The sequence below is a fragment of the Stutzerimonas stutzeri genome (assembly GCF_024448955.1).
Classification (GTDB): domain Bacteria; phylum Pseudomonadota; class Gammaproteobacteria; order Pseudomonadales; family Pseudomonadaceae; genus Stutzerimonas; species Stutzerimonas stutzeri_AQ.
The window spans coordinates 1-57,182 of the sequence record NZ_JAMOIH010000018.1 but is presented as its reverse complement, the minus strand read 5'-3'; the positions used below and the strand labels follow the sequence as shown (position 1 = coordinate 57,182).

The window sequence follows — 57,182 nt, the reverse complement described above, 5'->3', positions numbered from 1 at the left end:
CAGATCGACGTCGGCCAGCCCTCGCGCGACCAACTGGCGGAACAGCGAGCGCCACTCGCCTTCCGACAATGCCTTGCCAACACCAAATACCGATAACTGCTGATGGCCGAGGCTGCGAACCTTTTCGTTATCGCGCCCCAGCAGAATGTCGACCAGATGCCCAACACCGTAACGCTGTCCGCTGCGGTAAATGGCCGACAACGCCTGGCGTGCAGGTTCGGTGGCATTCCAGGTCTGCACCCCGTCCATGCAGTTGTCGCAATGCCCGCAGGGCTCAGGCATCTGCTCATCGAAGTACGCCAGCAGGACCTGACGGCGGCAGCGGGTTTCCTCGCAAAGCGAGAGCATGGCGTCGAGCTTGTGTTGCTCGATGCGCTTGTGACGGTCGTCGCCTTCAGAGTTATTGAGCATCTGCTTGAGGAAGATGACGTCCTGCAGGCCGTACGCCATCCAGGCATCGGCGGGTAAGCCATCACGACCTGCTCGACCGGTTTCCTGGTAGTAGGCTTCCAGCGATTTGGGCAAGTCCAGGTGCGCGACGAAACGCACGTTAGGCTTGTCGATGCCCATGCCGAAGGCGATGGTCGCGACCATAATCAGCCCCTCCTCGTTAAGGAAACGCTTCTGATGGAAGGCTCGTAGATCATTCGGTAGCCCCGCGTGGTAAGGCAACGCGGGAAAACCCTGTTCGGTAAGGAAGGCGGCAGTGTCGTCGACCTTCTTGCGGGACATGCAGTAAATGATGCCGGCATCGCCGCGGCGCTCGGCCAGGAAAGCCATCAACTGCTTGCGCGGCTGCTCCTTGGGCACGATGCGATAAAAAATATTCGGACGATCAAAGCTGGAGAGGAAGCGTTCGGCATTTTCCAGATGCAGCCGCTGAACGATTTCCTCACGTGTGCGCTTGTCCGCCGTGGCGGTCAGCGCGATTCGCGGGACGCTGGGGAAAAACTCGGCGAGTTGGCCAAGTTGCAGATATTCGGGACGGAAATCATGGCCCCACTGCGAAACGCAATGGGCCTCGTCGATAGCAAACAAGCCAATCTGCAAGCGCTGCAGAAACGCCAGCATGCGTGGCTGCACCAGCCGCTCGGGGGCAAGGTAGAGCATCTTGATTTCGTTGCGCCGCAGGCGCTCGGCGATGTCGCGCTGCTGCTCGGGACTTTGGGTGGAGTTGAGCGCCACGGCCGCGACACCCAGTTCCTCGAGCGTAGCGACTTGATCGTCCATCAACGCAATCAGCGGCGACACCACCACAGCCAGGCCGTCACGAAGCAGCGCCGGGACCTGATAGCAGAGCGACTTGCCACCGCCGGTCGGCATCAGCACCAGCGCATCCTCGCCGCTGGACACGCGCTGGATGATCGCACCCTGGTTGCCACGAAACACGTCGTAGCCGAAAACATCTTTGAGAATGCGCTGTGCCTGATCGAGCATGCCGGTCTCCGAAACAAGACGCGCGAGTATACGCGACACGGACGCAGCCTTCAGGCCGAACACCACCACGACGCGATAGATAGTCGGACGGCAATATGGTTAGCGGAACTCCAACACGGTTTTCATATCTCTCGAAGACGATGGGCAAAGCTGACGCAGCACCGCAGCGAACAGCGCGCGGTAGCCGGAGGCCCACGGCTCGTCTAGAATCACCGCTGTTCTCTTTCCAAGGTAGTCATCGATGTCATTCGCCGAGCAACTCGCCCGCCTGCAAGTGTTTCTGGATGCAGATGATCTGCACGAAGAGGCACTGGATTACATCGCCGCGCACGGCTACCTGACCGCCCTGTGCATCTGCTCGGAGCAAGTGCCCGAGCGGGAATGGATCGACGCGCTGTTCTCCGAGCCGCCAAAGTACGCCGACGACACCGAGCGCGACGCCATCGAAGCGACGCTAGTTCAGCTCAAGGCGCATATCGCCCGGCAACTGGCCAGCGATGAAGACATGGATCTGCCTTGCGAACTCAATCTCGGCGACGAGCCGGACGAGTCCGACCTGCGCGGCTGGTGCATCGGCTTCATGGAAGGCGTGTTCATGCGCGAGTCGGTATGGTTCGAAGAATCCGAGGAAGAAGTCAGCGAGCTGCTTCTGCCGATCATGGTTGGCTCCGGTCTTTTCGATGAGCAACCCGAGTTCAGCGACATCGCCGAAGACCGCGATCTGGTCGACGAGATGGTCGCTCAGATTCCCGAAATCCTTACTGCGCTGTATCTGATCTGCCACGCCCCTGAAGAAAAGCCGGCGCTGCTCAAGCCGCGCCGGCATTGACACGCGGATAGCCTCTTGGCCCACCGCGATATCCCGACGTATCGCAACCCGGTAGCGCGTTACGCGCTGCTGGTGGTGGGCTGGATATGCGTTGGTCTGGGCGTCATCGGTATCTTCCTGCCGGTTCTGCCTACTACTCCTTTCCTGCTACTCGCCGCTGCCTGCTTCGTACGCAGCTCGCAACGTTTCTACGTTTGGCTGGTGATGCATCCAAGGCTCGGCCCGTGGTTTCGGGATTATCTGGAAGGCAACGGCATCCCGCTCAAGGGCAAGGTCTATGCGATCACCAGCATGTGGCTCAGCATCGGCGTGTCCTGTTGGCTGGTGCCGCTACTCTGGGCTCGGATCGGCATGCTGATCAGTGCGACCCTGGTAACGTTTTACATCCTTCAACTGAAAACTCGTCCGCCGCGCTAAGGCATCGCGTCTTTACTGACCGCCTCAACGGTGACCGCCATGATTGCGCTGAAAAACTTCCGCGCCCATGGCATCGATCTGAGTTTCGATCAGTGCCTCGAACGGCCTCAGCAACGCATCAAACCGCCCTGCGCCTTCCAGAGCATTCAAGGCGACCACGATTGCCTCGAGCGTAGACAAAGCACCAGGCATCGAAGCCTTGCGTAGTCGATAACGGGACGCCAGACCCTCGGGAAGCACCACGCGGGGCATATGGGCAAGCGCCGGATTGAGATGGAGCAACTTGCGAGCCTTGCGCCAGGTGCCATCCGGAACGACGAGCCGCAACGGGCGATCCTCAGCAGCCAATTGTGCGAACGACACGGCGTCGTCCCCCGGGAACAGCAGATAGCTTTCGCGACCATCGCTCACTGGCAGATCGTCGAACCGCTCTCCTACTCGCAGTTCGGCGCTGGTAAGCCCCAACGCTGCGAGGCGTGCCGTATTCAATGCATGACCGGTTTCGCTGGGGTGTTGCAGGATCAGCACCTCGGTCTCGCTGACGAGCGAGGGGATCAGGGCGCAGAGGCATTGCTTAAATGGACGTTGGCAACGCGGGCAGCGCGGACGAGGCATGGCTTCTCCTTCAGGGGCGCGAAGTCTGCCATATCGTATGAAGGTGTAAAGGTGGACTAAGCTAGTCGCCGTCACTGGACCGGACGAGGCAGCGCTGATGCTCACATTGCACCACTTGGACAATTCCCGCTCTCAACGCGTGCTCTGGCTTCTGGAAGAGCTCCAGCTTCCTTACGAAATCAAGCGCTATACCCGAAACCCACAGACGATGTTGGCCCCTGCTGAGCTGAAACAGGTGCACCCGCTCGGCAAGTCACCGGTCATCACTGATGGTGAGCTAACGCTGGCCGAGTCGGCCGCAATTTTGGAATACCTGATCGATCGATACGGCGAAGGTCGCCTGGTTCCAGCAGCGGATTCGCCAGATTACCGTCGTTTTCGCTACTGGATGCACTACGCCGAAGGCTCGGCGATGCCGCCGCTACTGCTCAAGCTTGTGTTCGACCGGATTTCCACTGGGCCCATGCCATTTTTCATTCGGCCGGTGGCACGAGCTATCGCCAAAGGTGCCCACAAGGCATTCATCGGCCCTCAGCTGAAGCTTCATCTGGACTATATAGAAAGCGAGCTAGGCAAAAGCCCATGGTTCGCGGGAGAGGAATTCAGTGTCGCGGATATTCAGATAAGCTTTCCCTTGGAAGCCGCACGAGCTCGCGCTGGGCTGGATGCCGGCTACCCGAGGCTGAGCGCTTTTCTGCAACAGATACATGACCGCCCCGCTTACCAGCGAGCCGTAGAACGGGGAGGTCCAGTCATGCCCGGGCGCTGAAAGGCAACCCGAGCAAATTGAATCAGCGCTTTGGCGCCTTTGACGTGCACCGCTGGGAGCGAACCGGTATCGGTTGCAGGCGAGGCGGCTCAATGAAGCCAAGCGCCACTGCCAGATTCCAGCACACACGATTGAGCAATGCTTTCATGATCGAACCCTCCTGCTTCGTTACGGGTCTTGGTGGAGCCGTGGGGCTTGGTCGTCAGCATAACCCATGAGATGCACCGCCGCCTGCGACAGATGTTGCAGATCATTCCGCCGCGGTGCTTTCGTCCGGCTCTATAAAATGCGACCTGCCGCGTCTGCAAGCGTTCACCTCGCGGCTCTTACTGAACGGCTCGCTCCTTGCGTCTGTATGGAAAAACATCAATGACCTTGCCGTCGCTTATCGCGCGCTGCAAACCCTTCCAATAATCGGCGTCATACAGCTCGCCATGCAATTTGGCGAACAATCGACGCTGTTTGATATCAGCGAAGAGAAAACGCGGAAACTCCTCGGGAAACACGTCGTTCGGTCCCACCGAATACCAAGGCTCGGACGCCATTTCATCTTCTGGATAGCGGGGCTCGGGGATGTAGCGGAAATTCACCTCGGTGAGAAAGCAGATCTCGTCATAGTCGTAGAACACCACCCGACCATGACGGGTCACGCCGAAGTTCTTCAGCAACATGTCACCTGGGAATATGTTGGCTGCAGCGAGTTGCTTGATGGCCAGTCCGTAGTCTTCAAGCGCCTCCTGCACCTGTTGCTCGCTGGCGCTGTCGACGTATATGTTCAGGGGCGTCATCCGCCGCTCCGTCCAGCAGTGACGCACCAGCACGGTATCGCCTTGGACTTCGACCGTGGAAGGTGCGACTTCCAGTAGCTCTGCCAGGCATTCCGGGTCGAATTTCGATTTTGGAAAACGGAAGTCGGCGAACTCTTGGGTATCCGCCATACGCCCTACCCGGTCGACGTTTTTCACCAGCCGATACTTTTCGACGACCGTGGCGCGGCTGACATTCTTCGTGTGCGAAAACCGGTCTTTGATGATCTTGAATACGGTATTGAAACCCGGCAGCGTGAATACGCTCATCACCATGCCGCGCACCCCAGGCGCCATGATGAAACGGTCGTCCGTAACGGCTAGATGGTTGATCAGCGCACGATAGAACTCGGACTTCCCGTGCTTGTAAAAGCCGATCGACGTATAGAGTTCCGCGATGTGCTTGCCCGGCATGATGCGTTTGAGAAAGCCGATGAACTCCGCCGGAATCGGCACTTCGACCATGAAATACGAGCGCGTGAATGAAAAGATGATCGAGACTTCCGCCTCGTCGGTGATCAGCGCATCGGCGACTATGCCGGCCCCCTCGGGATGCAGCAGCGGGATGACCAGCGGCCATTGCTCGTCGCGTGTGAACACTCGTCCGACCAAGTAGGCGCCCTTGTTGCGATACAGCGCCGAGGAAAAGACTTCAACCGCAAGATCGGGATCCTTGCATACCCAGTCCGGCAACGACTCCTGCAGTTGTGCCTCGAGCCGCCGCAGATCGCCATCGAGATCGTCATAGGGCACGGCGAAAGCAAAATCGTCGAGGATCTGCGCCAACACTCCATGTAGATCGCCGGCTGGCTGATAACGACGGGTCTGGGCCATCCGCTCCTGGGCCCGATTTGTCGGCCGGGTCGAATGGATGAACATGGTGTTGTCGCTGATGCAATCGTGGCTGAACAGCATGCAGAAGATCGAGTTGTACCAAGTTTCGGACAACTCATCGTCGAACCGCGGGTTGATCAGTTCGATGTAAGCGCTCTTGACCTGGGGCCATCGCTGCACATCCAGCAGTACGCCTTCGGCGAACCTAGACCGTAAGTCCTTCGCGGTTTCGCCGACCTTCTGCTCGTAAAGAGCGATGCGTGCCGCCGAGGCACGCTGAGCATCCTGCCATTGGGCTTGCTCGAAGCGGGCCCGAGCGCCGGTCGTGATCAATCGGAAGTGCTCACGGTAATCATCGAAGCCCAGCAGAATCTGCCTAGCAATCTCGGCGTCTGGCGATGTTCGCACCATGTCGGTTATCCGGCAGCGACAAAAGCCGAGCTTAGCCAGTGGCCGATGGCAATGAAAGCACTGCAGCGAGATCGGAAAAGTTTGAAAGCGTGTTTCGAGTTGCGAGATGAGCAAGTCTCACCAACACTTTGACGCCCTTCACCGGAGCCATTCTCCATGCGCCCTTTAGATTTTCTGCGTCTGCTCAGTCTCGCTGCAATCTGGGGTGCCAGCTTCCTGTTCATGCGCATCATCGCGCCGGAACTCGGAACCTTTCCCACCGCGTTTTTCCGCGTACTGTTCGCTTGTATCGGCTTGCTGGGAATACTGGCGATGATGCGGATTCGCTGGGACTTTCGCGGCAAACTGAAGCTGTGTCTTGTTTTAGGAATGATCAATTCAGGCGTTCCTTTCGCGCTTTATGCGCTGGCCGCGCAGCTTCTGCCGACGGGCTACTCAGCTATATTCAATGCCACCACACCGATGATGGGCGTGATCATCGGCGCCTTGTTTTTCGCCGAAGAGCTGACAACGACGAAGGTGATCGGTGTGCTCTGCGGCCTGAGCGGCGTAGCGCTATTGACGCGCACCGGCCCCGTGGCGTTCGACGCGAGCCTGCTGATCGGCGCGCTTGCATGTCTGGGTGCAACCGCCTGCTACGGTTTCGGCGGTTTCCTGACACGCCGCTGGATCAACCAGCACGGCGGATTGAACAGCGAGCTGGTGGCCTTTGGTAGCCAGATGGGCGCGGCACTATGTCTTTTGCCGCTGTTCCTGATCTCGCTGCTGATGGCCCCGCCGGTATCCTGGGGCAGTGGCACAGTCTGGCTCAGCCTGGTCGGGCTCGGCGTCGTCTGCACCGCCTTCGCCTATATTCTTTATTTCCGGCTGCTAGCTGACATCGGCCCGGTCCGCACGCTGACGGTGACATTCATCATTCCGCCCTTTGGCGTACTCTGGGGTGCCCTACTACTCAACGAGCCGCTGTCCTGGGCTTACCTCTATGGTGGTGCGCTGATTGCGGTAGCGCTCTGGCTGGTGCTAAAACAGGCGCCAGCCACAACCGTGGCGGCGCCAGAAACCCAGCGCAGCTAACGCTGATCGGAAGAACGCCGAAACACCAGAACGAGCCCGAGCACGATCAACAGCATGCCAATAAGGCTGAGCATCGGCAGTACGTTACCGAACACCAGATAATCCATCAGCGCGGTAACCGCCGGCACCAGATAGAACAAGCTGGTCACGTTGACCAAATTCCCGCGTGCTATCAATCGATACAGCAGCAAAGTCGCCGCCACGGATATCAGCAGCCCCATCCACAACACCGGTATCCAGAAACCCAGCGCCGGTGTGATCTCGAAGGGCTGAAAAGGCACGAACAGCGAACAGAGCAGCAGTCCGGCGAAGTATTGCAACGGCATGGCGCTAAGCGGATCGCCGTGTGCGCGCTTTTGCATCATCGAGCCCAGCGTGATGCTCAGCAGCGCCAGCAGAGCGCAAGCCACGCCCGTCCAAGACAGCCCACCCACGCCGAGGCTCTGATAAACCACCAGTACAAGACCACCAAGCCCGAGCAACAAACCGAGCAGTCGCATCGGCCGCAATCCCTTGCGTTCCAGCAGCACCGCCGTGAGGATCGGCTGCACACCTAACAATGTCGCCATGACACCCGGCGTCACCTGCAGATCCAGCGCCAGCAAATAGAAGATCTGATAGGAGCCCAGCAGCACTACGCCAGTCGCTAACGCAAACCAGCGCGCTCTTTTACTCTCAGGCAGCGATAGCGAAGCCAGCCGCATCACGACCACCAATGCAACGAGTGCGATCACGAAACGAACCAGCAGAAAGGCAAAAGGCGATGCGTACGCCAGGCCCCATTTTGAAACGATTGCACCGCTGCTCCAGAGCAGCACGAAAAGTACCGTAGTCGCATACGCGACCAGGTTGTTGCGTGATAACGAAATCATCCTGCCACCTTTGGGAAAGGCAATTCGAGACTGCGCCAGTGAATGGCAAACGCAGTGACGGGGATGCCGGCGAACCGGCGTAGCTCAGGCCAGCGCGGAAGGTGGCGGTGGCGGAGCCAGTGGCAAGTCCGGTGGCGGGCTCGCAGGTAGGCAGGACAGGATGATCGGCATGAACGTAGGCATTGCAGAACCGCCCGTAAGGAACGGGCTTCCGCAATAAGCGCTGGTGCCGCAGGCTACGTTGTTCATACCGATCTCGAAACGAGGAAAACAGACTATAGCTGCGCTGCGCCAGATCCGCCAAGACAGACCGGCGCAGCGAAACTCACTGTTGCAGTTCCTGCTCACCGAATATATCGGCGAACAACATGGTGGACAGGTAGCGCTCACCGGAGTCCGGCATGATGACGACGATGTTCTTACCCTGCATTTCCGGCTTCTCGGCCAGACGCACCGCCGCAGCCATTGCCGCGCCGCAAGATATGCCGCAAAGGATGCCCTCTTCACGCATCAAACGCAGCGCCATCGCCTTGGCCTCGTCGTCGCCGACCTGCTCGACATGATCGACAACCGATAGGTCGAGATTTTTCGGCACGAAGCCAGCACCGATGCCCTGAATCTTGTGCGGGCTGGGTTTGACTTCCTCGCCGGCAAGCGTCTGGCTGATCACTGGGGAACTGATGGGCTCGACCGCCACGCTGAGGATCTTCTTGCCCTTGGTGTTCTTGATGTAGCGCGAAACCCCCGTGATGGTGCCACCGGTGCCGACGCCGGAAACCAGGACGTCGATGTTGCCTTCGGTGTCATTCCAGATTTCAGGACCAGTGGTCTTCTCATGGATTTCCGGGTTCGATGGGTTCTCGAATTGCTGTGGCAGGAAGTATTGCTCGGGATTCGATGCGGCGATCTCCATGGCCTTCTCAATGGCCCCCTTCATGCCCTTCGCTGGTTCGGTGAGCACCAGCTCCGCACCGAGCGCCTTCAGTACCTTGCGCCGCTCCAGGCTCATCGATGCCGGCATGGTCAGAACCAACTTGTAGCCACGCGCCGCCGCCACGAACGCTAGGCCAATGCCGGTGTTACCGGAAGTCGGTTCGACGATCGTCATACCTGATTTGAGACGACCCGTTTTCTCGGCATCCCAGATCATGGCAGCGCCGATCCGGCATTTGACTGAATGAGCGGGGTTACGGCCTTCCAGCTTGGCCATGATGGTGACGCCCTTGGGCCCCAGGCGGTTGACCATGACCAATGGGGTATTTCCGATAGTCTGCGCGTTGTCAGCAAAGATGCGGCTCATGACAGTGTCCCTGCGAGTGAAAAACCAGACTCATGAGCCTAAGCTCAGTCTCATGGCTCGTCCAGCCGAACTCACCGCTACATGCAAAGGTCCACCCACTAGGGTCTGTTGACGTTTCGTCGCGAGCCGCGTTGCTGCGCCAAATGTCGCCAGGCAAGACGCGGGACGCAGGTAATGGTTGCTCCCTTGCCAAGTCCCGCAACGCCGCATGGCGATATTTGCCGCGCAACCCTTCGGGCCGGGCCTGTTTTTGCGCGATGCGGCGTTTCTCGTCGCTCATTTGGACCGACCAAACTTCGCTCCTCTTGCCTTGCCTCGCGCAAAAACAGGCTCCGGCGCGGCTGCGAACGAAACGTCAACAGACCCTAATAAGCAGTTCCATGATGAACCCGACCGAATCAGGCCTGTCATGAAAAAACGCTACCGCTTTCCTGTGTGGATATTCCTGTCGCTCGTTCTGCTATTGCTGGTCGTTCACCTCGCATTGCCTCACCTAGTGCTCAATTATCTGAACGGCAAGCTGGCTGATATGGGCGAGTACCAGGGGCATATAGAGGATGTCGATCTGGCCTGGTGGCGTGGCGCTTATCGTGCCGACGGGCTGTTCATCGAAAAAAAGAACGAGCAGGTCCAGGCGCCGCTGTTCACCGCACGCTCTATCGATATAGGGGTGAGCTGGCGCGCTCTCTGGAATGACCGGGCTTTGGTCGGCGAGGTGGTTCTGGAACAACCGCAACTGAACTTCGTCGACGGCGAAGCCGCTGATGACTCGCAAACCGGTGAAGGCGTGGATTGGCGCGACCAGCTCGAAGCGCTGATGCCATTCACACTGAACGAGCTACGCGTCGTGGACGGTCAGCTGTCGTTTCGGAATTTCGAGGCCGATCCGCAGGTGCATGTTTATGCCAACGCGATCAATGCGAGCCTGTACAACCTGACCAATACGGGCGACCGCGAGCAAGGACGCGTCGCCACGTTCGAAGGCGCGGCCAAGCTATTCAATCAGGCCCCGATGGAAGCTACCGCGCATTTTGATCCCTATACCGACTTCGAAGATTTCGACATCGACCTGCGAATGACCGGCCTGGAGTTAACCAAGCTGAATGATTTCAGCAACGCCTACGGAAATTTCGATTTCGCCGCCGGCACCGGGGATCTGGTCATGGAAATCGAGGCCAACGACAGTCAGCTGGACGGCTACATCAAGCCGCTGCTGCACAATGTTGAAGTCTTCGACTTCGAGCAGGACGTGGAGAATGAAGACAAGGGCTTCTTTCGCGGCATATGGGAAGCTGTGGTCGGTGGCGGTGAGGAAGTGCTGCAGAACCAGCGCAAGGACCAGTTCGCGACGCGAGTCGAGCTTTCCGGCAGTACCAAGAACACCGACGTAAGCCCGTTTCAGGCATTTGTCGCGATCCTGCGCAACGCCTTCGTCGAAGCATTCACGGCTCGCTTCGAGCGCTCACTCAGCGAAGAGGGCGAGTAAAACCGAACGGCAGATGCGGTCACGCCCATTCAGTGACTGAATGATCCACTCGCGTTCACAGTGAAGCGCCCATCACTTATAGTCGGTCGTCTAACCAAAACATGAAGCGCCTGCTCGCCAGGCCCGCTGAAGGAAATCCCGATGAAGTTCGAAGGCACCCAGTCCTACGTCGCCACCGACGACCTGAAACTTGCCGTCAATGCCGCCATCACGCTGGAGCGCCCTCTTCTGGTCAAAGGCGAGCCAGGCACCGGCAAAACCATGCTCGCCGAGCAATTGGCCGAGTCCTTCGGCGCAAAACTGATCACCTGGCACATCAAGTCCACCACCAAGGCGCATCAGGGCCTTTATGAGTACGACGCGGTCAGCCGCCTGCGCGATTCGCAGCTGGACTCCGACCGAGTGCACGACATACGCAACTACATCAAGAAGGGCAAGCTGTGGGAAGCCTTCGAGTCCGAGCAGCGCGTCATCCTGCTGATCGACGAGATTGATAAAGCCGATATCGAGTTCCCCAACGACCTGCTCCAAGAGCTCGACAAGATGGAGTTCTACGTCTACGAGACCAACGAAACCATCAAGGCCAAGCAGCGGCCGATCATCATCATCACCTCGAACAACGAGAAAGAACTGCCGGACGCCTTCCTGCGCCGCTGCTTCTTTCACTACATCGCATTCCCGGATCGGGAAACCCTGCAGAAGATCGTCGACGTGCACTACCCGAACATCAAGAAGGACTTGGTAACCGAAGCCCTCGATGTGTTCTTTGATGTCCGCAAGGTGCCGGGCTTGAAGAAGAAGCCGTCCACCAGCGAACTGGTCGACTGGCTGAAGTTGCTGATGGCCGACAACATTGGCGAAGCCGTGCTGCGCGAACGCGATCCAACCCGCGCGATTCCGCCGCTGGCCGGCGCCCTGGTGAAAAACGAACAGGACGTGCAATTGCTTGAACGTCTGGCGTTCATGAGTCGTCGCGCCAGTCGCTGAACGGCGACGGCTCCAGGCGGAGCCGCCGCGTCACATTACTGGAGAAGAGCCATGCAAACGCATACCGGTAGTTGCCTCTGCGGCGTCGTGCGGTACCGCATCGACGCACCGATCAACGAGCTGACCCACTGCCACTGCAAGATGTGCCGCAAGGCACACGGCGCTGCGTTCGCGACCTACGCGAGCGTACCGCTGGAAGCCTTTCACTTCATGTCCGGCAAGGACCAGTTGGGCGTTTACCACTCTTCCGAACACGTGACGCGGACGTTCTGCATCCGCTGCGGCTCCAACCTGCAATTCGTCGACAATCGCGAGCACGAGCTCGGCGTCGCGGCCGGCACGCTCGATTCACCGCTGCCGGTTCCGCCGCAGGAACATATCTATGTCGGCTCCAAGGCTGACTGGTACGCGATCCGTGACGGACTCGCGGAACACGACGAAGAGCGCTGATCCATCACACGCAAAGGTGCCGCCACGACGGCACTCCCAGAGGATTGCCATGCTGCTTGGCCTGTTCAATGAGATGCGTGCCGCAAAGGTGCCGGTATCGGTACGTGAGCTGCTCGATCTGATCAACGCGTTGAAACACAACGTGATTTTTGCCGATATGGACGAGTTCTACTATTTGTCGAGAGCCATCCTGGTCAAGGATGAGCGCCACTTCGACAAGTTCGACCGTGCCTTCGGCGCCTACTTCAATGGGCTGGATAATCTTGATCGGCACATCGAGGCGCTGATTCCGGAGGAATGGCTGCGCAAGGAGTTCGAGCGCTCGTTGAGCGACGAAGAGCGCGCCAAGATCGAATCGCTCGGCGGGCTGGACAAGCTGATCGAGGAATTCAAGAAGCGCCTGGAGGAGCAGAAGGAAAAGCACTCCGGCGGCAACAAGTGGATTGGCACCGGGGGCACCAGCCCCTTTGGTTCGGGTGGCTACAACCCCGAGGGTATCCGCATCGGTGATGCCAGCAAGCGCCAGGGCAAGGCGGTGAAAGTCTGGGACCAGCGCGAGTACAAGAATCTCGACGATCAGGTCGAGCTGGGCACGCGCAATATCAAGGTGGCCTTGCGCCGTCTGCGCAAGTTCGCCCGTCAAGGTGCTCAGGACGAGCTGGATCTGGACGGCACCATCGACCACACCGCCCGAGACGGCGGTCTACTCAACATCCAGATGCGACCGGAACGGCGAAACGCCGTGAAGCTGCTGATTCTGTTCGACATCGGCGGCTCGATGGATGCCCACGTGAAGGTCTGCGAAGAGCTGTTCTCGGCCTGCAAAACCGAGTTCAAGCATCTCGAATACTTCTACTTCCACAACTTCATCTACGAGTCGGTCTGGAAGAATAATTTCCGCCGCACCTCCGAGCGCACCTCGACGCTCGATCTGCTGCACAAATATGGCGCCGATTACAAAGTCGTGTTCGTCGGCGACGCGGCGATGGCGCCCTATGAAGTTACCCAGCCGGGCGGCAGCGTCGAGCACTGGAACGAGGAAGCCGGCTACGTCTGGATGCAGCGCTTCATGGAAAAGTATAAGAAGCTCATCTGGATCAATCCCTACCCAAAGGACACCTGGGGTTATACATCCTCCACCGGCATCATCCGCGACCTGGTCGAAGACCGGATGTATCCGCTGACATTGAGCGGGCTGGAAGAAGGGATGAAATTCCTTTCGAAATAGACTGCCGGGGGCACTACCGGGACGCTCAGGCCGGGGCTATACAGGGCCGCCTGGACGTCCCGAGCGTGAGACGCGACGCCTGGTCACTTGGCGCCGCTGCGGAAATAACAACCCGCGAACCAGCAGAAAGACACTTTCGATAATCCACGCCAGCAGCAACGCACAGCAAAGGCCCCATGCGATTGCCTCAGGCGCCAGCAAAACCTGGAAGCGGTAACTGCTCCAGACCCGGCGCCTCAGATCCTGATCAGCACCTATCAACACGTGCCAGGCCCGTGCATACCAGGGTCCTTGCATGATTCGCCACTCGCGATCGAGTAGCTGAGCACGCCCTACCAACGTAGCGACGCTGCGTGCATCGCTCTGGATGACCGGGTCATCACTGGCGCGATAGTGCTCGACCAGCGCGTTCAAGTTGCCTTCGAAAAAGCGTCCCGCCGTTTCCTGAAAACCTTGCAGGCCCTGCTGGGCCTCGAGTCGACGAGCCTCGACGTGATTCCCGTATGCCTGGATGAAACCCGGCACCTGAACGCCCACCAGCAGGCCCAAGGCGAACAGGGTGAGCCGCAGATAACTTCTCAGCATGACTCCACCCGTCCCCGCGCGACGCATTCGCCCAGCCGCCAGAGCGTCCACTCCCCTGGCTGGTGTACATCCCATTGCTCGTTATCGGTCAGCGGCTCGGTTGCCAGCACAGTGACGACGTCGTCCGGTGTGGTCTCGGCAGTGAAATCCACGGTCAGGTCAGCGTCTTTCAGTTGAGCAGGGCCGAAAGGCGCGCGACGGGTTATTTGCGCGAGCTTGGTCGTGCAGAAGCTGAATAACCATTCCCCGTTGCTCAACAGGCAATTGAATACGCCCTTGGCACGATAATCGGCACAGGCTTCGAGCAGGCGAGGCAGCAAATCTTCGGCCGCGACGTGCTCGGAAAAATCGGTGCGTATTCGGTTGAGCAAATCGCAGAACGCCGCTTCGCTATCGGTATCACCGACCGGCTGGTAGAAACCACGTTCCGGATTGAAATCGGCAAGTTGACCGTTATGAGCGAAGCACCAGTGCTGTCCCCAGAGTTCGCGGACAAAGGGGTGGGTGTTGACCAGCGCCACCTTGCCGACGTTGGCATGACGGATATGGCCGATCACCACCTCGCTTTTGATCAGGTAGTGCTGAAGCATCTTCGCCACTTCCGACTCGCAGCTGGCCACCGGGTCCTGAAACAGGCGCAAACCTCGGCCTTCATAGAATGCGATGCCCCAACCGTCTTTATGCGGCCCGGTACGGCCGCCGCGCTGCATCAGCCCGGTGAAGCTGAAATGGATATCGGTCGGTACGTTGGCGCTCATGCCAAGCAGTTCACACATAGGCCATCTCCCGATAGGTCCTGCTGCAGGGCGGCGTGGTTCAGCTCAGAGTCTGGGCTCGGTCCGCGCCTGATAGCGATTCGCGGGCCGGTAATCCCCATCGTCCTCGAGGCGCTCGCGCAAGGTGCGAGAATCCTCCTCGGCCGCCGACTCGGCACGGCGCTGTCGCAAACGGCGCTCGATCGGCCAGCGCACAGCGACGAACACCGCATACAACACGAATGCAATCAGCCCGTAGAGCGCCAGATCGGCGACGGCACGCCAGGCGTTGGTTCCCACTTTGAATAAAAGATCCATGGCGGTAATGGCGACGGCCGGGGCGAACAGCTCTCTGGCGGGATCGACGATCGTCGGTGTCAGCAATAACACAGCGACGATCAATCTCAGCGGCTCACGCAGCCAGCGCCACATCGAGCGCGTAATACGGAGCCACACCAGCAGGCATCCAAACGCGGCAATCCCATAGGCTGCCCAGGCGAGTAAATATTCGTTGGCGGGTAAGAACATGAAAGTCTCTTGTAGGCCGGACGCGCACACCGGCGCTGACGTCGCGCATGATAACAGCCGAGAGCCCTTCGGCTGACATCAAGCGATGTAATGACACGCTGGTCATCATGCATGTAACGCCGTATAACGCTGAAAAACAAAAAGGGCCCGTGGCCACTCAACAGCGTGCCAAGAGGCCATACTTGTCATACGGACACAGCAGGAGAGCCATCATGACCTACCAGCATATTCTGGTCGCCACTGACTTGAACGAAGAATGCCATCCGGTCGTAGCGCGCGCTCAGGCGCTGGCGACAGCCAGCGGTGCGAAATTGGCGCTCGTCCATGTCATCGAACCCATGGCCATGGCGTTCGGCGGCGATGTTCCGATGGATTTGTCGATGCTCCAGCAACAGCAATTCGATCAAGCCCGGGACCGCTTGACCGGTTTCGCCGACCGGTATCCCGGCCTGACCGCAGAACAACGTCACCTGGCCTATGGTCAGCCCCGTCAGGAAATTCACCGCCTGGCCAAGGAACAAGGCTGCGACCTGGTGGTGGTCGGTAGCCATGGGCGTCATGGTCTGGCGCTATTGCTCGGCTCCACCGCCAACGACATCCTTCATGGAGCACCTTGTGACGTGCTTGCGGTACGGTTGAAGAAGACCGACTAACCCTCTCGGCACCAGCGCCTGAGCCGTAGTCGGCTCAGGCCAGATCGGCACTTTCGCCGGCGCTCATCACCATCGGCCTGATCTTCTTCAGCTGGGTTTCCAGCGAATAGGTCAGGCTGGACGCCATCGAGAAGAAGGTCAAAAATGCCTTCAGGTTCGAATCGCCGTGGCAGGTGTCGTGGATGCGTTGCCAGAACGCTTGGTTGACCAGCTGCAGCTGCTGAAATGACCGCACCAGACCACGCAGCTCCCAGTCGGCATGCCGCCCTTCGCGCAGATTGAAATATTGGCGTGCCAGGTACAGCGAAACCGCGCGCAACACGAACTCCTGATTGCTGGCGAACGGTAAATGCTGATGTGCCATCGGCTTGAGCTTGCCCAGCACCGGGCAGGCGCTGGTGGCCATGATCACGCCTAGCAGCGCCCGCAGCCCCTCCTCCAGCCCTACCAGCTTGTTGTATTCACGCTCTGGTGTGCGTACCCGCACCTGGGCTTTCTTGACCGCCGGCAAACCCTGGAAATCCTCAATGACACGATGCAGATCCACCGCAGCAGGGCAATGGCTGTAGTTGTCCCGGCTCAACGGACAGTTATTGCACTGCTGATGCTCCAGGCGCGTCCATTTGGGCGCCTGTATCGCTGCCTCGTGATCGTATGCGCGGTCCAGTTCGATCCGGTAGCTGAACTCATGCTCTTCATCGAGGACGATGCGGTAATCAATTGCCATCTATGCTCCGTCCGTTGCTGACAGATGTCGTTATGTCTTGAATGGCAGTCCAGGTCTCGCCATATGCATCGCGGTCACGCTGCCTGTCATTCTTCCAGCTCGGCCCAGCGCTCTAGCAACTCGTCGAGCTCCTTCTGCTGCGCCTCAAGGCGGGCTATCGTTTCGCCAGTACGCTCCGAAGACTGCTGATAGAACGTTGGCTGCGCAATTTCCGCCTGCAACGCAGCGATAGTTTTCTCGACTGCGTCTATTTTTCCGGGCAGTGCCTCTAGTTCGCGCTGCACCTTGTAGCTGAGCTTCTTCTTTGCCGGAGCGGGCTCAGCGACGGGCGCCGCCGCGGGTTTGCTCGGAGGCATTTCGGCCTTCACCTCTTTCGCCTCGGCCACACCAAGCAGCCTGGGCGAGCCGCCCTGACGCAGCCAGTCCTGATAGCCGCCGACATATTCGCGAACGCCCCCTTTACCTTCGAATACCAGCGTGCTGGTGACCACGTTGTCGAGGAACGCCCGGTCGTGGCTGACCATCAGCACTGTGCCCTGGAAACCGAGCAGGACCTCTTCCAGAAGTTCGAGGGTTTCGACATCCAGATCGTTGGTCGGCTCGTCGAGTACCAGAAGGTTGGACGGCTTGCTGAACAGCTTGGCCAGCAAGAGACGTGCCCGCTCTCCGCCGGACAACGCCTTTACTGGCGTGCGGGCGCGCTGCGGGCTGAACAGGAAGTCTCCGAGATAGCTCAGCACATGGCGGCTCTGGCCATCGATAGTGATGAAGTCCCGCCCCTCGGCTACGTTGTCGATAACTGTTTTTTCCAACTCGAGTTGGTGACGCAGCTGGTCGAAATACGCCACTTCCAGACGCGTTCCAGCTTCGACCGTGCCGCTGGTGGGTTGCAGATCGCCGAGCAACAACTTGAGCAACGTGGTCTTGCCAGTTCCATTTGCGCCGAGCAAACCGATGCGGTCGCCGCGCTGCAGCACCATCGAGAAATCATGGATCAGCGGCTCGCCGCCGGGATGAGCGAAGCTTGCGTGCTCGACCACGATGACCTGCTTGCCAGATTTTTCCGCCGCGTCGATCTGAATGTTGGCCTTGCCCTGATGTTCACGGCGCTCACTGCGCTCTGCACGTAATGCCTTGAGCGCTCGCACACGCCCCTCGTTGCGGGTGCGACGCGCCTTGATGCCCTGGCGGATCCAGACTTCTTCCTGAGCAAGCTTCTTGTCGAACAGCGCGTTGGCGGTTTCTTCTGCCGCCAGTTGCTGCTCCTTGTGCACCAGGAAGCTGGCGTAGTCGCCGTTCCAGTCGATCATGTGGCCCCGATCCAACTCCAGGATGCGGGTCGCCAAATTCTGCAGGAACGCTCGGTCGTGGGTAATGAACAGCACGGCACCGTTGAAGCCGGTCAAGGCTTCTTCCAGCCAGGCGATAGCGCCAATGTCCAAGTGGTTGGTCGGTTCATCCAGCAATAGCAGATCGGGCTCGGACACCAGCGCCTGAGCCAGCAGAACGCGTCGGCGCCAACCGCCGGAAAGCTCGGCCAAGGTTTTATCGGCCGGCAGCTGCAAGCGGCTCAGGGTGCTGTCGACCAGCTGCTGCAGGCGCCAGCCGTCCTTCGCTTCGAGCTCCTGCTGAACGTGCATCAGCTTGTCCAGATCGGCTTCGTTCTGGATGTTCTGGCTGAGGTGATGATAGTCGGCCAGCAGCTGACCCACACCCGATAGCCCTTCGGCCACTACATCGAACACGGTGCGCTCGTCAGCGAGCGGAAGTTCCTGAGGCAATTCGCCAATCTTCAGACCCGGCGCGCGCCAGATCTCGCCGTCGTCCGGCAACTGGCTGCCCTTGACCAGGCTTAACATGCTGGATTTGCCGGTCCCGTTACGGCCGATGATGCAAACCCGCTCACCCCGCGCAATCTGCCAGGACACTCCATCGAGCAATGGATTGTTGCCATAGGCGAGGGACACATCGGTCAACTTGAGCAGGGTCATGACTACCTCCGGGAAACAGGGCGCGCATTCTAGCAGAAGGCGCCTGTCGCACCGATGCCGCCGAGCATCGAGCCCGCTTGTCGATCACAGCGCCTGTACCGACACTCAACGCGACCTACAGTCACGCTGGATACCGATTCAGGGCCGCTTCGCTGGGACGTACGTACGTTCGTCGGAACCTCCTGCTTTGTTTGTTTCAAGAGCTTAATCCGCGTTTAACTGCCCGACTGGCCGAGCTAAGCTAGCCCCAGTTTTCTCCTGCCCCCCGTCTTCGGAAGTCTCATGCGCGGTCGACTCTCCAGTATCTGTTTCTGCCTTCTGTTTACTGCTGCAATCGTCGAAACCTCTCAAGCCGCCAGCCTCCAGCAGCAACGTCAGTACTACGACGAAGCCAAGCGGGCATTGGCCAAGGGCGACAGCGGCCCATATCGACGTCACGCCAGCGCGCTTCGAGACTATCCCCTCGAGCCCTACCTGGCCTATGACGAGCTGACTGCACGGCTCAAGACCGCCAGCAATGACGAGGTGGAAAAGTTTCTCGCAGAACACGGCGACCTGCCACAGGCCAGCTGGATGAAGCTGCGCTGGCTGCGGTTGCTGGCAGCCCGTGGCGATTGGCGGCCCTTCGTTGCGCATTATGATCCGGCGATGAATTTCGCCGAGCTGGACTGCCTTTACGGTCAATACCAGCTGTCCAGCGGACAGACGAAGCAAGGCTACGAGACGGCCGAACGTCTCTGGCTGGTGGGCAAGTCGCAACACAACGCTTGCGACGCGCTGTTCGAGCGCTGGCGCGACGCCGGCCAGCTCAGCGAACACCTGGTCTGGCAGCGCACCAAACTGGCGGTCGAGAGTGGTAATTACGGCTTGGCCAACTTTCTGGTGAAAAGCCTGCCGACGATGAAGAGCCAAGGCGAGTTGCTGGTCGAGGTCGCGCAGAAGCCGCAGATGCTGGGCCAAACTGGTCGCTTCATGTCGCCGAATCAGGCCATGGGCGATATCGTCTCGATCGGCCTGCGTCGGCTGGCGCGCAAAGACCCGGAAAAGGCGCTCGGGCTGCTCGACAGCTACGCCAGACGCCTTTCGTTCTCGACCGATGAAAAGGTGGCGATCGCGCGCCAGATCGGCTTGACCTTGGCCAAGCGCTTCGATGCTCGTGCCCTGACGGTGATGGCTGAATACGATCCCGAATTGCGTGACGATACCGTCAGCGAATGGCGGGCCAGGCTCTTGTTGCGTCTGGGCCGCTGGGATGATGCCCATGCGCTGATCCAGCGCTTCACCGGAGAACTCGCCGACAGCAATCGCTGGCGTTACTGGAACGCTCGCAGCCTTGAACTGGCACAACCCAATGGCAAACAGGCCATCCCGCTCTACCAGCCGGTCGCCAGCGAGCGCGATTTCTACGGCTTCCTCTCGGCCGACCGCATCCAGGCGCCTTATAAGCTCAACCATCAGCCGCTCGCGCTCGATCCGAAGCTGATGCAGAAGGTCCGCAATACGGCGGGGATTCGCCGCGCCATGGAATTCCATGCCCGTGGCGAGATCGTCAACGGACGCCGCGAGTGGTATCACGTCAGCCGTCTATTCAGCCGCGATGAACTGGTCGCTCAGGCGCGCTTGGCCTACGACATGGAGTGGTATTTCCCGGCCATCCGCACCATCAGCCAGGCGAAATACTGGGACGATCTGGATATCCGCTTCCCCATGGCCTATCGCAGCAGCCTGGTGAACGCGGCGAAGGCACGGGAGATTCATCCAAGCTGGGTATTCGCTATCACGCGTCAGGAAAGCGCGTTCATGGCCGACGCGCGCTCGCCCGTCGGTGCCACGGGGCTGATGCAGCTGATGCCGGCCACCGCGAAGGAAACCGCCAGACGCTTCGATATACCGCTGTCATCGCACCAGCAGGTGCTCAACCCCAGCACCAATATCCAGTTGGGAGCGGCCTATCTCAGCCAGATCTATGGCCAGTTCAAGGGTAACCGGGTGCTGGCATCCGCTGCCTACAACGCCGGTCCCGGCCGGGTCCGCCAATGGCTGCGGAATGCGGAACATCTGCCATTCGACGTCTGGGTGGAAAACATTCCGTTCGATGAAACCCGTCAGTACGTGCAGAACGTACTCACCTATTCGGTGATTTACGGCCAGAAGCTCAACGCACCGCAGCCGCTGGTTGAGTGGCACGAGCGATACTTCGAAAGTCAGTGACGCTGGCGGCGCCATGGTTTGGCCCGCCAGCGTCGGTGAAGGATCTTCACGATATTGACCCGGCCGCGAGCGGCGGTTGGGGCTATTCCAGTATTTCGACCGACATACCCACCTGCAGCACACCCCTGCCCTCTGCGATCAGATTCTGGCCGAAGAACACGCCGCCCTCGCCCTTGCGGTAACCAAGCAATGTGGCCAAGGGCTCGCGCGTCGGACTGTGCCCGGCGCTGAGCGGATCGATAGTGGGGATGATGCAGCGTGAGCAAGGTTTGACCACCCGAAACTGCATGTCGCCGATACGGATTCGGCGCCAGCCATCCTCGGCGTAAGGTGCCGCATCGGCGATGACCAGATTCGGCCGAAACCGCGTCGGTTCGAGGGGCTGCCCCACTCGGGCCGAAAGGTCGTCGAGTGATCGCTGACCGATCAGCAGGAACGGAAAACCATCAGTGAACGCCGTTCGCTCGTCGGGACGGGCGTAATCCTGATCGATCTGGATGCCCTGCTCGGTGGGTAGATACACCAACCGGCATGGCCGAGCGAGCAGGTGCGTCAGCCATGCAGCCGCTGCGTCACCAGCGTCAGGTACTCGTAGGCTCTCGCGCCAGATCAGTACACCTCGCGCAGCGCTGTCCGAAGCGGGAACCGCCACCGGTAAATCATCCATGCCGGGGGCACTCAGGAGCAGCGCCGCCTCGCCCTGCCATCGCGCCTTCAGCAACGCCATTCGCGGCAGCACGCGCTGCGTCAGGAATTTCCCGGTTGCGGCATCGACGACCATCCAGCGCCGATCGCCGATCAGGCCGAGCGCGTCGCACCCTCCCTTTTCAAGCGATTCAGCCGAGCCGGACTTGAGTGGAAAGCGATACAACGCGCAAAGATGCATCCTGGAGCCTCGATCAGATGAGCGGATCAGCGAGTTTCGTCAAGCAACAGACGCTCGCGGATAACGTCCACCAGTTTCTCCGGCTGGAACTTGGAAAGGAAGTTGTCGCACCCGACTTTCTTCACCATCGCCAGGTTGAAGCTGCCCGAAAGCGAGGTATGCAGCACCACATGCAGATCGCGTAGGCGCGGGTCGTTGCGGATTTCGGTGGTGAGGCGGTAGCCGTCCATTTCCGGCATTTCCGCATCGGTAAACACCATCAGCAGACGATCGGTGAGCACTTCCCCGGCATCGGCCCAGGCTTTGAGTCTGTTCAAGCCCTTCATGCCATCACTGGCGGTATGTACGGTGATGCCAAGCTGAGTCAGCGTCTCACGCAGCTGTGCCAGCGCCACGGTCGAATCGTCGACACAGAGCACTTCACGGCCACGGGCGCGTTCGAGCAGCGGATCGGCCAAGCGCTCCGGTGAGATGCTGGTGTTATAGGGGACGATCTCGGCAAGCACCTTTTCCACATCGATGACTTCGACCAGCCGATCATCGACCTTGGTGATAGCCGTCAGGTAATGCTGACGCCCCGCCGTGGTAGGCGGGGGCAATACTTCTTCCCAGTTGAGGTTGAGAATGCGTTCCACGCCGCCGACCAAAAAAGCCTGAATCGAGCGGTTGTACTCGGTCACGATGATGGTGCTGCGCTCATCCGGTACCAATGGACGCAGACCTATGGCACGCGACAGATCAATCACCGGCAACGTCTGTCCGCGCAAGTTGACGACGCCACATACGGAACCGTGGCGATGCGGCATGAGCGTCATCTTTGGAAGCTGTACGACCTCCTGCACCTTGAACACATTGATAGCGAATTGCTGGCGGCCGGAAAGCCGAAACATGAGAATTTCCAGACGATTCTGCCCCACCAGACGGGTGCGTTGATCGACTGACTCGAGAATGCCGGCCATTGCGGGCTCCTTGCTTGATACGGGTTAGGAGGCTATCGGCCGCAAGTTTCCGCGCTTTATCTGTATTTGTCGCCATCCCGACGGTTAGTCTGCGCCCTGCCGGTACGGCGCTGTCAGGTGGCCTCTTTACCGTTTCGGAGCAACGGCTCCTCACGCAGCAGCGGACTATCCATTGGAAGGTGCAGACGCAGCGCCCGACGCCTGACCGTGAAGCGCATGTGTTCCGCCGTGAAGGGTTCGCCATCGAGATTGATGGCAATTTCATTCGGCCCCTCGACTTCGAGCCAGGGCACACGGGCAGTTACCGAAACGGTGTCGATTCCCAGCAGCCCGCCACTCAGTAGCGTACCCAGGGTACCCACCGTATCGGCAGGCGCCGGAACGATACAGATATCCAGCAAGCCGTCATCAACGGACGCTTGCGGACAGAGCTGTTGTCCTCCGCCGGACTGACGCCCGTTACCGATGCCTAGCGCGAGGAAGTCGCCTTCCCAGGCAAAGCCGGGCCCAACGAAGCGCCCCCAGGCAGCGTGCAGTTCGTTGAAGCGCGATAGGCCGGTCAGCAGATAGGCGCCGCCGCCCAGCACCCTTTTCAGTTCTTCCGAGGTGCTGGCGGTCACCTTGGATCCGAAGCCACCGGTCGCCATGTTGATGAAAGGGATACCGTTCATCTCGCCGACATCTATCGACACCGGATTACGATCGAGCAATGTCAGCGCGTCGAAAGGTGCAATTGGAATCTCGGCGGCTTGGGCAAAGTCATTGGCGGTCCCGAGCGGCAATACGCCCATGCTCGCATCGGAACCGCTATCGAGCAGTGCCTGTGCCACTTCACGCACCGTGCCGTCGCCCCCGCCGGCGATCACCGTTCGATAACCAGCGGCGAGGGCTTCGCGCACCAGCCGAGCCGAGTCGCCGGCTTCCCAGGTCACCCGCACGGCCAGTTCGTGTCCAAGCTCGCGCCATTCCTTGACAGCCGCACGCACCTGCTCGTTGAGTCCCTGCTTGCCGTGAAGCACGAGCAGCGCCTTGGGTTCATTCATGCTTTCGCTTCCAGTTCGGTAAACGCAGATAAGACACGTGGCAGAACTGGAAAGTTGTGACGCAGCGGGAATCGTACGGGCTTAAGCCGAATCGGAAAAAGTGACGACCATCGGTCAGAAGCAACCTTGAAAAATCAACTATAGCGAACGTTTTATTTTAATTTTTTCTTATTAATCAATCAGTTATTACATTAATTTAATCCTTGGCGCTTCTTTGGCGGTTTGTACCCGTTTGATGAACTCATTTCCTTGGAGGCGGTCGGAGCAGTTGTCCAGGTGAAGGTTGCGATAGCGGCCTGCCATCAGAACCGCGGATCGCGGCTATCAAAACGAGTATTGAGAGCTAGCAATAGCCGAAGGAAGGAGCCTTGTATGCGCTTACAGTCCGTTGGGACCCTTGAATACGCCCACCCCAGTTTCGTCGATTACTTCCTTGCCAGCGTTCGCCTGATCCACGGGCTTACCGCTGTGTTGCCGGGCGTTCTGCTGCTGCTTTTTCTACCGCTCGACCTACCGGCGGGTGGTGGCACTTTCAGCACCTTCCTGATGTTCTTCGGCGTGATCAGCGTGGTTATCTTTCAATCGGTTGGCATCTACAGCGAGGAAGTGTTCAGCACCCTGCTCCGCTTCCGTACCATGCTGGTCGCCTGGGCCGCTGCGTTCAGCCTGCTGATCTTCATGCACCAGGGGCTGGGCATGTTCAGCTATCTGGAAGCCAAGCACCTGACGTTCTGGTTCGTCACCAGCATCATCCTGTTCGGCGCAGAGCGCCTGATGATGCTCGCACTGTTTCGCCGCCTGATGGCCAAGGGCGTCTATCTGCAGAATGCAGTGATTCTCGGCGGTACCGATAACGGCGTGCGCGTTGCCGAGTATCTTGCTCATCACCGTGACATCCGCACCGGCGTGCTCGGCTTCATCGATGACCGCCTGGAGCGCTTGCCCAAGACGCTCGCCGACCTGCCGCTACTGGGCAATACGCGTGATCTGGAGCAGATGATCCGTGAGGAAAAAGTCACTCAGGTGCTGGTCGCCCTGCCCTGGTTCGCCGACAGCCGCATCGGTCAGGTGATCAACGAGCTGCGCAAGCTGCCGGTCAACGTGCTGCTGGTGCCCGACATGGTCGCCTTCCGCCATGCCAACAAGCGCATCACCGAGGTTGGTGGCCTGCCGACACTGATCGCCTCCGACCTACCGCTGCGTGGTTGGTCGCCAATGTTCAAGCGCATCGAGGACATCATCCTCTCCAGCCTGGCCCTGCTGGCCGCAGCACCCGTGATGCTGCTGCTGGCACTGGCGATCAAGCTGGACTCGCCCGGCCCGGTGCTGTTCAAGCAAAAGCGCTACGGCTACAACAATCGTCTGATCGAAGTGTTCAAGTTCCGCTCGATGTACCACGCCAAATCGGACGCCAACGCTGAACGCCAGACGACGCGTAACGACGATCGCATCACGCGCGTGGGCCGCTTCATTCGCAAGACCAGCCTCGACGAACTGCCACAGCTGCTCAACGTGTTCCTGGGCAGCATGTCCATGGTCGGCCCGCGCCCGCACGCAACCGCAACCAAGGCCGCCGGCGTGCTGTTCGAAGACGCCGTCTCGGAATATTCGGCTCGCCATCGCGTCAAGCCTGGCATCACCGGCTGGGCGCAGATCAATGGCTATCGCGGCGAAACCGACACGCTCGAAAAGATTGAAAAACGCGTCGAGTTCGACCTGGATTACATCGAGCGCTGGTCGGTCTGGTTCGACATTTACATCCTCGCTCGGACCATTCCCGCTCTGCTGTTCAACAAGGACGTTTACTGACTGCGCGCGGCAGAACAGCCCATCACGGCAATCAGCCATATTTCATGCGCGAGCACAGCAGGAAGATTGAACTAATGAAGCGAGGCAATATCAGATTTGCGTTCTGTGATGCGTACGCCCAACCGCCCATGAATTCAGGGCTGCGAGGCTAAGCGACATGTTCCAGAACATCTTGATCATCTGTGTCGGCAATATCTGCAGAAGCCCGGCGGCCGAAGCACTGCTGACACACAAACTCCAAGGAAGAAACCTGACGATCAGTTCGGCAGGCATAGGCGCACTAGTAGGCAACCCAATGGACAAGACCGCACATGAGGTGCTTCACGAGCACGGGCTGGAACACATACATCACCGTGCCCGGCAGGTCGATAGTGAGATGTTGCACCAAGCGGACCTCATCCTCGCCATGGAGCAGAGCCACATCCAGCACATCCGCCAAATAGCCCCCGAAGTACATGGCAAGACCTTCCTGATGGGTAAATGGCTGGACGCTACAGAAATTCCGGATCCGTTTCGTCAATCCAAACCCGCATTCGAACACGTTCACAGCCTTCTGACGCAGTGCGTCGAAAGCTGGCTTCCTTACCTGAAATAAGAAGAAGGAACTTCAATGACCACCATGCCCCGCCCCATCTACGAAACCAAAGAGGAGAAGGATATTGATCTGGCCCACCTCTTTGACACTTTGCTCAACAATCGGGGGCTCATCCTTGCCATAACCGGCTTCTTCGCGGCACTGGGTATTGCCTATGCGCTGCTTGCCACCCCGGTCTATCTCGCCAGTGCGATGATCCAGATCCAACCGAAAGGCGGCCTTCCAAGCCTCACTGACGTAGTGGGCGCCGCACCAGCAGTCTCGCCCGCGCAGACCGAGATTGCCCTGCTCAAGTCACGCACCGTTGTCGGTGGCGCTGTCGAAGCATTGAACCTCGATATCATCATCGAGCCTCACCACTTCCCGGTGTTCGGTGGCTATATATTCCGCGGCTTCGAACCCACCGAGGAAGGTGAGCTTGGCTGGTACCCGGAAGGCTTCGAATCTTACGCCTGGGGCGGCGAGTCGCTACGCGTCACTCGGCTGATCGTTCCGGACAACATGCATGGCGAAGAACTGACGCTGGAAGCTGCAGAGAACAATGGCTTCATCCTGCGCGACACCGACGGTGAAGTGGTTGTGCAAGGCGTAGTTGGCGAGCCCATGGAAACGCCAGAATACGGCATTACCGTAGCGGAGCTGAACGCGCGACCGGGCACTACTTTCAGCGTGATCAAAAACCGCACTTACGCCACCACCGAGGACTATCAGAATCGTCTGTCGGCGGGTGAGCGCGGCAAGCAATCTGGCATCCTCAACGTGACGCTCGAGGATGCCGATCCGGAGAAAGCCGTTCGAGTACTGGAAGAGGTGGCCCAGCGCTACGTAGACCAGAACATCGCGCGCAACGCGGCCGAAGCAACACAGAGCCTGGAGTTCCTGAGCGAGCAAGTGCCGGAAGTCCGCAAGAAGCTCGACGCCGCTCAAACTGCATTGAATAAGTTCCAGACCGGTAATCGCTCGGTGGACATCTCTGCTGAAACCCAGTCGGTGCTCGATCGCATCGTTGACCTCGAGAAGCAGATTTCCGAGCAGAATCTCAAGCGCACCGAGATGGAACGTCGTTTTACCCGTCAGCATCCTAACTTCCAAGCGCTGGTTAACCAGACCAGCCAACTCCAGGCGCAGAAGGCCGAGCTTGAAAAGCAAATCGGCACCCTGCCCTCGACCCAGCAGGAACTGCTACGTCTGAACCGCGATGTCGAGGTTTCGTCCGAAACCTATTCGATGTTGCTGAACAAAACGCAGGAGCTGGACATCATTCGTGCAGGTACCGTTGGCAACGTGCGCATCGTCGACCACGCCGCTGCGGACATCGATCAACCGATCAAGCCGAACAAGCCCTTGATCGTCATAGCAGCGATTCTGCTCGGCGGTATCCTCGCGATCGCTTTCGTCTATGTCCGCGAAGCGCTCAAGCGGGGCGTGGAAAACCCAGAAGAAATCGAGCGTGTTGGCATCCCGGTGTACGCGGCGATTCCCTTCAGCGAAAAGCAGGGGGTGCTGGAAAAACGTCTGGTCAACTTCAAGCGTGACAAGAGCAGCGCGTCTTATCTGTTGACGATCAACGACCCAGCTGACCTGGCCACCGAAGCCATGCGCAGCCTGCGCACCAGCCTGCACTTCGCCATGATCGAGGCCAAGAACAACATTCTGATGATTACCGGTCCTAGCCCGGGAGTCGGTAAGTCGTTCGTTACCAGTAACCTGTCGGCAGTAATTGCACAGTCCGGCAAGAAAGTGCTGCTGGTCGACGCAGACATGCGTAAGGGCTACTTGCACAAAGTCATGCGTTGCCAGGGTGAAAAAGGCCTTTCGGACATTTTGTCCGGCCGTGTCACGCTGTTCGATGCGATCCAGAAGACCCAACTCAACAACCTTCACGTGATCACTCATGGTCAGTTGCCGCCGAACCCTTCCGAGCTGTTGATGCACGAGAACTTCTCTCGCTTCGTCAAGGAAATCAGCGGTATGTACGATCTGGTGATCTTCGATACACCGCCGATTCTCGCGGTTACCGACGCTGCGCTGGTTGGTAGCCAGGCTGGCACGACGCTGATGGTGACCCGTTATGGTCTGAACGGGGTCAAGGAAATCGAATTCGCCAAGCGCCGCCTCGAACAGAACGGCTTGATGGTCAAAGGTGTGATCTTCAACGCCGTCATCCGCAAAGTGTCCAATTACAGCGATTACGGCTACTACCAGTACGAATACCAACACAGCAAATAAGCGATGAGCGCCTGATGCCCGATGACTATATGCATCGGGCGCTCGAACAACTCCGCCCAATCGCCTGCACGCATTCGAACCGTTGCTCACTTGGCAGCGGCCCTTCGATGATCGTTACGCCGCGTGATCGAAGGGCAGTCATTCGCTACATGCTCATTGGAGTTCAAGAAATATGGAACGTCGCTCTCTCTCGCCTTTGCTCGGCGCGATACGTTTGATTGCCGGCCTATCCCTGGTCGGTTGCGTATCCCTTGTCCAAGCTCAGCCCAACACTGAACGCGCAGGTATCGACTTGGTCGGTATCAATATGTCCGGCGCCAATTTCGCACCGCATATAACACCGGGCAAGGTTGGCACCAACTACTTCTATCCCGAGAAGAAGTACTTCAAGTATTACGCAGACAAGAACATTCGCTTGATCCGCTTCCCCTTCATCTGGGAACGCGTACAACACGACCTGAACAAAGGCGTCAACTTTGATCAGATACGCCTACTTAAAAGAACGCTTGATTTTGCTGCGCAGCATGACCAGAAAATCATTCTGGATATGCACAACTACGCTCGATACAAGGGCAAGCTGATTGGCTCACCCGAAGTACCATACGAAGCGTACGCCAGCGTCTGGCGCAAGCTCGCGGAAGAGTTCAAGGATCACCCCGCCCTGTTGGGCTACGACATCATGAACGAACCCCACTCGACCGATGGTTTGTGGCCTGCGGCGGCCCAGGCGGCAGTCGATGCAATTCGTCAGGTCGACATGAAAACCTTGATATTCGTCGAAGGCGACCGCTGGGCGAGCTCGTTTCATTGGCGCAAGGTCAACGAGGATTTTCTGATCGATGATCCGGCGAACAAGATCATTTACGAAGCCCATCTCTATTTAGACAAAGATTTCTCAGGACGCTACGCGGACGACGAAACCGTTGACCCCATGCTGGGCGTCGAGCGTGCCCGCCCCTTCGTGGAGTGGCTGAAAGAAAACAACCTGAAGGGCTTTCTGGGCGAATATGGCGTTCCCGGCCACTCCGAGTCGATGCTCGTCGCCATGGACAATATGCTCGCCTATCTCAACGATAACTGCATGCCAAGCGCTTATTGGGCAGGCGGACCGGGCTGGGGCAAATATGTTCTGGCAGTTGAGCCCATCGACGGCAAGGACAGGCCTCAAATGAAGATCCTGCAGAAAAACATCGCTAACGACTGCACTGAATACGGGCCAACGCCGGGCTGACAGGACGTGAGCTCCGTCATAAAAATTTGGCGAAACCCGAGATTTCTACGCAACACAACCGCTAGCACGGTTGTCAAACGCTTCGACCGAGCACAGCGGAGCTAATCCAAGGGAACTTGATGACCCTCTGCCTATCGAAATCGTTTGGTAACCGATGCCATGCGGGTGTAATCCGCGTCAAAGCATCAACATCGCAATGTTAAAAAGCTTGAGTTTGTTGCGGCGTAGTTATCTGGATAATGGAAACGCACCTAAGGACTCAGGTGATGACAAGCATCAGCTCAAAATTCTTTTATTTGCCACTGACTATCCTGGCGCTCGTTCTGCATTTTTCTGTATTCGGCGACAGTACGCATAACCCACTTGGCTTCAAATTTCTCAACGAAGCCTACCTGGCGGCTTGCCTGGGTATAGCGTCTCTTTTGATTCTTGCCAGCACGGAAGATGCCTCAAGAGAATTCCGCATTCTCATGTACTACGCGTTCTACAGCGTTTTCGTATTTACCGTGCTGCCTGCCATATTTTCCTTTTTTACCTTCGGCCAACCGATCGCCTACGGCCTGATCGAAGAACGCCGAATGTTGTTCACATTCGGGTTCGTGCCCCTGTTATTGCTTACCAAGCACATCAGCACTCTTCAGTTCGAGCGCGCGATCATCTATGCCGCGCTCATTGCAGTATTTTTGTCCTGGTGCTTCAAATTTGGACTGGTGCCTGATTTACGCGAAGAGCAAACGTCTTGGGATCGCCCGGATCGCTCCTCGATCGGCCCCTTCCTGATTTGCTTTGCCTATTTCTACTGCATTCAAATCTGGGCGAAAGGAAAGTCGCCAATCAACGGTGAACAACGCCAGAAAATTTTCTATTTGATCATCGCTGCGATCTTGCTACTCACCTTGGTGTTCGCCACGCAAACTCGCCAACTTATCGTTCTGTGTCTGGCGTTTACCCTTTTCTCATTGAGGGTCAAAGCTATCGCCTGGGCGGCCTCGCTCTGTGTTCTGCTATCGCCGTTCTATTTCTATCCCGAATTACTCGAAATTCTCGGATTGAACATGGAGTTCTATGGACGCAGCCTGGACGGCAACGTGGAAGACGGCGTGCGCCCTCACACAATCGCATCTGTGTTCAACCATCTGGAACTGGTCAGCTGGCTCCCAAGCGGTTCGCTATCGCTCATGTGGCAGGACGGTTTCATTCCCTATTTCGGCGAGCATTTCTTTCTCTCCGACATCGGAATCATCGGCACACTGTTCCGCTTCGGTTTTCTTACCTTTCTGGTGGTTCCGCTGACGTTGTTCATTTATCAGCGCATCGCGCGGAACATCAACGCGGAGATGGAATTCACCTATTCGGTAATGCTTGCGTTTTTCGTGATATGGCCGCTAAACGGTTTGTTCGAATATGTGCAGCCAGTTATTTGCATGCTTTTCGTTATTCACGCTCTGAGAGCACGCCATCTACGCAGCAAGGAACGAGTTCATGAACGTCGCACTTATTCTCAACTACAAAGCTGCTACTGAAACCATCAGCTGCGCTGAAAGCCTGCTCGCTCATTGCTCGACCATCGACCATATCGTCATTGTCGACAATGACTCTCAGGATGGATCGGCTCTTGCCTTTCAGCAGTGGCTGGATGAAAAGGCGTACCCACAGGTGACGCTGCTCTGCAACCCTGAGAATAACGGGTACGCCGGCGGCAATAACTATGGCCTTCGCTGGGCAATGGCAAATCTGCAACCGACGCACTTCTGGGTCGTCAACAATGACACCTATGTCGAGAGCGATGCCTTCTCGCCTCTTCTCGCAGCATTGCAGCGTAACGACCGGCAATTCGTTGGTTCGCTCGTTTTGAGCGCCGATACCGGGCGTCTGGAATGTTATGGCGGTGGAAAACTGTATCCGATCCTCGGCAAGGCTCGCCTACTGGGCAAAAACCAGAGCATCGAGACGCTGCAACAGCAGAGTCTTCAACACGACCCGGATTACATAATGGGTTGCAGCCTGGCATTTTCAGCGGCGCTGACGGAAGAAATCGGATTGATGGACGAAGATTACTTCATGTATTTCGAAGAAGTGGATTGGCAGTACCGCGCCAGACGCTTTGGAGTGTCCATAAAAGTCGTCCCCGAAAGCCGCCTGTTTCATTACGGGTCACTCAGTCTCGGTAACCGTTCGGCGTTTTATCACTATTACCGCAACCGCGCCGCCACACGATTCAACAAGCGCTTCTATGGTTCGATGTTCGCGGTCGTTTCCGCGTTTCTCCTTTCGGCCGTTACGACGATCAAGGAATACAGGAACCCCACCCTCGCCTGGTCGGGTATCAAGGGCGCCTTCAAGGGAGTAGCAATGAGTGTCAAGTGATACTAATGCGTTCGGAATAGACTTCTATTCCGGCAATAAGAAAGCTTTATTGTCCTGCATCCGCGAGGGCATCAAGCAGCCCTATTCGTTTGTGGTAACGCCGAACGTTGACCACCTCGTTCAGTTGGAGCATGACGCAGAGCTACGGGATGCTTACGCCAAGGCACGCTGGAGACTTTGTGATAGTCGTATTCTTCTCTCGCTGCTCGACCGCCTGGGCGTACATCTCGACGAAGCCATTCCTGGCAGTGACCTGACGCTGGATCTACTCAAGTGGGCAGACAAGGATCGCCTGCGCGTGGTTCTGATCGGCTCGCTGCAATCCGAAGCCGACAAACTTCGAGCAATCTATCCCGGCATCGAGCTCTATCACTACAACCCGCCGATGGGCTTCATCAAAAAACCGGAAGAAGTGCAGCGTTGCCTGCAGTTCGTGCGTGAAAACCCATCGGACCTGGTCCTCTATGCGGTTGGTACGCCTCGCGGCGAGGTCCTGGCCGCGGCGACTCAATCACATGAGCGTTCAGGCATGGGATTTTGTATTGGCGCGTCCATTTCCTTCGCCACAGGCACCATCAAGCGAGCCCCTAAATGGATGCGTGAGTACAAGCTCGAATGGCTCCATCGCATGTGTTTGGAGCCTCGTCGGCTGGCCAAGCGCTATTTGATCGACGCGATGTATATCGTGCCTGCTTATTTACGTGAGAAAAATTCCAGACAAAAAGGCAGTCCTGCGAAACAGCAGTCTTGATTGAGCTTGGCGTTGGACTATTTCGGTCAGGGTGGCTGTAAGGCAACCGGAAACAGGCCCTATCTAATAAAGCTTCGCTACTTTCCCAGCGCTATGCGCCAGACAGAGCGAAGCGGATGCACTTTAAACCTAACCTCATACAGGGAAGACAATGAAAGCGATTATCACCGGTATCACAGGGCAAGACGGCGCCTATCTGGCAGAGCTTCTGCTGGAAAAAGGCTATACCGTATACGGCACGTTTCGCCGCACCAGCTCGGTGAACTTCTGGCGAATCGAAGAGTTGGGCATCGACAAGCACCCTGATCTGCATCTCGTCGAATACGACCTTACCGACCTGTCCTCCAGCATTCGACTACTGGAGAGCACTGGCGCAACCGAAGTCTACAACCTCGCCGCACAGAGCTTCGTCGGTGTTTCCTTCGAGCAGCCGTTGACGACGCTGGACATCACCGGCGCGGGCGCAGTGAACCTGCTGGAAGCCATTCGTATCGTCAATCCGAAGATTCGTTTTTACCAGGCGTCGACGTCCGAAATGTTCGGCAAGGTCCAGGCCATTCCCCAAGCGGAAACGACCCCGTTCTACCCACGTAGCCCCTATGGCGTCGCCAAACTTTACGCACATTGGATGACCATCAATTACCGGGAGTCGTACGGCATTTTTGGCTGCAGCGGCATCCTGTTCAATCATGAGTCGCCTCTACGGGGCCGTGAATTCGTGACGCGGAAAATCACCGACTCGGTGGCCAAGATCAAACTCGGCCAACTGGATGTCCTCGAGCTGGGCAATATCGACGCGAAACGTGACTGGGGCTATGCCAAAGAATATGTTGAGGGTATGTGGCGCATGCTGCAGGCCGATGAGCCGGACGTTTTCGTACTGGCAACCAACCGTACCGAAACCGTACGCGACTTCGTGACGCTGGCATTCAAAGCAGTGGACGTCGAACTTCAGTGGGAAGGTTCCGGCGAGCAGGAACAGGCGATCGACATGGCGACCGGCAAAGTTGTCATGCGGGTGAATCCGAAGTTCTACCGCCCTGCGGAGGTGGACCTGCTGATCGGCGATCCCCAGAAGGCCAAGGATGTACTGGGTTGGGAGCCCAAAACTTCGCTGGAGCAACTCTGCCGCATGATGGTCGACGCCGACATGCGCCGCAATCAGCAAGGCTTTTCATTCTGAAGTGATTCGACCCGGTTGACGGGAAGCTATGTCGGAAGCCGTAAGCGGCAATACGAGAATGTTCGGTCCGGCAAACTGCACAGGGCAACCGACCTGCCCTGTGCATTCACTCCCCAACCAGCCACCCGTCGATACAGGCGGCATATAAATCGATTGTGGTTCTTACCGAGCCAACCACCCGCATAGCGCAGTTCGACAGCACGTCGTGTGGTCACTCGATCAACCGTAATCGGGACGCAACATCCCACCTCTATACAGGGATAAAGCGCTCCGCAGAACTTGGAATTCATCCCGGAAAGATCATGCGCAAAGTGCTGATTACGGGCGTCACCGGTTTTACCGGCCGCTATATGGCAGAAGAGCTCGCAGCCCAGGGCTACGAGGTCCACGGCCTCAGCTATCGCCAACCCGTGAGCGAGCTGCCTACGGCTGTTTCAGCCATCCACTGCTGCTCGCTGAACGATGACGAGACGCTGCGAACCTTGCTGATGGAGATACGCCCGACCTACGTCGTGCATCTGGCAGCAGTCTCTTTCGTCGCGCATACCGATGCGGACGCAATCTACAACGCCAATCTGCTCGGTACTCGTCACTTACTCGAAGCGCTGCGCACCTCAGCAACGAATCTTGAAGGCGTACTCCTTGCCAGCAGTGCCAATGTCTACGGAAACGCTACCGAGGGTGTTCTGCCCGAATCCGCCCCCTTTGCTCCAGCCAATGATTACGCGGTGAGCAAGGCAGCGATGGAGTTCCTCGCCGGGCTCTATCGCGGTCGTTTGCCGTTGATTATCAGCCGGCCGTTCAATTACACCGGCGTCGGCCAGGGTGAACAATTTCTCATCCCAAAAATAGTCGCGCATATACGTCGCCGAGCCGAGGTCATCGAACTGGGTAACCTGGATATCGCACGCGATTTCTGTGATGTTCGCCAAGTCGTACAAGCCTATCGGCGACTGCTCGAAACGCCCGCCGCGATTGGCGAAACCGTCAATATCTGCTCAGGTTCTGCGTATACGCTTCAATATGTTCTGGAACAGGCGGCGGCCATCTCCGGTCACCACCTGGACGTCAGAGTCAATCCAGCCTTCGTACGTAGTGCTGACGTGAAGAACCTGTTCGGCAGCAGAGCCAAACTGGACTCACTTATAGGCGATCTGCCCCAGCTTGAATTAAAAGACACGCTACGCTGGATGATCGAATACCCCGCTACGGATTAATACCTGTTGCAAAAAACGCCGAGAAATACTGCCAGCTTCGATAATGCTCCACGCCACTGAACGACGCAGGTGCGATTCATAACCGCCATTGGCACCGATATGCATACGCGCAGAATCAGCAGCAGCTCTGCCCATTGATGCTGGGCCTGTTTAGACGGGTTCCAATGCGTGCGTTACGCCTCTCTTTTTGTCAGCGCTTCATTTATGCGCATTGTCTTGAACCCCGCGTAAACGGAGCGGTCTATGGCTACTGTGAGCGGCAAAGCGTCTGTTTTCTCGGCCTGATGATGCGCTAGCGGTTAAGCGGAACCTATCACTGGCTCAACCGAAAAGTCTCACTTTGGAGTCGAGAAATTGCATCAAGAGCTTTGCGGTAACGACACCGAGAGAAGCTGTTATTGAATTCGTTGTTATGCATTTTCGAAGGATCACCGCCGACAAATGGCAGACGAATCAATTTTCGCTCGCTCCTTAAGCAAAAAGTGAATCCCGCAGTTTCACTTCGTAAAAACAACTATTCCGTCAAGGATGAAGAACCATGAAACCATTATTTGCTCTCGCTTTCTCTTCCGTGCTGGCGCTCCAAGGATGTGTGTTTTCGCCCGGCCAATACCTTGATCCAGATGAGTTCAAGGATGGCGCAAAATCGGAAGACGGTACGGTACAGCTCATTCGCATCACGCCTGACATTCTCAAGGGCGAGCTGTCTTCCGACAGGGGCACGTCCAGCAAGCAAGAGCTGCTCGACTTCAAACCCGAGGCATATCGCATCGGCGCCAACGACCTTCTCTACATCACCGTATGGGATCACCCTGAACTGACCGCGCCGTCCGGCCCGCAGCAGCAGCTCGATGCCAACGGTCGTCTGGTTCGTCCGGATGGCACGCTCTTCTACCCTTACATTGGCAACGTCAACGCCGCGGGCCGCACCATCGAAGAACTGCGGTCCGAAATTGCACGCCGCCTCGCCAATTACATTGACAGCCCACAGGTCGACGTCAGCCTGCTGCGCTATGGCAGCCAGCGCATCGTACTTTCCGGCGCATTCAACACCGCTGGCGAAGTACCGGTGACCACCGCGCCGATGACCATTGTCCAGGCGATCGGCCAGGCGAGCGTCGACACCGAAAACGCAGATCTGTCCAGCCTGATGCTCAAGCGCGACGGCCGTGAGTACATGCTGAATCTCGATGACCTGAACCGCCCGGACTCCTGGTTGCATCAGGTCTATCTGAAGGACGGCGACCAGCTGCACCTGCCTTACAACGATCAGAAGAAGATCTACGTGTTGGGTGAAGTTACTCAACCGCAGGCGCTCAGCTTCAAGACGACGAGCTACAACCTGATGGATGCCATCGGTACTGCTGGCGGTATCCGTCAGGAAACCGCAGACGGCGAAGCGGTATATGTCATCCGCGGCGCGGAAAACATCGCCACCGAGCAAGCCAAGGTCTTCCAGCTGAACGCCGAATCGCCGACCGCCTTTGCCTTGGCCAAGAGCTTCCCGCTTCAGCCGCAGGACGTGGTATTCGTCGGTCCGGCCGGTATCACTCGTTGGAACCGCTTCATCACCCAGCTGCTGGGATCAGCATCGGTCGTTGGAACCGGCGCAGCGTTCAACCGTTAATGACGTGACAGACACCGGGCTGGAAACAGCCTGAGCACAAACCGCAGTCAGCCCGTTGGGCGGCTGCGGTTTTTTATTTCCACCACTTCCAGGCTCCGCAGCTCGACGTTCATCATTCGTAGCCTGAAGGGTTACAAATGCAACGTATTCGCATTAACATCCGCATCTCAATAATAAATGCAATTGGAGATGCTCATGTCACGCCGCCCTGCCCTGCGTCCTCTCTTCGTGGCGTTGCGCACCGCCGGTCTAGCCCTGCCGGTAGTCTCCCTCAGCCCCGTTGCTTTAGCTCAATCAACGGACAGAACCTCAGCAACAGACGCATCGGCGTTCGAGCTGCCGGCGCAGGAGGTCGTCTCCAGCGAGGCCGAACGCGCTGACGGACCGGTCGAGGGCTATGTCGCGACACGTTCGGCGACGGGTACTAAGACTGACACGCCGCTGCTTCTGGTCCCGCAATCAATCAGCGTGATCACCGCCGATCGCATACAAGACCAAGGCGCGCAGACGCTGCAAGACGCATTACGATACGTCTCTGGCGTACGCGGCGAAGCCTTTGGACTGGACGCTCGCGGCGACTCGTCCAAGATTCGCGGCAGCACTCCGGTGCTTTATCTCGATGGTCTGCAACAGACCTTCGGCAGCTACACCAATACCCGCACAGACCCATTCACCCTCGAACGCATCGAAGTGCTGAAGGGCCCATCGTCGATGCTGTACGGGCAGAGCCCGGTTGGCGGCCTGATCAACATGGTGAGCAAACGCCCGCGCGACGAACAACGTACTGAACTGCAGTTTCAATACGGCAGCTACGACCGCAAACAAATCGCGATTGACAGCACCGGCCCGCTGAATGAGGAAGGCACACTCCTGTATCGAGTCGTGGCGATCGCGCGTGATAGCGACTCGCAGGTCGATTACGTAGAGGATGACCGGCTGCTGCTGATGCCTTCGATTACCTGGCGCCCCACCGCCGACATCGAATGGACGTTGCTGGCGAACATACAGCGGGACGACAGCGGCTCCACATCGCAGTTTCTCCCACACCGCGGCACCGTTCTCGATGCGCCTTATGGACACTACGACACCGATCTGTTCGTCAGCGAGCCGGGATTTGACGAATACGATACCGAGCAGATCGCGCTCACATCACAGCTAAGCTGGCGGCTGAACGAGACCTGGACGCTGCGACAGAACCTGCGCTACCAGGAAAGTGAAGTCAGCTACCAGCAGATCTATGGCTGGCCACCAGTGCTCAACGCCGATAACCGAACCCTCGATCGCATCTACCACGTAGCCAAACCCGAAGTTGACGTCTGGGTCGCCGATCACAATGCTCAGGCCCTGTTCGACACCGGTCCGGTGCAGCACACGCTGTTGATCGGCGGCGACTACCAGCACGCCACCACCAACCGTAAACGAGCCGGCGGCGCGACCACAGCGCTGGATCTTTACGATCCCGTCTACGGCACCTTCGACCCCTCCGTTATCGATCTCACTGCCGACCCCGAGCAGACGGTCGCGCAACAAGGCCTTTATCTGCAGGATCAGCTCAAGTACGAACGCTGGATGCTGACGTTGGGGCTGCGAAAGGACTGGGTCGACAACCGCACCGAAGGCGGTACACGGCAGAAGGACGATGCCGTCACCGGACGGGTTGGACTCACCTATCTCTTCGAAAACGGAATCGCACCGTACATCAGCTACAGCGAATCCTTCCAACCGATCGTTGGACTGAACACCTCGACCGGCGAGCCCTACAAGCCGCTGGAAGGGGAACAGTGGGAGCTAGGGATCAAGTATCAGCCAGTCGATAGCAACAGTCTGTACACCGCTGCGGTGTTCGATCTGCGCGAACAGAACCGGCAGATGCCCGATCCGAACGATCCATCGAATACTGTCCAGACAGGTGAAACGCGCACGCAGGGCCTCGAACTGGAAGCGATGGTAGCCGTCCGCCCTGACTGGGATCTGATTGCGACCTACACCCATCTCGACACCAAAGTACTCAAGGGAACACCGCGCGAGGAAGGCGCTCGGCTGGCGACGATCCCGGAAGACATGGCCTCGCTCTGGTCCCAGCATCGTTTCGAACTCTTTGGCGTTCCCGGCTTCAGCGCAGGCGCCGGTGTGCGCTACGTCGGCGCGAGCTGGGATGGCACCGACACGCTAAAAACGCCATCCACAACCCTGTTCGACGCCATGCTCGGCTACCGCTATCAGGACTGGGCGTTCACGGTCAACGCCACCAACCTGGAAGACGAAACCTACTACACCAGCTGCCTGTCGCGCGGTGACTGCTTCCTCGGCAGTCGCCGGACAGTGGTCGGCACCGTCAGCTACAGCTTCTGATGGACGAATATCGGAGTCTGCACAAATGACTACACTCGCATCGTCCCGCCTCGCCAATCTGGCCGGGCGCATTTCCGCCGCGCTTTTCGGTGGCTATGCGTTGGCCTATGGTTTCACGGCATTTTTCTCTGTGTATCTGCCGTTACCGCGTCCTGACCGGGTCGTGACGGCCAGCCTGCTCTGCTTCGCCGTCTGGGTCGCGGCAGTCATCTACGCCTTCGCCGCTCGTAGCGCTCTCGCCGCCTGGTTGCTGATCGCCGTGCTGGCCGCCCTCTTGTTCCTCGGCGCGTACCTGTCCGTCGAGTGGAGGACCCGGCCATGACGCTTCGTCAATCCATGGCCGGGCTGCACACCTGGGGCGGTCTACTGCCCAGTTGGTTGCTGTTCGTGATCATCTTCGCCGGCACGCTGGCCTGCTTCGACAAGGAGCTGGAGCGCTGGATGCGGCCCGCCCTGCATACGCCTGCAGCGACCGCGATGACCGCCACCGACGTCGGCAACTGGGTGCAGGCAAACGTGCAGGCACCTCTGCATGCCTATTGGCTGCATGGTCCAACCGAACGCGAGCCTTACTGGCGGCTGGGCTGGGAAGAAGATGAATCCGGGACCCGCGGTCGCGTCGCATTCGATCCTCGCACCGGGCGGCCCATGCCCGAAACAGTCGGCGGCGAGTTTTTCTTCACACTGCATTACAACCTGCACGCCGGAACGATCGGCATGTACATCGTTGGCCTGGCCGGCATGTTCATGCTGGTGGCGCTGGTGTCGGGCATCATCGTGCATCGCAGGATATTCAAGGACTTCTTCACCCTGCGTCCACAAGCGAACGGTCAACGCGCCTGGCTCGACGCGCATAACCTGTTCGGAGTCATCGGCCTGCCCTTCCATCTGATATTGGCGTACACCGGTGTGGCGGTGTTCGTTGCATCCTACATGCCCGCCGGGGCGATGGTGGCGTACGGAGGCGACCCGCTCGCCTTTTATGAAGAGGTGCAGGGCGGCTATCACCGCAACGAACTGAACCAGCCACCGGGTCAGTTCGCCCCGCTCGAGACGCTGCTGACCGACGCCCGCGAGCGTTGGGATGGCGCAGGGATCGGTTGGATCATCGTCGAGCATCCATCCGATGCATCCGCCGTGGTCAGCGTGCGTCGCTTCGATCCATCGCGCATCGGCTCGCCACAGGACGCCCTGAGTTACGACGCATTCACCGGCGAGCTTCTTCATCAGCAGCAGGCTCCGGCCGGCTATCGCGCCTACATATGGCTGGTGGGACTGCACATGGCGCAATTCGGCGGGCATATCGTGCGGCTGTTATACGGCCTGCTCGGACTGGCCGGCTGCGCCATGCTGATTGCCGGCACCGGCGTATGGCTACGCAAGCGTGAGGGACGGCAAATTCGAGGCATCGAAATCGTGCGCGCGCTCAACGGCGCGGTGTTCTTTGGCATGCCTATCGCCTCGCTCGCATTGCTTTGGGCGAATCGTCTCCTACCCGACACATTGGCTGAGCGTGGCGCTGCCGAGGCCTGGTGCTTCTCCCTGGCCTGGCTGGCCGTCGCGGTGTTCGCCTACCTGAGTCGTCGGCAACCGCTCGGACTGTCTCGCTGGCTATCCGCCTTGCTGGCGATACTCGCGCTGGGCCTGCCGCTGCTTAACGGCCTGACGACACCGGAGGGGCATCTTCTGGCAAGCCTCGCCCGTGGGGACCTGATGCTGGCGGGTATCGATGCAGTGTTGTTGCTCGTCGGCAGCCTATGTGCCTGGTACTCGCTTCGCAGCCCACAAACGAAGAAACCGGCACGCGAGGAGACACGCCCGGCTACTCGGCAACAGGAGTTGGCACCATGATCCTGCTCGCATTCGCACTGGCGTACCTGGCGATGCTGGCGCTCTGCCTGGCAATGGCTCGACACCATCGAGCGGTGTTCAACACCGCCCCGACACCCAGACGACAGCGCTGGCTGCGTGCCACAGCGTCCGGACTGTTCCTCGGCGCAGCTCTGCTGAATACCGCATCGTCAGGGCTAGCGATTGGCCTGGTGATTGCGTTGACACAGCTGATGTTTGCTGGGGTGACGGTCGGCCTGACGCTCGCATGGCGCCAGCGGTGGGTCGTGCCACTCGGCGCCCTGCTCGGTGTGATTGGAATGCTGTCAGCGATTAGCGGCGGTTAGCGGAACCCAGCGAGACATGGTTGCCGGTCGAACGATACGAGATGAGCCTTCATCTCAGGTACTAATCCCAGGCCATCGGAATTTGAGCCCTTCGATCTATACCGGCAGATAAACGAACCGACAACAATCTCATTGCTTCGCCTGTGATGTACGGAGCCCATCCATCATGAACAGGAGAGATTCCCGTGACTCGTATGACTCCTCTCGCAGCAGCATTGCTGCTGGCGGCAAGCAGTAGCGTAATCGCCAGCGAACACATCGCCGAAATAAGCCAGACCGGTATTAACAATGTCGCAGAGCAGCAACAGAGCGGCGGGCTACAACGCTCATACATTATGCAAAACGGTGCCGAGAACAGCGCACTCACCGAGCAGACCGGTATTAATGACCAAGAAAGCGAGGCGAGCATCGACCAGCTGGGCTCGCTGAACTCGGCCACTGTCTATCAGATACATGGCGACCGGTCGGGCATGGCCAGCATCGAGATCCATCAAACAGGCGACTCAAACAGCGCTCAGGTGGAGCAACGTGAATACCTCGGCGAGTTGTCATCGACCGCGGCGGTTCACCAAGAGGGCACTGGCAATCGTCTCGACGCAACGCAGTCCTGGGTTGGCAACCAGCTCGACGCGGTGTCGGTGGGGCAGGACAACGTCATCCATGTGGACCAATCCGGCTTTAGCACCGCAGACCTGCAACAGCAGGGAAGCGATAACCTGGTTCAGCTGCAACAAGTGAGCTTCGGGATTGGCGGTGGTTTTGCCGTGGTCGATCAGGACGGTACCGCCAACCAGGCAGACATCTATCAGGTTTCCAGTCGCTATCCTGCTGGAGACGTTTTCCTTCAGCAGATCGGCAACGCCAACAATGCACAGATCAGGTCCGGCGACGGCTACAGCGTCTTGGATTACCGTCAGCAAGGCGTTGGAAACGAGCTATATGCGTCCTTCGGCGGACAAGGCTCAAGCATTACCGGCTATTCGGAGGGCGACTATAACGTTGTCGATATTGCCCAAGTGGGCGACGACAACAGCATTGAGATTGCTCAACTTGGCTCTGACAACCGGATCGAAGCCTACCAAGGGTTCCATGCTCACGAAGCGTTGATCAACCAGACGGGGCACGGGAACCAAGCGTCCCTTTGGCAGGATACGCTGACGTATACCACCAACTCCGCCAGCATTATCCAGAACGGAAATGGCAACATCGCCAACGTCACTCAGCGATAGGCGCATCCCCAACGGCGAGCCGATCCTGCCCATGTGCACGAGGCGTATGGGCAGGATCTGAATGGACGCGAGATGCCTTGAGGCCTACCAGATCCCCCTCAACTCCGACACTTCCCGCGCCTGAGCCGCCCTTGCGCGCAGCTCTCCTGATAAACTTGCGCGCATTCCAAGCGGCTCATCTGGCCGCCTCATCAGCTTTTTGAGCTGAAATGGCCTCTGGTACATCACGTTCTTAGACGCTAAAAGTGCCCCAGTCATCAAGTATCTATTCAACACTCCGGAACCCGATGGAAAACCGTCCTGCCCCGATAACCACGCCCCGCTCTCCATCGCGCCGCTTCTCCGTTGCGCCCATGATGGATTGGACCGATCACCATTGCCGGTATTTTCTGCGTCAACTGTCCCAACACGCCCTGCTCTACACCGAAATGGTCACGACGGGTGCGCTGATCAATGGTGATGCGGAGCGTTTCCTTCGCCATGACGAAGCGGAGCATCCCCTTGCCTTACAACTCGGCGGCAGCGTGCCGGCGGAGCTGGCAGCTTGCGCAAAGTTGGCCGAAGCGGCGGGCTACGACGAGGTAAATCTCAACGTCGGCTGCCCCAGTGATCGCGTGCAGAACAACATGATCGGCGCCTGTCTGATGGCCCATCCGGCGCTGGTGGCCGATTGCGTGAAAGCGATGCGGGACGCCGTCGGCATCGACGTGACGGTCAAACATCGAATCGGCATCAACGGGCGCGACAGCTACGCCGAACTCTGCGATTTCGTCGGTCAGGTTCGCGAAGCGGGCTGCCGCAGTTTTACTGTGCACGCGCGCATTGCCATTCTCGAGGGGCTGTCGCCCAAAGAAAATCGCGAGGTTCCACCCTTGCGTTATGACATTGCCGCGCAGCTCAAAGACGATTTCCCGGACCTGGAAATCATCCTCAACGGCGGCATCAAGACGCTGGACGAATGCGAGGCGCACCTTCAACGCTTCGATGGTGTGATGCTTGGACGCGAGGCCTATCACAATCCGTATTTGCTCGCGCAAGTGGACGCTCGGCTGTTCGGCAGCCATGAATCGAGCGTCAGCCGCGCCGAGGCGCTGACGCGGATGCGACCTTACATCCAGCAACATCTAAGGGCGGGCGGCTCGATGCATCACATCACGCGCCATGTGTTGGGGCTGGGTCTGGGCTTTCCAGGTGCGCGACGTTTCCGTCAGTTGTTATCGGTCGATATCCATAAGACGAAGGAGCCGTTAATCCTTCTCGATCAGGCGATCGGCCTGCTCGAAGGACGTTGATATAGTCTTGCGGAACACGCGGGACCATTTCCAATCCAAGTGCTGTCCGCCCGGACCATCCACTCATCAAGTGGCTCGGTGGCCTCGGGTTCAGTCATGCCAACTCAGAGGATAGAGCGCCCCCATGACATCCAAGCTGGAACAACTCAAGCAGTTCACCACCGTCGTCGCCGACACCGGCGATCTCGATGCCATTGCCCGCTTGCAGCCGGTCGATGCCACCACCAATCCTTCGCTGTTGCTCAAAGCCGCCGCCCTGCCCCGTTACGCGGAACATCTGCAGGCCGCCATGTCCCGTTGTGGCGGTGACATCGGGCTGGGCTGCGATCTATTTGCCGTCGCGGTCGGCCAGGAAGTGCTCAAGCTGATCCCCGGGCGGATTTCCACCGAGGTCGACGCGCGGCTTTCGTTCGATACCCAGGCGATGGTGCAGCGCGGCGAACGCCTGATCGGCCTGTACGAGCAGGCCGGCATCTCGCGGGATCGCGTGCTGATCAAACTGGCCTCCACCTGGGAAGGCATCCGCGCCGCCGAGCAATTGGAAAAATCCGGCATCCAGACCAATCTGACGCTGCTGTTCTCCTTCACCCAAGCGGTCGCCTGTGCCGAGGCCGGTGTGTTCCTCATTTCACCGTTCGTGGGCCGGATCTACGACTGGTACAAGAAACACGAAGGCCGTGATTACACCGGCAGCGAAGATCCAGGCGTGCTGTCGGTCAGTCGCATCTACGACTACTACAAGGCCCACGGCTACGACACGGTGGTAATGGGAGCGAGCTTCCGCAATACGGGGCAGATCGAAGCCCTGGCGGGCTGTGACCGTCTGACGATAAGCCCGGAGCTGCTCAGCCAGCTGGCGCAGGAAGACGGCACACTAGAACGTAAGTTGTCGCCAGGCCGCGCATCTGAGCCGCGCGTCACGCTGGATGAGAGCAGTTTCCGCTGGGGTTTGAACGAAGACCCGATGGCGACCGAAAAGCTGGCCGAAGGCATCCGCCAGTTCGCTCGTGATCAGGAGAAACTCGAAGCTCTGCTGGAAGCTAAACGCTAGGTCAGGAGCGCTCCAACGCCGTCACGAGGTCGCGAAAGGCCTCGCGATTGGATTCATTGAGGCTCATCAGAATACGGTGGGCCTCGAGCACTTTGTTCTTCACCACGTCTTCCGACTGATCCTGGCTAGGCAGGTCGGCAAGCTGCTCTGGCGACGGCAGCGGCTGATCGACGATATTGAATACCTGATCGAAGCCCATCGACTGCAACAGACGCGTGATATCAGCGTGCGTCGTAACCAGCGTAGGCAACATGCCGATCTTCTGGCTGGACAGAATCGACAGCTTGGCCAGCAGCCCCAATGTCGTGCTGTCGATGCTGCGGCTTTCGGTGAGGTCGATGACGATCGCCGAGAAATTCAGCGATGAGAAGATTTTTTCGATCGTTGCGTCCAATGCCGAGCAAAGCGTCAGCCGGATTTCGCCGACGAACTTGAGAACGAACGTGCCGTCCTGCTCGGCGAACTGGATCTTACCAGTGCTCATGCAAGGTTCCTGCTCAATACCAGCAACGCGATGTCATCGGGCATATCCTCGAGATCGGCCAGGCCGAACACTCGCTGAAGACCATTCAGCGTCCCCCCTGCTTCGGAAACCAGTCCGGGCAATCCTGCTTCCTTTTCTTTGAGCGTGTCACCTGGCAAAAGGTCCAGAATGCCATCGGAAAGTAGTGTGAGGCTGAAAGCCTCGGGCAGCTCGATTTCATAGTTATCGTAGGTCGCTTCGACGAACAGGCCAACCGGCAAACCCCGTCCCTCCAGATAGGCCGCAGCCCCACCGGAGTACAGCACCGGCATCGGCAGATGCCCACCAATGCTGTAATGCAGCACGTTGCGCTCCTGATCGATCACCCCGCCCAGCATGGTGACATGCTTGCCAAGCTTGCAATTGATCAGCCCTCGGTTGATGTGATCGAGCACTTCGGACGGTTTGAACGCACGCGGTGCTCCCCTTCCCCGTCGAGACTCGTACAGTAGGCGAGTGGTCATGAACTTCAGCAAGGCCGTGACGAACGCCGAAGACGCGCCATGCCCCGAAACATCAGCCAGATAGAAACCGATCCGATGCTCGTCCACGCGGAAGTAATCGACGAAATCCCCGGACAGATAAAGAGAGGGAATGATTTGGTGAGCGAACTGGAAATCATCGATGCTGTAGGGCGTAACAGGCAGCATGTTCATCTGCACCTGGCGACCGGCATTCTGATCTTCCTGCAACAGATGCAGGCTGGCTTGTAGATCGCGGTTGGCGGTTTCCAATTGCTCGCGGTAGCGCCGGTTCTCCATCCGCAACCGTGACCGGTCGAGCGCCCGGCGAACCGAGTGTTCGAGCATTGCCAGGTCTTCCAGGGGCTTGATCAGGTAATCGGCCGCCCCCAGACGCAGGGCTTCCACGGCATCGCTCATCACGCCGGCACCGGATACCACGATGACCGGAAGGTCGGCCTGGCGCTCGCTGATCTGGCGGATCAGCTCCAGACCGTCCATCTGCGGCATGCGCAGGTCGCAGATCACCAGATCCGGCTGTTCGGCCTCGAACAGCTCCATGCCTACCGGCCCGCTAGGTGCCTGCAGGACTTTGAAACCGCTGTCATCCAGATAGGCGGCCAGGCTGGCTCGTACCACATCGTCGTCATCTATGATCAGCAGCGTCGCGCTTGGGTTGTGCATGTTCCTACCAGGCGGTATCGCCAGGATGATTGGCGAAAGCATCGGCCCCCGCGCGAACGCTGGAGCAAGGGATCTTTTCAAGGCGCAGACGGTACTCCCATACGATCTGCGTTTCAAGCCAGGCGCTGCCGCCCCGCCTATGCTTTACAGGCTTAATTAACGGGCGTTATAAGAACTGATGCAACCAAAACTCAGAGGAAGAAAAATGAGCCAGAGTGATCGGGACTACAGCGAGAAACGCGACTTCATCCGCATGCAGATTGAGACGGCGATCACCCTTATCCATAACGGCCAACGCTACGACGCGATCTGCATGGACCTTTCGAGCACAGGCATGCAGGTGCTGGCCCCGACTAGCCTGCAGATGGGCGATAAGGTACGGGTGAATATCCCTTCAGAGCATGAACAGTTGCAGGGACTGGAAGCAGATACCGAAGTGGTGCGAGTCGGCACGCATGAAGATGGTCGGCAGAGCCTTGGGCTGGCCATCCTGTTGATGAGCTAAAAGGCACTCGGCGCTGACGAGCGCCGGAGGTCTGCGAACGCCACGTCATCCCCGTGGCGTCGCCGACAATGATCAGAAGTCGTCTTCGACCTGCCCGTCCTGCGTGCGGAACTCGCGGTTCTGCAGATAGGCATTGCGAACGAAGATGTACTTGTCACCGGTAATCATCTTCTCTGCCGAGAGCAGACCGGCACGCAGGTCGACCACATTCACCGCTCGCGTCACGTTGCGGGTCGGTACATGGTCCATGTGGGGATAAGGCTGCAGGAAGGCATCAGGCACACGCCCTGCCGCATCGCGCACGGTGCTCGGCCCGAGCAACGGCAGCACCACATAAGGTCCGCTGCCAAGTCCCCAGGCACCCAGCGTCTGGCCGAAATCTTCGTCGTTCTTTTGCAGGCCCATGCGGGTCGCCACATCGAAGAAGCCGAGAACGCCAAAGGTGGTATTGAACAGGATGCGGCTCGTGTCGATGCCAGCATCGCGAACCTTGCCCTGCAGCAGATCGTTGGTCAGCACCACGACATCGCCGAGGTTGCTGAACACGTTACCAATGCCGTCTTCGAGGAAATTCGGCGTGACTTTCTGGTAGCCCTGCGCGAGCGGCTTGAGCGTGTAGGTATCGAGCTTGTCGTTGAAGTTGAACACCACCCTGTTCACGCCTTCCCAGGGATCCTCCTCGGCGGCCTGCAACGAAGACGCGCCAAATACCGTCAGCGCTGCGACGAGCGTGACCCTGACATATCCGATCCAATCCTTGCCGATCATTTGCATCGCGGCCTTCCTCTTATCCCGAATGGTGGCGTGCCCAACAAAGCGCAACAGTATAAATCCATTCTGAAGATTGCGGCAGCGAACAGACATGCGGCTGCGAGCGAACTTCGCTGCACGACTCGCCCTCCAAGGAGGACAAGCCCGGGCCGCTGGCTTACTCCATCTTCATCGAGCTGGCGAATTCGTAGTCTGAAATAAGAGGGAAGGAATATGCCGGAACATGATCTGCAGTCGCAGCTAGCAGAGTTACGTAGTCAGCTGGCCCAAGACACGCCGCTGACCGAAGAGGAGCGCGCATCGCTACAGGCCATTGCACAGGACATCGAGCTTCGCTTGGCGAACCAAGGCATAGTCGAACAGAACGATTCGTTGGTCGATGGCGTCAACCTGGCAGTAGAGCGTTTCGAAGTCAGCCATCCGAATACCGCCATGACGCTGCGTAACATCATGCAGACGCTGGCGAACATGGGAATATAAGCAGGAAGCCGACAAAGCGGCTGGAGGCTGAACGAAACGCCTCCGGCCTGCCGCTGCACTCACTGTCTGACGAGACGCCCGTTGTTTACGGTGACGGCCTCGGTACTGCGGTACGGATTGATATCCAGCCCGCCACGACGCACATACCGCGCATATACTGTCAGCCACTCCGGCTTCAGCAGCCGCTGCAAGTCGAGGAAGATGCGCTCAACGCACTGTTCGTGGAAGTCGGCGTGCTGACGGAAGCTCACCAGATAGGTGAGCAAACTGCCGTGATCCAGCGCAACACCACGGTACTCAATCACCACCGTGCCCCAGTCCGGCTGGCCGGTAACGGGGCAGTTGGACTTGAGCAAATGGCTATAGACGCATTCTTCGACCTGGCGGCTCGGATCACTGCTCAGCAGATCGGCACGCGGGGAGTCGTAGGTCTCGATGGTTATATCCAGCTCATCAATGCAGCGTCCCGCCAGTGGTGCAATCCCATCCTGAGCAACTTCGTCCAGCGTCCTTAGACGGACACCGACCGGCTTGCCCGCTGCGGCCGACAAATCTCTGACCATGACCTCAACCAGCGCTTCGCGGCTTTCAAAGACCGACTGGTTCAGCGAATTCAAATAGAGCTTGAACGACTTGGATTCGATGATGTTCGGCGAATCCGCCGGGATGCTGAACTCGCCGATGGCCACCACCGGCTTGCCGGACGGCAGCAGCCAGGACAGCTCGTAGCAGTTCCAGATGTCCACGCCTCGATAAGGCAGGGTGTCGACCGTCAGCCCCAGCTCGGCCCACTTCGGCGCGCGCGGGATCGGAAACAATTGCTCGGGACTGTAGGTCGCGACATAGGCGCTGGTTTTACCCAGCGGCGAGAGTTCGGCGGGGTGTTGCATGGCGGGAACCTGTACGAAAAATGACCGCAAGTGTATCGGTTCCCGCCGTGTTTATCATCGCGAAATTGCCTTGCCGTCCTTCCGCATGGCTCGCGCTCAACGTCTCACTGGCGCATTCCGCGGCCGCTTTTGAGCAGGCGGATGCACCACAGATACATCAGCACGGCCGCCACCGCCATGAAGCTGATGGCAACGCCGATTTGGATATCAGAAACCCCAAGGATGCCGTAACGGAACGCATTGACCATGTGCAGGATGGGGTTGGCCAGCGACAACGTCTGCCAGAACGGCGACAGCAAGGTGATCGAATAGAACACGCCACCCAGGTAGGTCAGCGGCGTCAGCACGAAGGTCGGAATGATCGAGATATCGTCGAAATTTCGCGCAAACACCGCATTGATGAAGCCGCCCAGCGCAAAGATCGTCGAGGTCAGGGTGATGACCAGCAGCGTGACGCCCAGATGATGAACCTGCAGGTCGGTAAAGAACATCGACAGCACGGTAACGATCAGCGCAACGGCCAGGCCCCGCGTGATGCCGCCCAGCGCGAAACCGATGAGAATCACGTGTGGTGAAACCGGCGAGACCAGCAGCTCTTCGATAGAACGCTGAAACTTGCTGCTGAAAAAGCTCGAGACCACGTTGCTGTAGGAGTTGGTGATTACGGACATCATGATCAGGCCCGGCACGATGTACTCCATGTAGCTGAAGCCGCCCATCTCGCCGATTCGCGCGCCGATCAGATTCCCGAAGATGACGAAGTACAGCACCATGGTGATCGCCGGCGGTAGCAGGGTTTGCGGCCAGATGCGCGTGTAGCGGCGGATCTCGCGATGAACGATGGTTTGCAGCGCAACCAGATTGGGCCGGAATTCCGCGTTCATTTGGCCACCTTGGGCAGATTGTTCTCCACCATCGAAACGAACAGCTCCTCCAGTCGATTGGTCTTGTTACGCAGGCTCAGCACCTCAATGCCCTGCGCCGCCAGCAAGCGAAACAGGTCAGTTATTCCCTGGCTCTTTTCCACCTGCACCTCGAGCGTGTGGTGATCGACCAGCCTCGCCGGGTAGTTGCCCAGCTCTGGCGGCACCAGCTGCGATTCCTTCAGATCGAGCAGGAAGGTTTCAACATGCAACTGCTTGAGCAGTTCGCGCATGCTGGTGTTCTTTACGATCTGCCCGTGGTCGATGATGCCGATGTTGCGGCACAGCTGCTCAGCCTCTTCCAGATAGTGCGTAGTGAGGATGATGGTGATGCCTTCACGGTTGAGCTCGGTGAGAAACGACCACATCGAGCGGCGCAGCTCGATGTCCACGCCTGCGGTGGGCTCGTCGAGAATCAGCAGGCGCGGGCGATGGATGAGCGCGCGGGCAATCATCAGGCGCCGCTTCATGCCGCCGGACAGCATTCGCGAGGACACGTCGCGCTTGTCCCACAAGCCCAATTGGTTCAGGTACTGCTCGGCGCGCTCCTTGGCCACCTTGGCCGGGATGCCGTAGTACCCGGCTTGCGTGACGAGAATATCGAAGGCCTTCTCGAACTGGTTGAAGTTGAACTCCTGAGGCACCACACCCAGGCAACGCTTGAGCCTGGCGGGATCGCGATCCAGATCATGGCCGAACACATTGACCGTGCCGCCTGTCTTGTTCACCAGCGTGGAGAGGATGCCGATGGTGGTGGATTTGCCAGCGCCGTTGGGGCCCAGCAACGCGAAGAAGTCGCCTTCGGCCACATCCAGATCGATCCCTTTGAGGGCCTCGAAGCCGTTTCCGTAAACCTTGGTCAACTGCCGAATGGACAGAGCGGTACTCATATGAACATGCACGCAAAGCAGAGAGATTCAGACTAGATAAGGGCGCGGTGAGGCAATTGCAACCGCGCCGCCTGACCGCAGCCGCACCAAAGCTTCGCCCCGAGGCGGGCCTTCCACAAAGAACCGATACGATGCGCGGCTTTGCGTTGTGGAAGGGCCCCTCGGCGCGAAGCTTCTGGCTCTGCCGCAGCCTAAGGCCTGTTCCGTTTCGCCACGGTCGCGACGGGGGCCTACTCTTTCGGATCGGAGCTGTAGGGCCGAACTTGTTCGGCCATCGCAACCTGCGGCCGAATAAATTCGACCCTACAGACAGCCCCTAACCGGAGAGATGAACGCGTCAGGAAGGATCGTTCCCACGCCGCACCTAGTGATAGTCATTCCAGAACTCACCTTGCCCGGTCCGGTCACTACTTGAAACCAAACGCATCAAGCGTTCGCTGATCGATTCGCGTCCAACGCCTATGCTCAAGTAGGCCGCCCTTCGCCCAACAAAGGAAACCTCATGACCCTGCTCTGGCTGCTCGTGTTACTGCTCGGCATCGCCGTGATCGCCCATCTACGGGTTTCGCCCGTGCCCGCGCTGGCCATCGTGGCCACGTACCTGGTGTTCATGGGAGTCGCCGATGAAACGCCGGCCTGGTTGATGGTCATCCTCTGGCTTCTGCTCGTTGGCGTTGCCGTCTTCCTGCTGGTCGAGGATTTGCGCATCAAGCATTTCAGCGGGCCGATGTTCGACTGGTTCAAGAAAGTCCTGCCACCCATCTCCGACACCGAACGCGATGCCATAGACGCCGGCAGCGTCTGGTGGGATGGCGAGCTGTTCAGCGGACGGCCGAATTGGGACACCCTGCTCGGCTATCCCAAAGCTACGCTCACCGACGAAGAACAGGCTTTCGTCGATGGCCCCACCGAAACGCTCTGCGCTATGGTCAACGACTGGGATGTCGGCCAGCGTCTGGATCTACCGCAAGAGGCGTGGGACTACATCAAGGCCGAAGGCTTCTTCGCCCTGATCATTCCCAAGGAATACGGCGGCAAAGGCTTCTCGGCCTATGCGCACTCGCAGATCGTGATGAAGCTGGCCACTCGCAGCGGCGACCTCGCCAGCACTGTCATGGTGCCCAACTCGCTCGGGCCGGCCGAACTGCTGATGCACTACGGCACCGACGAACAACGTAACCATTACCTGCCGCGCCTGGCCAACGGTACGGATATCCCCTGCTTCGCCCTGACCGGCCCCTACGCCGGCTCCGACGCCGGTGCGATGAACGACAGCGGCGTGATCTGCAAGGGCCAATGGCAAGGCGAAGAGGTCATCGGTCTGCGCCTGAATTGGGAGAAACGCTATATCACCCTCGGCCCGGTCGCGACGCTGCTGGGTGTCGCCTTCAAGACCTACGATCCCGATCACCTGCTGGGTGACGAGGAAGAACTCGGTATCAGCCTGGCCTTGATTCCCACCGACACCGCCGGCGTCGAGATCGGTCGTCGCCACCTGCCGCTAGGCGCCGCGTTCATGAACGGGCCGAACTGGGGCAAGGAAGTATTCGTCCCGCTGGAAGCCATCATCGGCGGGCGCGACATGATCGGCAAAGGCTGGATGATGCTGATGAACTGCCTATCCGTCGGTCGTTCCATCTCGCTACCGGCCACCGGCGTCAGTGCCGCCAAGGCATGCAGCTATGTCAGCGGCCGTTACGCGCAGATTCGTGAGCAATTCAACGTGCCGCTGGCCGCTTTCGAAGGCATCCAAGAGCCCCTCGCCCGCATCGGTGGCAACGCCTGGCTGATGGACAGCGCGCGAATCCTGACGGCCAATGCAGTAGATCTGGGCGAAAAACCCTCGGTGCTTTCGGCCATCCTCAAATATCACCTGACCGAACGCGGCCGCGAATGCGTCACCGACGCCATGGATATTCACGGTGGCAAAGGCATCATCATGGGTCCGAACAATTACCTCGGTCGCCTGTGGTTGTCGGCGCCGATATCCATCACCGTCGAAGGCGCGAACATCCTGTCGCGCAACCTGATGATCTTCGGCCAGGGCGCGATTCGCTGCCATCCGTTCGTTTTGCGCGAGATGGAACTGGTCCATGAGCCGGACCGCGATGCCGCGGTGAAGAAGTTCGACAAACTGCTAATGCAGCACATCGGCTTCGCTGTTAGCAACACCGCCAGCACGCTGGTGCTCGGGCTGACCTTCGGCCTGCTCGGCAGCGCCCCCGGCAATGACCTCACCCGCCCCTATTTCCGCGCACTGAACCGCATCGCAGCGGCATTCGCCATGCTCGCCGATGTGTCCATGATGCTGCTTGGTGGTGAATTGAAGCGCCGCGAACGCCTGTCGGCCCGGCTCGGCGATGTGCTCAGCCATCTGTATCTGGCGTCCGCCGCACTCAAGCGCTACCACGACCTGGGTCATCCCGTGGAGCAGGCGCCGCTGCTGCGCTGGGCTTTGGAGGATTGCCTATGCAAAGCCGAGCAAGCGTTGGCCGGCACACTGGCCAACTTCCCCAACCGGCTCCTTGGCGGCGTGCTGCAGGTGCTGGTGTTCCCCTTCGGCGCGCGTCACCGGGGGCCGTCAGATGAACTCGACGCGGAAGTCGCCGCCATCCTCGGACGGCCGGAAGGCGACGCGGCGCTGGAGCAGATTCTTGATGGCGTTTATCGCCCGCTCGGCAGCGAGGAAGCCTTTGGCGCGCTGCGCGATGCGTTCGACACGCTGGCCGCTGCTCAGCCGCTGCAGAAGAAGCTGCATAAAGCGCTCAAGCATGGAGAGTTCAAACCGACCGCGGCGCAAGACCCCATCACTGCGGCTGTGGCAGCGGGCGTGCTCGACGAGGGCGAAGCGGCACAACTGCGCAGCGCCGAAGCCGCCAGACGTAAAGTCATCGAGGTGGACGACTTCAGCAAAGAGGCGCTTGCATTGGAGCCAGGACGAATTCGATAGCAGCTCGGCCCGCCTCGGCAACGCAAACGCTTCACGCCGAGGCGAGCCGTCTATCTAGCCCTCTGGCGGTTCAATCGAACCCATGCTTGGGTCATGAGTCCACTGGATACGACCCAATGACTGCGCGCCGCCCTATAATCGCGCGCCCAATCCGACACAGGTGAACCAATGGCCAACGCTTATCACGATCACAACCTGGCTCTTCTGGCCCATCTGCGTGGCATTCTGCTTGCCATGGGTGAAACCGGACAGGTATCGGAAGAAAGCCATGCGCTGTTTCTCGAGCGCTTCGACGAGCTGATCATGAATCTCAAAGACGTGCCGGAAGAGCGGCATATAGGTCAGGACATGATTTGTCAGGTCTTCCACCGCTATCCGCAGATCGCTCATCTGGTCCCACGGGATCTGCTGTGGTTCTTCGGCGGTGACTGCCTGCACTTCATGCCGGACGAAGAGATCGAAATCTTCCAGCGACTGGAAGAGCGCCGCTACGAAGCCGAGCAAAACGAAGAGCCCTTCGACTGGAACATGGAAAGGCAGCTGCTGACCCTGCCGGAAGAAAGTCCTCGGCACTGACTAACCACCTGTCACTTAGTGCTGATGCAGGGCTTCGTAGGAGCGGGCCGCGCCTGCGATTCACGCGCATGGTGCGCTCCTACAGAGCTTTCAGCGCTTATCTGAACGGCTGACGCACTGCTAATTTTTGTCTCTGCTCGGCAGCGGACTTGGCGCCTCGGCTGAGCGGGACGATTGCGACACAGCTGTTGGCAAGGCGCATCTGACCCCTTGGCATTGCTCTCCGGATTGGCGCGGCGCGCCATGTCATGACTCGTTCGGATGTCAGCAGGCGAGTCGCTTTTGCCGCCTCGATCCGCTCGAAACCGATCTCTTTCCGGCTCTCTGAGCGGGCGGCTCAGGCGTTCGGCAAGCCGAATTATTTTCGTCGTCACCTATTGCATTTATCGCAAGAATAGAAGCGAAGCCCCCGCTAACCGCCTGATGATGGTAGACTGCGCGCCGTTGCGTCGCCGTTCAGCAAAGACGCAACCTCATTCTGCCGGGAACGCACCCGGCACCGCCGCTGCAGGATCACAGCGATCGCCGCCCATGTGCGTGCCGCTTGTGACGCTTTCGGATCGCGCTTGTCGGTCTCCCTCCTGTCAGCTTCCAGTCCGCACCCCTCGAACACCGGTTCGATCATGCCTGCCTCGCGCAGTGATTCGGGTGCCATAACGCCATGCCGTGAATACGGCCCTGCGTCGTGCCAGCGATGCTTGAGGCTCATAAAAAGGAGACGTTGTGTACCAACTCGCCCTACCCACCGTTCTGCTTCTGTTGCTGGGCTTCTATGGATTGACGTTTTTTCTGTCGACCCGCATCGGCCAGAAGGAAGAGAACGTAGACAGCTACATGGTTTCCAACAACTCGGTGGGTTTCGGCATGTCTGCCGCCAGCATGACCGCCACCTGGATCTGGGCCGCCTCGTTCTACGCCGCAGCAAGCGCGGGTTACAAGTACGGCCTCTCCGGTGCGCTGCATTACGGATTCTGGGGCGCGCTGATGATTCTGTTCATCTACCCCTTCGGCAAGCGCTTCCGGCAGCTGGCGCCTAAGGCCCACACCCTCGGCGAGATCATGCAGGCGCGCCACGGTCGCTCCAGCCAGATGATCCTTGCAGGCTCCAACATCCTCGGTAGCTGCATCAGCCTGACGGTCAACTTCACCGCCGCTGGCGCGCTGGTCGAAGTGCTCTCGCCGCTGAGCTTCGTGCATGGCGTCCTGTTCGCCGGCCTTGGTGTGCTGTCCTACACGCTGTGGTCGGGCTTCCGTTCTTCGGTGCTGACCGACTTCGGCCAGCTGGTGGCCATGATCCTCGCGGCGGTCATCATCATTCCGATGATCTTCTTTCAACTGGGCGGGCCGGAACTGTTCGAGGCAGGCATGCCGCGTCTGGCGCCGGAACAAGCGAGTTTCTACTCGCCTACGGCGATCCTCGAGCAGGGCGCACCCTTCTTCGTCGCGGTGCTGGCCTATGCCATCGGCAATCAGACCATCGCCCAGCGCCTATTCGCCGTGCGCGAAGACCTGATCAAGCCAACCTTCCTCACCGCGACCGTCGGTTACGGCGCCATTGTCATCGGCCTCGGCATGCTCGGCCTGCTAGCGCTGCTGGCCGGTATCGAGCCCATCGACGGTGATCTGAACAACCTGATCCCGCAGATGGCCTCCAACTACCTGCCACCGTTCATGATCGGGCTGCTGTTCATCATGGTGATCGGCTCGCTCTCGTCCACAGCCGACTCTGACCTCTCCGCCCTGTCGTCTATCGTCATGACAGACATTTACGGCAAGACGCTGGCCAAGAACAAACCCAACCCGACCGTGATGCTCTGGGTCGGACGCCTGACCATGATCGTCGCGACCATGGTCGGCGTCGCCTTCGCCAGCCTCAAGCTCGACATCCTCACCATGCTGATCTTCGTCGGTGCGCTCTGGGGCTCCATCGTCTTTCCGGTGATCGCCAGCCTGTTCTGGGATCGTGTTACCAACAAGGCCTTCACCAGCGCGGTGATCGCGGCCTTCGCCATGTTCATTGTCTGCCGCTTCGAACTGGTGCCGCTGGACGGCGTATTGGCGGTGTTCTTCGAACTCTGCGCCTCCGTCGGCGGCGGCGTGGTGATCGGCCTCATGACCTTCGGCTTCTTTGGTCGCCGAGCCGGCATCCTGCTCGGCGTACTTGCAACGCTGGCGCTGGCGCCGTTCGCCGTGGGCTTCCTGCGTGATTACACGGTTTTGCTCAGCTCGTTGACCGCCTATGGGGTCAGCATGGTGGTTTGCGTGGCGGTCAGCCTGCGCAACCAGCAACGCTTCGATTTCGACCAGATCAGCAAAAAGGTCGTCGCCTTCCAGACCGTACAACCCGAGCCCAAGACCAAAGAGAAGGAGAACATCCCATGTCCAGTATCGCTCTGACCGCCTATGTCCTCATCTGGCCCGCCCTGGCCACCCTTGTCCTCGGCCTGCTCTGCGCCGGCCTCCTACACGACATGCGCGAGGCCAAGCGCAAGGGAACGGATCTGGTCTGATCACGCCCAGGTGGGACTCCCTACCATCAACGAAAAGGCCCGCAGTTACAGACCGT

The 57,182-nt window shown here is 58.7% G+C and carries 53 protein-coding genes (1 of these 53 running past the window's edge); 33 read left to right on the top strand and 20 right to left on the bottom strand.

What is annotated here, in order from left to right:
- Window positions 1–1,437, bottom strand: partial view of a DNA helicase RecQ gene (gene recQ / locus NA645_RS17790; protein ID WP_256050101.1) — the 5' portion only. 687 nt of this gene lie to the left of the window's left edge; 1,437 of the gene's 2,124 nt are visible here — the first part of the coding sequence; its start codon is at window positions 1,435–1,437; its stop codon lies off the left edge, out of view.
- Between the two features lie 241 nt (window positions 1,438–1,678).
- Here recQ and NA645_RS17785 point away from each other — a divergent pair, with 241 nt between their 5' ends.
- On the top strand, window positions 1,679–2,266 hold the full coding sequence (locus tag NA645_RS17785) for a YecA family protein (protein WP_256050063.1): 588 nt from the start codon (window positions 1,679–1,681) through the stop codon (window positions 2,264–2,266).
- A 15-nt stretch (window positions 2,267–2,281) separates the two neighbouring features.
- Complete coding sequence (locus tag NA645_RS17780) at window positions 2,282–2,683, top strand: YbaN family protein (protein WP_256050062.1); 402 nt, start codon at window positions 2,282–2,284, stop codon at window positions 2,681–2,683.
- Window positions 2,684–2,707: 24 nt separating this feature from the next.
- Here NA645_RS17780 and NA645_RS17775 read toward each other — a convergent pair whose 3' ends face one another.
- The gene (locus NA645_RS17775) at window positions 2,708–3,298 is read right to left on the bottom strand and encodes a tRNA-uridine aminocarboxypropyltransferase (protein WP_256050061.1); all 591 of its coding nucleotides are present in this window, start codon (window positions 3,296–3,298) and stop codon (window positions 2,708–2,710) included.
- Window positions 3,299–3,395: 97 nt separating this feature from the next.
- On the opposite strand from NA645_RS17775, the gene NA645_RS17770 reads away from it, so the two are divergent.
- Entirely contained in the window at window positions 3,396–4,067 is a 672-nt protein-coding gene (locus tag NA645_RS17770; protein ID WP_256050060.1) for a glutathione S-transferase, read from the top strand.
- A 22-nt stretch (window positions 4,068–4,089) separates the two neighbouring features.
- Here the strand turns inward: NA645_RS17770 and NA645_RS20165 are convergent, their stop codons facing one another.
- Both NA645_RS20165 and aceK read right to left on the bottom strand, forming a co-directional pair.
- Window positions 4,090–4,215: a PA1414 family protein gene (locus tag NA645_RS20165; protein WP_336605276.1), complete on the bottom strand. Its 126-nt coding sequence runs from the start codon at window positions 4,213–4,215 to the stop codon at window positions 4,090–4,092.
- A 178-nt stretch (window positions 4,216–4,393) separates the two neighbouring features.
- Entirely contained in the window at window positions 4,394–6,118 is a 1,725-nt protein-coding gene (gene aceK / locus NA645_RS17765) for a bifunctional isocitrate dehydrogenase kinase/phosphatase (RefSeq protein WP_256050059.1), read from the bottom strand.
- 156 nt (window positions 6,119–6,274) lie between these two features.
- Here aceK and NA645_RS17760 point away from each other — a divergent pair, with 156 nt between their 5' ends.
- Window positions 6,275–7,192 (top strand): DMT family transporter, encoded by a 918-nt coding sequence (locus NA645_RS17760; RefSeq protein ID WP_256050058.1) that lies wholly within the window; start codon window positions 6,275–6,277, stop codon window positions 7,190–7,192.
- Here the strand turns inward: NA645_RS17760 and NA645_RS17755 are convergent.
- Both NA645_RS17755 and cysK read right to left on the bottom strand, forming a co-directional pair.
- A complete protein-coding gene (locus tag NA645_RS17755; RefSeq protein WP_256050057.1) occupies window positions 7,189–8,064 on the bottom strand; it encodes a DMT family transporter in 876 nt (291 codons plus the stop codon). The two genes, NA645_RS17760 and NA645_RS17755, sit on opposite strands and share 4 nt — an antisense overlap.
- Before the next feature lie 325 nt (window positions 8,065–8,389).
- The gene (gene cysK, locus NA645_RS17750) at window positions 8,390–9,364 is read right to left on the bottom strand and encodes a cysteine synthase A (protein WP_131650456.1); all 975 of its coding nucleotides are present in this window, start codon (window positions 9,362–9,364) and stop codon (window positions 8,390–8,392) included.
- Between the two features lie 409 nt (window positions 9,365–9,773).
- Here cysK and NA645_RS17745 point away from each other — a divergent pair, with 409 nt between their 5' ends.
- From NA645_RS17745 to NA645_RS17730, 4 genes are all read left to right on the top strand, one after another.
- Window positions 9,774–10,850, top strand: a complete 1,077-nt coding sequence (locus NA645_RS17745) for a DUF748 domain-containing protein (protein ID WP_256050056.1) — start codon at window positions 9,774–9,776, stop codon at window positions 10,848–10,850.
- Between the two features lie 141 nt (window positions 10,851–10,991).
- A complete protein-coding gene (locus NA645_RS17740; protein WP_256050055.1) occupies window positions 10,992–11,837 on the top strand; it encodes an AAA family ATPase in 846 nt (281 codons plus the stop codon).
- Between the two features lie 51 nt (window positions 11,838–11,888).
- Window positions 11,889–12,287, top strand: coding sequence for a GFA family protein (locus NA645_RS17735; protein ID WP_131650452.1), 399 nt, complete (start codon window positions 11,889–11,891; stop codon window positions 12,285–12,287).
- Between the two features lie 49 nt (window positions 12,288–12,336).
- Window positions 12,337–13,515, top strand: a complete 1,179-nt coding sequence (locus NA645_RS17730) for a vWA domain-containing protein (RefSeq protein WP_256050054.1) — start codon at window positions 12,337–12,339, stop codon at window positions 13,513–13,515.
- Between the two features lie 36 nt (window positions 13,516–13,551).
- Here the strand turns inward: NA645_RS17730 and NA645_RS17725 are convergent, their stop codons facing one another.
- Genes NA645_RS17725 through NA645_RS17715 form a run of 3 tightly spaced genes read right to left on the bottom strand, consistent with a single transcriptional unit; the run spans window position 13,552 to window position 15,383 of the window.
- Window positions 13,552–14,100, bottom strand: a complete 549-nt coding sequence (locus tag NA645_RS17725) for a DUF2937 family protein (RefSeq protein ID WP_256050053.1) — start codon at window positions 14,098–14,100, stop codon at window positions 13,552–13,554.
- Window positions 14,094–14,876 carry a class II glutamine amidotransferase gene (locus NA645_RS17720; protein WP_256050052.1) on the bottom strand — a complete coding sequence of 261 codons (783 nt, stop codon included), beginning with the start codon at window positions 14,874–14,876 and terminating at the stop codon, window positions 14,094–14,096. Before NA645_RS17720 ends, NA645_RS17725 begins: the two co-directional genes overlap by 7 nt.
- Window positions 14,877–14,921: 45 nt before the next feature.
- Window positions 14,922–15,383 carry an MFS transporter gene (locus NA645_RS17715; RefSeq protein WP_256050051.1) on the bottom strand — a complete coding sequence of 154 codons (462 nt, stop codon included), beginning with the start codon at window positions 15,381–15,383 and terminating at the stop codon, window positions 14,922–14,924.
- 212 nt (window positions 15,384–15,595) lie between these two features.
- On the opposite strand from NA645_RS17715, the gene NA645_RS17710 reads away from it, so the two are divergent.
- Complete coding sequence (locus NA645_RS17710) at window positions 15,596–16,036, top strand: universal stress protein (protein WP_131650447.1); 441 nt, start codon at window positions 15,596–15,598, stop codon at window positions 16,034–16,036.
- 34 nt (window positions 16,037–16,070) lie between these two features.
- On the opposite strand, the gene NA645_RS17705 is transcribed toward NA645_RS17710, so the two are convergent.
- Window positions 16,071–16,763 (bottom strand): DUF6901 family protein, encoded by a 693-nt coding sequence (locus NA645_RS17705; RefSeq protein ID WP_256050050.1) that lies wholly within the window; start codon window positions 16,761–16,763, stop codon window positions 16,071–16,073.
- A gap of 86 nt (window positions 16,764–16,849) precedes the next feature.
- Complete coding sequence (locus NA645_RS17700) at window positions 16,850–18,754, bottom strand: ATP-binding cassette domain-containing protein (protein ID WP_256050049.1); 1,905 nt, start codon at window positions 18,752–18,754, stop codon at window positions 16,850–16,852.
- Window positions 18,755–19,036: 282 nt separating this feature from the next.
- On the opposite strand from NA645_RS17700, the gene NA645_RS17695 reads away from it, so the two are divergent.
- Window positions 19,037–20,965, top strand: a complete 1,929-nt coding sequence (locus NA645_RS17695; RefSeq protein ID WP_256050048.1) for a transglycosylase SLT domain-containing protein — start codon at window positions 19,037–19,039, stop codon at window positions 20,963–20,965.
- Window positions 20,966–21,047: 82 nt separating this feature from the next.
- Here the strand turns inward: NA645_RS17695 and NA645_RS17690 are convergent, their stop codons facing one another.
- From NA645_RS17690 to yegS, 3 genes are all read right to left on the bottom strand, one after another.
- Window positions 21,048–21,851, bottom strand: a complete 804-nt coding sequence (locus NA645_RS17690) for an MOSC domain-containing protein (protein WP_256050047.1) — start codon at window positions 21,849–21,851, stop codon at window positions 21,048–21,050.
- A 26-nt stretch (window positions 21,852–21,877) separates the two neighbouring features.
- Window positions 21,878–22,810 carry a chemotaxis protein CheV gene (locus tag NA645_RS17685; RefSeq protein ID WP_256050046.1) on the bottom strand — a complete coding sequence of 311 codons (933 nt, stop codon included), beginning with the start codon at window positions 22,808–22,810 and terminating at the stop codon, window positions 21,878–21,880.
- 113 nt (window positions 22,811–22,923) lie between these two features.
- A complete protein-coding gene (yegS, locus tag NA645_RS17680; protein WP_256050045.1) occupies window positions 22,924–23,853 on the bottom strand; it encodes a lipid kinase YegS in 930 nt (309 codons plus the stop codon).
- A 372-nt stretch (window positions 23,854–24,225) separates the two neighbouring features.
- Between yegS and NA645_RS17675 the strand changes: the two genes are divergently transcribed.
- From NA645_RS17675 to tal, 17 genes are all read left to right on the top strand, one after another.
- Window positions 24,226–25,662: an undecaprenyl-phosphate glucose phosphotransferase gene (locus tag NA645_RS17675; protein WP_256050044.1), complete on the top strand. Its 1,437-nt coding sequence runs from the start codon at window positions 24,226–24,228 to the stop codon at window positions 25,660–25,662.
- 157 nt (window positions 25,663–25,819) lie between these two features.
- Window positions 25,820–26,257, top strand: coding sequence for a low molecular weight protein-tyrosine-phosphatase (locus NA645_RS17670; RefSeq protein WP_256050043.1), 438 nt, complete (start codon window positions 25,820–25,822; stop codon window positions 26,255–26,257).
- Window positions 26,258–26,272: 15 nt separating this feature from the next.
- A complete protein-coding gene (locus tag NA645_RS17665; protein WP_256050042.1) occupies window positions 26,273–28,486 on the top strand; it encodes a polysaccharide biosynthesis tyrosine autokinase in 2,214 nt (737 codons plus the stop codon).
- A 172-nt stretch (window positions 28,487–28,658) separates the two neighbouring features.
- A complete protein-coding gene (locus NA645_RS17660) occupies window positions 28,659–29,717 on the top strand; it encodes a glycoside hydrolase family 5 protein (protein WP_256050041.1) in 1,059 nt (352 codons plus the stop codon).
- Window positions 29,718–29,983: 266 nt separating this feature from the next.
- On the top strand, window positions 29,984–31,240 hold the full coding sequence (locus NA645_RS17655) for a hypothetical protein (RefSeq protein ID WP_256050040.1): 1,257 nt from the start codon (window positions 29,984–29,986) through the stop codon (window positions 31,238–31,240).
- Complete coding sequence (locus tag NA645_RS17650; RefSeq protein ID WP_256050039.1) at window positions 31,200–32,084, top strand: glycosyltransferase family 2 protein; 885 nt, start codon at window positions 31,200–31,202, stop codon at window positions 32,082–32,084. The genes NA645_RS17655 and NA645_RS17650 overlap by 41 nt, the downstream gene beginning before the upstream one ends.
- A complete protein-coding gene (locus NA645_RS17645; RefSeq protein ID WP_131650434.1) occupies window positions 32,074–32,835 on the top strand; it encodes a WecB/TagA/CpsF family glycosyltransferase in 762 nt (253 codons plus the stop codon). The genes NA645_RS17650 and NA645_RS17645 overlap by 11 nt, the downstream gene beginning before the upstream one ends.
- Window positions 32,836–32,986: 151 nt before the next feature.
- Complete coding sequence (gmd, locus tag NA645_RS17640) at window positions 32,987–34,018, top strand: GDP-mannose 4,6-dehydratase (RefSeq protein ID WP_256050038.1); 1,032 nt, start codon at window positions 32,987–32,989, stop codon at window positions 34,016–34,018.
- Between the two features lie 302 nt (window positions 34,019–34,320).
- On the top strand, window positions 34,321–35,235 hold the full coding sequence (locus NA645_RS17635; RefSeq protein ID WP_256050037.1) for a GDP-mannose 4,6-dehydratase: 915 nt from the start codon (window positions 34,321–34,323) through the stop codon (window positions 35,233–35,235).
- Between the two features lie 538 nt (window positions 35,236–35,773).
- Complete coding sequence (locus NA645_RS17630; protein ID WP_256050036.1) at window positions 35,774–36,862, top strand: polysaccharide biosynthesis/export family protein; 1,089 nt, start codon at window positions 35,774–35,776, stop codon at window positions 36,860–36,862.
- A 195-nt stretch (window positions 36,863–37,057) separates the two neighbouring features.
- Window positions 37,058–39,214 carry a TonB-dependent siderophore receptor gene (locus NA645_RS17625; RefSeq protein ID WP_256050035.1) on the top strand — a complete coding sequence of 719 codons (2,157 nt, stop codon included), beginning with the start codon at window positions 37,058–37,060 and terminating at the stop codon, window positions 39,212–39,214.
- 25 nt (window positions 39,215–39,239) lie between these two features.
- Window positions 39,240–39,536 carry a DUF3649 domain-containing protein gene (locus NA645_RS17620; protein ID WP_256050034.1) on the top strand — a complete coding sequence of 99 codons (297 nt, stop codon included), beginning with the start codon at window positions 39,240–39,242 and terminating at the stop codon, window positions 39,534–39,536.
- A complete protein-coding gene (locus NA645_RS17615) occupies window positions 39,533–41,065 on the top strand; it encodes a PepSY-associated TM helix domain-containing protein (protein WP_256050033.1) in 1,533 nt (510 codons plus the stop codon). Before NA645_RS17620 ends, NA645_RS17615 begins: the two co-directional genes overlap by 4 nt.
- Window positions 41,062–41,391: a DUF3325 domain-containing protein gene (locus NA645_RS17610; protein ID WP_256050032.1), complete on the top strand. Its 330-nt coding sequence runs from the start codon at window positions 41,062–41,064 to the stop codon at window positions 41,389–41,391. Before NA645_RS17615 ends, NA645_RS17610 begins: the two co-directional genes overlap by 4 nt.
- A gap of 185 nt (window positions 41,392–41,576) precedes the next feature.
- Window positions 41,577–42,620 (top strand): hypothetical protein, encoded by a 1,044-nt coding sequence (locus NA645_RS17605; RefSeq protein ID WP_336605275.1) that lies wholly within the window; start codon window positions 41,577–41,579, stop codon window positions 42,618–42,620.
- Between the two features lie 287 nt (window positions 42,621–42,907).
- On the top strand, window positions 42,908–43,912 hold the full coding sequence (dusA, locus tag NA645_RS17600; RefSeq protein WP_256050031.1) for a tRNA dihydrouridine(20/20a) synthase DusA: 1,005 nt from the start codon (window positions 42,908–42,910) through the stop codon (window positions 43,910–43,912).
- Window positions 43,913–44,036: 124 nt separating this feature from the next.
- Window positions 44,037–44,963 carry a transaldolase gene (tal, locus tag NA645_RS17595; RefSeq protein WP_256050030.1) on the top strand — a complete coding sequence of 309 codons (927 nt, stop codon included), beginning with the start codon at window positions 44,037–44,039 and terminating at the stop codon, window positions 44,961–44,963.
- Between the two features lies 1 nt (window position 44,964).
- Here tal and rssC read toward each other — a convergent pair whose 3' ends face one another.
- Both rssC and rssB read right to left on the bottom strand, forming a co-directional pair.
- Window positions 44,965–45,447 (bottom strand): anti-sigma factor antagonist RssC, encoded by a 483-nt coding sequence (gene rssC / locus NA645_RS17590; protein WP_256050029.1) that lies wholly within the window; start codon window positions 45,445–45,447, stop codon window positions 44,965–44,967.
- Window positions 45,444–46,631 (bottom strand): two-component system response regulator RssB, encoded by a 1,188-nt coding sequence (gene rssB, locus NA645_RS17585; protein ID WP_256050028.1) that lies wholly within the window; start codon window positions 46,629–46,631, stop codon window positions 45,444–45,446. The genes rssC and rssB overlap by 4 nt, the downstream gene beginning before the upstream one ends.
- A 205-nt stretch (window positions 46,632–46,836) precedes the next feature.
- On the opposite strand from rssB, the gene NA645_RS17580 reads away from it, so the two are divergent.
- Window positions 46,837–47,136: a PilZ domain-containing protein gene (locus NA645_RS17580; RefSeq protein WP_256050027.1), complete on the top strand. Its 300-nt coding sequence runs from the start codon at window positions 46,837–46,839 to the stop codon at window positions 47,134–47,136.
- Between the two features lie 72 nt (window positions 47,137–47,208).
- On the opposite strand, the gene NA645_RS17575 is transcribed toward NA645_RS17580, so the two are convergent.
- Window positions 47,209–47,910, bottom strand: a complete 702-nt coding sequence (locus NA645_RS17575; RefSeq protein ID WP_256050026.1) for an MlaA family lipoprotein — start codon at window positions 47,908–47,910, stop codon at window positions 47,209–47,211.
- 210 nt (window positions 47,911–48,120) lie between these two features.
- On the opposite strand from NA645_RS17575, the gene NA645_RS17570 reads away from it, so the two are divergent.
- A complete protein-coding gene (locus NA645_RS17570) occupies window positions 48,121–48,387 on the top strand; it encodes a DUF4404 family protein (RefSeq protein ID WP_256050025.1) in 267 nt (88 codons plus the stop codon).
- 59 nt (window positions 48,388–48,446) lie between these two features.
- On the opposite strand, the gene queF is transcribed toward NA645_RS17570, so the two are convergent.
- The 3 genes from queF to NA645_RS17555 all read right to left on the bottom strand — a co-directional run bounded on the left by queF (window position 48,447) and on the right by NA645_RS17555 (window position 51,090).
- The gene (gene queF, locus NA645_RS17565) at window positions 48,447–49,277 is read right to left on the bottom strand and encodes an NADPH-dependent 7-cyano-7-deazaguanine reductase QueF (protein WP_256050024.1); all 831 of its coding nucleotides are present in this window, start codon (window positions 49,275–49,277) and stop codon (window positions 48,447–48,449) included.
- A 104-nt stretch (window positions 49,278–49,381) separates the two neighbouring features.
- Complete coding sequence (locus tag NA645_RS17560) at window positions 49,382–50,161, bottom strand: ABC transporter permease (protein ID WP_256050023.1); 780 nt, start codon at window positions 50,159–50,161, stop codon at window positions 49,382–49,384.
- Window positions 50,158–51,090: an ABC transporter ATP-binding protein gene (locus NA645_RS17555; protein ID WP_131650417.1), complete on the bottom strand. Its 933-nt coding sequence runs from the start codon at window positions 51,088–51,090 to the stop codon at window positions 50,158–50,160. The genes NA645_RS17560 and NA645_RS17555 overlap by 4 nt, the downstream gene beginning before the upstream one ends.
- A 502-nt stretch (window positions 51,091–51,592) precedes the next feature.
- On the opposite strand from NA645_RS17555, the gene NA645_RS17550 reads away from it, so the two are divergent.
- The 4 genes from NA645_RS17550 (at window position 51,593) to NA645_RS17535 (ending at window position 57,126) form a co-directional block, all read left to right on the top strand.
- The gene (locus NA645_RS17550; protein ID WP_256050022.1) at window positions 51,593–54,040 is read left to right on the top strand and encodes an acyl-CoA dehydrogenase; all 2,448 of its coding nucleotides are present in this window, start codon (window positions 51,593–51,595) and stop codon (window positions 54,038–54,040) included.
- Between the two features lie 168 nt (window positions 54,041–54,208).
- Window positions 54,209–54,616, top strand: a complete 408-nt coding sequence (locus NA645_RS17545; protein ID WP_256050021.1) for a PA2817 family protein — start codon at window positions 54,209–54,211, stop codon at window positions 54,614–54,616.
- A gap of 723 nt (window positions 54,617–55,339) precedes the next feature.
- Window positions 55,340–57,013, top strand: coding sequence for a sodium:solute symporter family protein (locus NA645_RS17540; RefSeq protein WP_256050020.1), 1,674 nt, complete (start codon window positions 55,340–55,342; stop codon window positions 57,011–57,013).
- Window positions 56,995–57,126 carry a putative transporter small subunit gene (locus tag NA645_RS17535; protein ID WP_256050019.1) on the top strand — a complete coding sequence of 44 codons (132 nt, stop codon included), beginning with the start codon at window positions 56,995–56,997 and terminating at the stop codon, window positions 57,124–57,126. Before NA645_RS17540 ends, NA645_RS17535 begins: the two co-directional genes overlap by 19 nt.
- The last annotated feature ends 56 nt before the right edge of the window (window positions 57,127–57,182 follow it).

What these genes read in the sequence shown, in the direction of transcription:
- NA645_RS17785 (WP_256050063.1), top strand. Translation starts at nt 1,679, where the DNA reads ATGTCATTCGCCGAGCAACTCGCCCGCCTGCAAGTGTTTCTGGATGCA.
- NA645_RS17775 (WP_256050061.1), bottom strand. Translation starts at nt 3,298, where the DNA reads ATGCCTCGTCCGCGCTGCCCGCGTTGCCAACGTCCATTTAAGCAATGC.
- NA645_RS17770 (WP_256050060.1), top strand. Translation starts at nt 3,396, where the DNA reads ATGCTCACATTGCACCACTTGGACAATTCCCGCTCTCAACGCGTGCTC.
- NA645_RS20165 (WP_336605276.1), bottom strand. Translation starts at nt 4,215, where the DNA reads ATGAAAGCATTGCTCAATCGTGTGTGCTGGAATCTGGCAGTGGCGCTT.
- aceK (WP_256050059.1), bottom strand. Translation starts at nt 6,118, where the DNA reads ATGGTGCGAACATCGCCAGACGCCGAGATTGCTAGGCAGATTCTGCTG.
- NA645_RS17760 (WP_256050058.1), top strand. Translation starts at nt 6,275, where the DNA reads ATGCGCCCTTTAGATTTTCTGCGTCTGCTCAGTCTCGCTGCAATCTGG.
- NA645_RS17755 (WP_256050057.1), bottom strand. Translation starts at nt 8,064, where the DNA reads ATGATTTCGTTATCACGCAACAACCTGGTCGCGTATGCGACTACGGTA.
- cysK (WP_131650456.1), bottom strand. Translation starts at nt 9,364, where the DNA reads ATGAGCCGCATCTTTGCTGACAACGCGCAGACTATCGGAAATACCCCA.
- NA645_RS17745 (WP_256050056.1), top strand. Translation starts at nt 9,774, where the DNA reads ATGAAAAAACGCTACCGCTTTCCTGTGTGGATATTCCTGTCGCTCGTT.
- NA645_RS17740 (WP_256050055.1), top strand. Translation starts at nt 10,992, where the DNA reads ATGAAGTTCGAAGGCACCCAGTCCTACGTCGCCACCGACGACCTGAAA.
- NA645_RS17735 (WP_131650452.1), top strand. Translation starts at nt 11,889, where the DNA reads ATGCAAACGCATACCGGTAGTTGCCTCTGCGGCGTCGTGCGGTACCGC.
- NA645_RS17730 (WP_256050054.1), top strand. Translation starts at nt 12,337, where the DNA reads ATGCTGCTTGGCCTGTTCAATGAGATGCGTGCCGCAAAGGTGCCGGTA.
- NA645_RS17725 (WP_256050053.1), bottom strand. Translation starts at nt 14,100, where the DNA reads ATGCTGAGAAGTTATCTGCGGCTCACCCTGTTCGCCTTGGGCCTGCTG.
- NA645_RS17720 (WP_256050052.1), bottom strand. Translation starts at nt 14,876, where the DNA reads ATGTGTGAACTGCTTGGCATGAGCGCCAACGTACCGACCGATATCCAT.
- NA645_RS17715 (WP_256050051.1), bottom strand. Translation starts at nt 15,383, where the DNA reads ATGTTCTTACCCGCCAACGAATATTTACTCGCCTGGGCAGCCTATGGG.
- NA645_RS17710 (WP_131650447.1), top strand. Translation starts at nt 15,596, where the DNA reads ATGACCTACCAGCATATTCTGGTCGCCACTGACTTGAACGAAGAATGC.
- NA645_RS17705 (WP_256050050.1), bottom strand. Translation starts at nt 16,763, where the DNA reads ATGGCAATTGATTACCGCATCGTCCTCGATGAAGAGCATGAGTTCAGC.
- NA645_RS17700 (WP_256050049.1), bottom strand. Translation starts at nt 18,754, where the DNA reads ATGACCCTGCTCAAGTTGACCGATGTGTCCCTCGCCTATGGCAACAAT.
- NA645_RS17695 (WP_256050048.1), top strand. Translation starts at nt 19,037, where the DNA reads ATGCGCGGTCGACTCTCCAGTATCTGTTTCTGCCTTCTGTTTACTGCT.
- NA645_RS17690 (WP_256050047.1), bottom strand. Translation starts at nt 21,851, where the DNA reads ATGCATCTTTGCGCGTTGTATCGCTTTCCACTCAAGTCCGGCTCGGCT.
- NA645_RS17685 (WP_256050046.1), bottom strand. Translation starts at nt 22,810, where the DNA reads ATGGCCGGCATTCTCGAGTCAGTCGATCAACGCACCCGTCTGGTGGGG.
- yegS (WP_256050045.1), bottom strand. Translation starts at nt 23,853, where the DNA reads ATGAATGAACCCAAGGCGCTGCTCGTGCTTCACGGCAAGCAGGGACTC.
- NA645_RS17675 (WP_256050044.1), top strand. Translation starts at nt 24,226, where the DNA reads ATGCGCTTACAGTCCGTTGGGACCCTTGAATACGCCCACCCCAGTTTC.
- NA645_RS17670 (WP_256050043.1), top strand. Translation starts at nt 25,820, where the DNA reads ATGTTCCAGAACATCTTGATCATCTGTGTCGGCAATATCTGCAGAAGC.
- NA645_RS17665 (WP_256050042.1), top strand. Translation starts at nt 26,273, where the DNA reads ATGACCACCATGCCCCGCCCCATCTACGAAACCAAAGAGGAGAAGGAT.
- NA645_RS17660 (WP_256050041.1), top strand. Translation starts at nt 28,659, where the DNA reads ATGGAACGTCGCTCTCTCTCGCCTTTGCTCGGCGCGATACGTTTGATT.
- NA645_RS17655 (WP_256050040.1), top strand. Translation starts at nt 29,984, where the DNA reads ATGACAAGCATCAGCTCAAAATTCTTTTATTTGCCACTGACTATCCTG.
- NA645_RS17650 (WP_256050039.1), top strand. Translation starts at nt 31,200, where the DNA reads ATGAACGTCGCACTTATTCTCAACTACAAAGCTGCTACTGAAACCATC.
- gmd (WP_256050038.1), top strand. Translation starts at nt 32,987, where the DNA reads ATGAAAGCGATTATCACCGGTATCACAGGGCAAGACGGCGCCTATCTG.
- NA645_RS17635 (WP_256050037.1), top strand. Translation starts at nt 34,321, where the DNA reads ATGCGCAAAGTGCTGATTACGGGCGTCACCGGTTTTACCGGCCGCTAT.
- NA645_RS17630 (WP_256050036.1), top strand. Translation starts at nt 35,774, where the DNA reads ATGAAACCATTATTTGCTCTCGCTTTCTCTTCCGTGCTGGCGCTCCAA.
- NA645_RS17625 (WP_256050035.1), top strand. Translation starts at nt 37,058, where the DNA reads ATGTCACGCCGCCCTGCCCTGCGTCCTCTCTTCGTGGCGTTGCGCACC.
- NA645_RS17620 (WP_256050034.1), top strand. Translation starts at nt 39,240, where the DNA reads ATGACTACACTCGCATCGTCCCGCCTCGCCAATCTGGCCGGGCGCATT.
- NA645_RS17615 (WP_256050033.1), top strand. Translation starts at nt 39,533, where the DNA reads ATGACGCTTCGTCAATCCATGGCCGGGCTGCACACCTGGGGCGGTCTA.
- NA645_RS17610 (WP_256050032.1), top strand. Translation starts at nt 41,062, where the DNA reads ATGATCCTGCTCGCATTCGCACTGGCGTACCTGGCGATGCTGGCGCTC.
- dusA (WP_256050031.1), top strand. Translation starts at nt 42,908, where the DNA reads ATGGAAAACCGTCCTGCCCCGATAACCACGCCCCGCTCTCCATCGCGC.
- tal (WP_256050030.1), top strand. Translation starts at nt 44,037, where the DNA reads ATGACATCCAAGCTGGAACAACTCAAGCAGTTCACCACCGTCGTCGCC.
- rssC (WP_256050029.1), bottom strand. Translation starts at nt 45,447, where the DNA reads ATGAGCACTGGTAAGATCCAGTTCGCCGAGCAGGACGGCACGTTCGTT.
- rssB (WP_256050028.1), bottom strand. Translation starts at nt 46,631, where the DNA reads ATGCACAACCCAAGCGCGACGCTGCTGATCATAGATGACGACGATGTG.
- NA645_RS17580 (WP_256050027.1), top strand. Translation starts at nt 46,837, where the DNA reads ATGAGCCAGAGTGATCGGGACTACAGCGAGAAACGCGACTTCATCCGC.
- NA645_RS17575 (WP_256050026.1), bottom strand. Translation starts at nt 47,910, where the DNA reads ATGCAAATGATCGGCAAGGATTGGATCGGATATGTCAGGGTCACGCTC.
- NA645_RS17570 (WP_256050025.1), top strand. Translation starts at nt 48,121, where the DNA reads ATGCCGGAACATGATCTGCAGTCGCAGCTAGCAGAGTTACGTAGTCAG.
- queF (WP_256050024.1), bottom strand. Translation starts at nt 49,277, where the DNA reads ATGCAACACCCCGCCGAACTCTCGCCGCTGGGTAAAACCAGCGCCTAT.
- NA645_RS17560 (WP_256050023.1), bottom strand. Translation starts at nt 50,161, where the DNA reads ATGAACGCGGAATTCCGGCCCAATCTGGTTGCGCTGCAAACCATCGTT.
- NA645_RS17555 (WP_131650417.1), bottom strand. Translation starts at nt 51,090, where the DNA reads ATGAGTACCGCTCTGTCCATTCGGCAGTTGACCAAGGTTTACGGAAAC.
- NA645_RS17550 (WP_256050022.1), top strand. Translation starts at nt 51,593, where the DNA reads ATGACCCTGCTCTGGCTGCTCGTGTTACTGCTCGGCATCGCCGTGATC.
- NA645_RS17545 (WP_256050021.1), top strand. Translation starts at nt 54,209, where the DNA reads ATGGCCAACGCTTATCACGATCACAACCTGGCTCTTCTGGCCCATCTG.
- NA645_RS17535 (WP_256050019.1), top strand. Translation starts at nt 56,995, where the DNA reads ATGTCCAGTATCGCTCTGACCGCCTATGTCCTCATCTGGCCCGCCCTG.